This window comes from Aeromonas sp. QDB56 (assembly GCF_027705505.1).
Taxonomy (GTDB): Bacteria; Pseudomonadota; Gammaproteobacteria; order Enterobacterales; family Aeromonadaceae; genus Aeromonas; species Aeromonas caviae.
In genome coordinates this window covers 1-57,530 of record NZ_JAPDBZ010000010.1, presented here as the reverse complement: position 1 = coordinate 57,530, position 57,530 = coordinate 1, and the positions used below count along the sequence as shown (strand labels likewise).

The 57,530-nt window shown below is 61.4% G+C and carries 48 protein-coding genes and 2 pseudogenes; 23 read left to right on the top strand and 27 right to left on the bottom strand.

Features of this window, described 5'->3' with window-relative positions:
* Window positions 1–139: 139 nt before the first annotated feature.
* On the top strand, window positions 140–1,066 hold the full coding sequence (locus OKB81_RS03145) for a GGDEF domain-containing protein (protein ID WP_160839279.1): 927 nt from the start codon (window positions 140–142) through the stop codon (window positions 1,064–1,066).
* Between the two features lie 42 nt (window positions 1,067–1,108).
* Here the strand turns inward: OKB81_RS03145 and tilS are convergent, their stop codons facing one another.
* Window positions 1,109–2,443 (bottom strand): tRNA lysidine(34) synthetase TilS, encoded by a 1,335-nt coding sequence (gene tilS / locus OKB81_RS03140; RefSeq protein ID WP_160839281.1) that lies wholly within the window; start codon window positions 2,441–2,443, stop codon window positions 1,109–1,111.
* 129 nt (window positions 2,444–2,572) lie between these two features.
* On the opposite strand from tilS, the gene OKB81_RS03135 reads away from it, so the two are divergent.
* From OKB81_RS03135 to OKB81_RS03120, 4 genes and pseudogenes are all read left to right on the top strand, one after another.
* Window positions 2,573–4,603, top strand: coding sequence for a M13 family metallopeptidase (locus OKB81_RS03135; protein ID WP_160839283.1), 2,031 nt, complete (start codon window positions 2,573–2,575; stop codon window positions 4,601–4,603).
* A 112-nt stretch (window positions 4,604–4,715) separates the two neighbouring features.
* Window positions 4,716–5,144: pseudogene (locus tag OKB81_RS03130) on the top strand (PliI family lysozyme inhibitor of I-type lysozyme); the annotation flags it as partial.
* A 360-nt stretch (window positions 5,145–5,504) separates the two neighbouring features.
* Window positions 5,505–7,232, top strand: a complete 1,728-nt coding sequence (locus OKB81_RS03125) for an ABC-F family ATP-binding cassette domain-containing protein (protein ID WP_160839285.1) — start codon at window positions 5,505–5,507, stop codon at window positions 7,230–7,232.
* A gap of 72 nt (window positions 7,233–7,304) precedes the next feature.
* A complete protein-coding gene (locus tag OKB81_RS03120; RefSeq protein ID WP_160839287.1) occupies window positions 7,305–7,841 on the top strand; it encodes a GNAT family N-acetyltransferase in 537 nt (178 codons plus the stop codon).
* A gap of 258 nt (window positions 7,842–8,099) precedes the next feature.
* On the opposite strand, the gene yjeH is transcribed toward OKB81_RS03120, so the two are convergent.
* Both yjeH and OKB81_RS03110 read right to left on the bottom strand, forming a co-directional pair.
* Window positions 8,100–9,380 carry an L-methionine/branched-chain amino acid transporter gene (gene yjeH / locus OKB81_RS03115; protein WP_041211297.1) on the bottom strand — a complete coding sequence of 427 codons (1,281 nt, stop codon included), beginning with the start codon at window positions 9,378–9,380 and terminating at the stop codon, window positions 8,100–8,102.
* Window positions 9,381–9,722: 342 nt separating this feature from the next.
* On the bottom strand, window positions 9,723–11,015 hold the full coding sequence (locus OKB81_RS03110; RefSeq protein ID WP_049636279.1) for an HAAAP family serine/threonine permease: 1,293 nt from the start codon (window positions 11,013–11,015) through the stop codon (window positions 9,723–9,725).
* A gap of 496 nt (window positions 11,016–11,511) precedes the next feature.
* Here OKB81_RS03110 and OKB81_RS03105 point away from each other — a divergent pair, with 496 nt between their 5' ends.
* Both OKB81_RS03105 and OKB81_RS03100 read left to right on the top strand, forming a co-directional pair.
* Complete coding sequence (locus OKB81_RS03105) at window positions 11,512–12,417, top strand: LysR family transcriptional regulator (RefSeq protein WP_160837542.1); 906 nt, start codon at window positions 11,512–11,514, stop codon at window positions 12,415–12,417.
* Window positions 12,418–12,523: 106 nt separating this feature from the next.
* Complete coding sequence (locus OKB81_RS03100) at window positions 12,524–13,915, top strand: MATE family efflux transporter (protein ID WP_069785586.1); 1,392 nt, start codon at window positions 12,524–12,526, stop codon at window positions 13,913–13,915.
* A gap of 300 nt (window positions 13,916–14,215) precedes the next feature.
* On the opposite strand, the gene accA is transcribed toward OKB81_RS03100, so the two are convergent.
* From accA to rpsB, 17 genes are all read right to left on the bottom strand, one after another.
* Entirely contained in the window at window positions 14,216–15,166 is a 951-nt protein-coding gene (gene accA, locus OKB81_RS03095) for an acetyl-CoA carboxylase carboxyl transferase subunit alpha (RefSeq protein WP_010673419.1), read from the bottom strand.
* A gap of 16 nt (window positions 15,167–15,182) precedes the next feature.
* Window positions 15,183–18,662 carry a DNA polymerase III subunit alpha gene (gene dnaE / locus OKB81_RS03090; RefSeq protein ID WP_102949240.1) on the bottom strand — a complete coding sequence of 1,160 codons (3,480 nt, stop codon included), beginning with the start codon at window positions 18,660–18,662 and terminating at the stop codon, window positions 15,183–15,185.
* Between the two features lie 53 nt (window positions 18,663–18,715).
* A complete protein-coding gene (gene rnhB / locus OKB81_RS03085) occupies window positions 18,716–19,306 on the bottom strand; it encodes a ribonuclease HII (protein WP_039039433.1) in 591 nt (196 codons plus the stop codon).
* 78 nt (window positions 19,307–19,384) lie between these two features.
* Window positions 19,385–20,524 carry a lipid-A-disaccharide synthase gene (gene lpxB, locus OKB81_RS03080; protein WP_039039432.1) on the bottom strand — a complete coding sequence of 380 codons (1,140 nt, stop codon included), beginning with the start codon at window positions 20,522–20,524 and terminating at the stop codon, window positions 19,385–19,387.
* Window positions 20,517–21,308 (bottom strand): acyl-ACP--UDP-N-acetylglucosamine O-acyltransferase, encoded by a 792-nt coding sequence (gene lpxA / locus OKB81_RS03075; RefSeq protein ID WP_010673415.1) that lies wholly within the window; start codon window positions 21,306–21,308, stop codon window positions 20,517–20,519. Before lpxA ends, lpxB begins: the two co-directional genes overlap by 8 nt.
* A gap of 2 nt (window positions 21,309–21,310) precedes the next feature.
* The gene (gene fabZ / locus OKB81_RS03070) at window positions 21,311–21,772 is read right to left on the bottom strand and encodes a 3-hydroxyacyl-ACP dehydratase FabZ (RefSeq protein WP_010673414.1); all 462 of its coding nucleotides are present in this window, start codon (window positions 21,770–21,772) and stop codon (window positions 21,311–21,313) included.
* A gap of 24 nt (window positions 21,773–21,796) precedes the next feature.
* Complete coding sequence (lpxD, locus tag OKB81_RS03065) at window positions 21,797–22,816, bottom strand: UDP-3-O-(3-hydroxymyristoyl)glucosamine N-acyltransferase (protein ID WP_039039449.1); 1,020 nt, start codon at window positions 22,814–22,816, stop codon at window positions 21,797–21,799.
* 3 nt (window positions 22,817–22,819) lie between these two features.
* Window positions 22,820–23,332: an OmpH family outer membrane protein gene (locus OKB81_RS03060; protein ID WP_029313943.1), complete on the bottom strand. Its 513-nt coding sequence runs from the start codon at window positions 23,330–23,332 to the stop codon at window positions 22,820–22,822.
* A gap of 146 nt (window positions 23,333–23,478) precedes the next feature.
* Complete coding sequence (bamA, locus tag OKB81_RS03055) at window positions 23,479–25,902, bottom strand: outer membrane protein assembly factor BamA (protein ID WP_029313941.1); 2,424 nt, start codon at window positions 25,900–25,902, stop codon at window positions 23,479–23,481.
* Window positions 25,903–25,936: 34 nt separating this feature from the next.
* Window positions 25,937–27,289, bottom strand: coding sequence for a sigma E protease regulator RseP (gene rseP / locus OKB81_RS03050; protein ID WP_103858159.1), 1,353 nt, complete (start codon window positions 27,287–27,289; stop codon window positions 25,937–25,939).
* A gap of 76 nt (window positions 27,290–27,365) precedes the next feature.
* On the bottom strand, window positions 27,366–28,562 hold the full coding sequence (gene ispC, locus OKB81_RS03045; RefSeq protein ID WP_010673409.1) for a 1-deoxy-D-xylulose-5-phosphate reductoisomerase: 1,197 nt from the start codon (window positions 28,560–28,562) through the stop codon (window positions 27,366–27,368).
* A 67-nt stretch (window positions 28,563–28,629) separates the two neighbouring features.
* Window positions 28,630–29,487, bottom strand: a complete 858-nt coding sequence (locus OKB81_RS03040; RefSeq protein WP_039039428.1) for a phosphatidate cytidylyltransferase — start codon at window positions 29,485–29,487, stop codon at window positions 28,630–28,632.
* 27 nt (window positions 29,488–29,514) lie between these two features.
* Window positions 29,515–30,291: a polyprenyl diphosphate synthase gene (gene uppS, locus OKB81_RS03035; protein ID WP_039039427.1), complete on the bottom strand. Its 777-nt coding sequence runs from the start codon at window positions 30,289–30,291 to the stop codon at window positions 29,515–29,517.
* Window positions 30,292–30,363: 72 nt separating this feature from the next.
* Window positions 30,364–30,921, bottom strand: a complete 558-nt coding sequence (gene frr, locus OKB81_RS03030; RefSeq protein WP_010673406.1) for a ribosome recycling factor — start codon at window positions 30,919–30,921, stop codon at window positions 30,364–30,366.
* A gap of 95 nt (window positions 30,922–31,016) precedes the next feature.
* Window positions 31,017–31,751 (bottom strand): UMP kinase, encoded by a 735-nt coding sequence (gene pyrH, locus OKB81_RS03025; RefSeq protein ID WP_010673405.1) that lies wholly within the window; start codon window positions 31,749–31,751, stop codon window positions 31,017–31,019.
* 71 nt (window positions 31,752–31,822) lie between these two features.
* A complete protein-coding gene (tsf, locus tag OKB81_RS03020; RefSeq protein ID WP_010673404.1) occupies window positions 31,823–32,704 on the bottom strand; it encodes a translation elongation factor Ts in 882 nt (293 codons plus the stop codon).
* 104 nt (window positions 32,705–32,808) lie between these two features.
* On the bottom strand, window positions 32,809–33,537 hold the full coding sequence (gene rpsB, locus OKB81_RS03015) for a 30S ribosomal protein S2 (protein ID WP_010673403.1): 729 nt from the start codon (window positions 33,535–33,537) through the stop codon (window positions 32,809–32,811).
* A gap of 358 nt (window positions 33,538–33,895) precedes the next feature.
* Between rpsB and map the strand changes: the two genes are divergently transcribed.
* The 4 genes from map to OKB81_RS02995 all read left to right on the top strand — a co-directional run bounded on the left by map (window position 33,896) and on the right by OKB81_RS02995 (window position 39,056).
* Window positions 33,896–34,684: a type I methionyl aminopeptidase gene (map, locus tag OKB81_RS03010; protein WP_010673402.1), complete on the top strand. Its 789-nt coding sequence runs from the start codon at window positions 33,896–33,898 to the stop codon at window positions 34,682–34,684.
* Between the two features lie 64 nt (window positions 34,685–34,748).
* A complete protein-coding gene (gene glnD / locus OKB81_RS03005) occupies window positions 34,749–37,391 on the top strand; it encodes a bifunctional uridylyltransferase/uridylyl-removing protein GlnD (protein ID WP_103858158.1) in 2,643 nt (880 codons plus the stop codon).
* A 178-nt stretch (window positions 37,392–37,569) separates the two neighbouring features.
* Complete coding sequence (dapD, locus tag OKB81_RS03000) at window positions 37,570–38,397, top strand: 2,3,4,5-tetrahydropyridine-2,6-dicarboxylate N-succinyltransferase (RefSeq protein WP_010673400.1); 828 nt, start codon at window positions 37,570–37,572, stop codon at window positions 38,395–38,397.
* Window positions 38,398–38,672: 275 nt separating this feature from the next.
* A complete protein-coding gene (locus OKB81_RS02995) occupies window positions 38,673–39,056 on the top strand; it encodes a DUF3461 family protein (RefSeq protein WP_039039426.1) in 384 nt (127 codons plus the stop codon).
* Between the two features lie 163 nt (window positions 39,057–39,219).
* On the opposite strand, the gene ptsG is transcribed toward OKB81_RS02995, so the two are convergent.
* The 3 genes from ptsG to OKB81_RS02980 form a co-directional block, all read right to left on the bottom strand.
* The gene (gene ptsG, locus OKB81_RS02990; protein ID WP_010673398.1) at window positions 39,220–40,653 is read right to left on the bottom strand and encodes a PTS glucose transporter subunit IIBC; all 1,434 of its coding nucleotides are present in this window, start codon (window positions 40,651–40,653) and stop codon (window positions 39,220–39,222) included.
* A gap of 543 nt (window positions 40,654–41,196) precedes the next feature.
* Window positions 41,197–42,171: a MalM family protein gene (locus OKB81_RS02985; protein ID WP_160837536.1), complete on the bottom strand. Its 975-nt coding sequence runs from the start codon at window positions 42,169–42,171 to the stop codon at window positions 41,197–41,199.
* Between the two features lie 90 nt (window positions 42,172–42,261).
* Entirely contained in the window at window positions 42,262–43,638 is a 1,377-nt protein-coding gene (locus tag OKB81_RS02980; protein ID WP_333563077.1) for a maltoporin, read from the bottom strand.
* 314 nt (window positions 43,639–43,952) lie between these two features.
* Here OKB81_RS02980 and OKB81_RS02975 point away from each other — a divergent pair, with 314 nt between their 5' ends.
* Complete coding sequence (locus OKB81_RS02975; RefSeq protein WP_010673395.1) at window positions 43,953–44,093, top strand: hypothetical protein; 141 nt, start codon at window positions 43,953–43,955, stop codon at window positions 44,091–44,093.
* Window positions 44,094–44,164: 71 nt separating this feature from the next.
* On the opposite strand, the gene OKB81_RS02970 is transcribed toward OKB81_RS02975, so the two are convergent.
* From OKB81_RS02970 to OKB81_RS02960, 3 genes are all read right to left on the bottom strand, one after another.
* Window positions 44,165–44,605, bottom strand: a complete 441-nt coding sequence (locus tag OKB81_RS02970) for a flavodoxin (protein WP_041214685.1) — start codon at window positions 44,603–44,605, stop codon at window positions 44,165–44,167.
* A 184-nt stretch (window positions 44,606–44,789) separates the two neighbouring features.
* Complete coding sequence (gene truC, locus OKB81_RS02965) at window positions 44,790–45,566, bottom strand: tRNA pseudouridine(65) synthase TruC (RefSeq protein ID WP_404800943.1); 777 nt, start codon at window positions 45,564–45,566, stop codon at window positions 44,790–44,792.
* Complete coding sequence (locus OKB81_RS02960; protein ID WP_010673392.1) at window positions 45,566–45,901, bottom strand: YqcC family protein; 336 nt, start codon at window positions 45,899–45,901, stop codon at window positions 45,566–45,568. Before OKB81_RS02960 ends, truC begins: the two co-directional genes overlap by 1 nt.
* Before the next feature lie 197 nt (window positions 45,902–46,098).
* Between OKB81_RS02960 and OKB81_RS02955 the strand changes: the two genes are divergently transcribed.
* The 5 genes from OKB81_RS02955 to OKB81_RS02935 all read left to right on the top strand — a co-directional run bounded on the left by OKB81_RS02955 (window position 46,099) and on the right by OKB81_RS02935 (window position 49,047).
* Window positions 46,099–47,127 carry a DUF3549 family protein gene (locus OKB81_RS02955; RefSeq protein ID WP_049636270.1) on the top strand — a complete coding sequence of 343 codons (1,029 nt, stop codon included), beginning with the start codon at window positions 46,099–46,101 and terminating at the stop codon, window positions 47,125–47,127.
* A 68-nt stretch (window positions 47,128–47,195) separates the two neighbouring features.
* Window positions 47,196–47,492 carry a DUF3301 domain-containing protein gene (locus OKB81_RS02950; RefSeq protein ID WP_039039421.1) on the top strand — a complete coding sequence of 99 codons (297 nt, stop codon included), beginning with the start codon at window positions 47,196–47,198 and terminating at the stop codon, window positions 47,490–47,492.
* Window positions 47,493–47,551: 59 nt separating this feature from the next.
* Window positions 47,552–47,788, top strand: a complete 237-nt coding sequence (locus OKB81_RS02945) for a DUF2789 domain-containing protein (protein ID WP_039039420.1) — start codon at window positions 47,552–47,554, stop codon at window positions 47,786–47,788.
* A gap of 158 nt (window positions 47,789–47,946) precedes the next feature.
* Complete coding sequence (locus OKB81_RS02940) at window positions 47,947–48,252, top strand: DNA-binding protein (RefSeq protein ID WP_052816317.1); 306 nt, start codon at window positions 47,947–47,949, stop codon at window positions 48,250–48,252.
* 9 nt (window positions 48,253–48,261) lie between these two features.
* Window positions 48,262–49,047, top strand: a complete 786-nt coding sequence (locus OKB81_RS02935; RefSeq protein ID WP_109113046.1) for a Zn-ribbon-containing protein — start codon at window positions 48,262–48,264, stop codon at window positions 49,045–49,047.
* 73 nt (window positions 49,048–49,120) lie between these two features.
* Here OKB81_RS02935 and syd read toward each other — a convergent pair whose 3' ends face one another.
* Window positions 49,121–49,669, bottom strand: a complete 549-nt coding sequence (gene syd, locus OKB81_RS02930; RefSeq protein WP_109113045.1) for a SecY-interacting protein — start codon at window positions 49,667–49,669, stop codon at window positions 49,121–49,123.
* 105 nt (window positions 49,670–49,774) lie between these two features.
* Between syd and queF the strand changes: the two genes are divergently transcribed.
* From queF to OKB81_RS02900, 6 genes and pseudogenes are all read left to right on the top strand, one after another.
* Complete coding sequence (gene queF, locus OKB81_RS02925) at window positions 49,775–50,623, top strand: NADPH-dependent 7-cyano-7-deazaguanine reductase QueF (protein ID WP_109113044.1); 849 nt, start codon at window positions 49,775–49,777, stop codon at window positions 50,621–50,623.
* Between the two features lie 116 nt (window positions 50,624–50,739).
* Complete coding sequence (locus OKB81_RS02920; RefSeq protein WP_052816321.1) at window positions 50,740–53,010, top strand: hypothetical protein; 2,271 nt, start codon at window positions 50,740–50,742, stop codon at window positions 53,008–53,010.
* A gap of 85 nt (window positions 53,011–53,095) precedes the next feature.
* Entirely contained in the window at window positions 53,096–54,697 is a 1,602-nt protein-coding gene (locus OKB81_RS02915) for a GGDEF domain-containing protein (RefSeq protein ID WP_043152479.1), read from the top strand.
* 158 nt (window positions 54,698–54,855) lie between these two features.
* Complete coding sequence (gene ppnN, locus OKB81_RS02910; RefSeq protein WP_010673382.1) at window positions 54,856–56,211, top strand: nucleotide 5'-monophosphate nucleosidase PpnN; 1,356 nt, start codon at window positions 54,856–54,858, stop codon at window positions 56,209–56,211.
* 127 nt (window positions 56,212–56,338) lie between these two features.
* Window positions 56,339–57,136 carry a flap endonuclease Xni gene (gene xni, locus OKB81_RS02905; RefSeq protein WP_103858151.1) on the top strand — a complete coding sequence of 266 codons (798 nt, stop codon included), beginning with the start codon at window positions 56,339–56,341 and terminating at the stop codon, window positions 57,134–57,136.
* A gap of 142 nt (window positions 57,137–57,278) precedes the next feature.
* Window positions 57,279–57,452 (top strand): annotated as a pseudogene (locus OKB81_RS02900) (isocitrate/isopropylmalate family dehydrogenase); the annotation flags it as partial.
* Window positions 57,453–57,530: the final 78 nt, after the last annotated feature.

The following is a 57,530-nucleotide window of genomic DNA, read 5'->3' as shown; positions in this document are numbered from 1 at the left end:
GGATCATGCCGCCCCGTTCCCCGGTAATGGACATGGGCTTATGCAACTGGAGCGAAATTAGGATCAGCTATTTAGCCAGCCCCCTTGTTTTTCATCGGACATATTTTAGGCACAGGGCTTGCAAGAGCCTGTGCAATGAATGGAGAGGTGTAAGGGCTGTAACGTGGAAAACACATCGTCATTGAACGGCTTCGGACATGGCATAGAGCAGTGGGTACAGCAGATGGAGCGGCTTGCGCCCTTGACCGGGCAGGACCGCTATCAGCAGATAGAGCAGTTGCTGGGGCAACGGGATCTTGACGCCCTGCTGGCAATCTTTGCCGAGCGGGTGGCAAACATTGTCCGGATCCACTCGCTCCAGTTCGACTGTGGCCAGCCCCACCCCCTCATCTCGCACCCGCCCCAGGCCAGGCTGACCCTGCATGCCTATCGCTTCGAGCTGCGGGGACGACACGAGCAGTTGCTCGGCCAGTTGCACTACGAGCTGGAGCACCCTCTGAGCGACGGCCAGAGGCGGTTGCTTGAGCAATATCATCAGCTGTTCAGCCTCCCCCTGCCCCTCTATCTGCGGCTGGATCGGCTGGAGCAGCAGGTGCGGCTAGACCACCTGACCGGGCTTGGCAATCGCGCCTACTTCGACGAGGCCATTGGCCGGGCGGTGGAGCAACACAGCCGGGAACCCCACGGCCTGGTGCTGGTGCTGCTGGATCTCGACAGATTCAAGCAGGTCAATGACACCTGGGGCCACCCGGTGGGCGACCTGGTGCTAAGCCGCTTCGCCCAGTTGCTGCAGGGGTGCATTCGCGGGACGGATCAGGCGTTTCGCCTCGGCGGGGACGAGTTTGCCCTGCTGCTGCAACCAGCGGACCCCGAGGCCTGGCGCCCGGTCTGGCTGCGGTTGCAACATGTGCTCCACAGCCACAAGGAGCTCAGCGCCTTCTCTGTGGGGTGCAGCCTGGGAGCCGCCAGCTGGCAGTCTGGCATGGATGTGCAGCGCCTCTACGAGACGGCCGATACCCATCTCTACGCCCGCAAGAAAGCCGGGAGCTCCGGCCTGCCCGAATAGGGCATCCCCCTTCCCCTCCCGGCCCCCTGTCACTCTGCGATGTCAATCCGCATCCTGGGGGACGGGGGGCCGCCACTCCCACGCCACCCCCTCTTCTGGCGCCAGAAATCCGTCGCAGACAAAGAGCCCGGCCACCAGAGCCACCTGTTCACCGTAGTAGAGGATGGGAATGCGCCCCCGCTGCCAGGAGGGCACCCCGTACTCTTGCAGCAGCTTCTTGAGCCGCCGACTGCCCACCCGCCCCACCGGTTTCAGCATGACGCCGGGGGCGACCTGAAAACGCACCGAGAGCAGCTCGTCCCCCCTCGGTGTCCGCAACCCTTCGCCATCCGTTCTCCAGAGCCTGAACTGCCCGAGCCCGTCCGGCAGGGTGAGCGTCTCTTCCATCCGGATGGGCAGCACCTCCTCGCGGGGGGCGAGATCTGGCGCTATCAGGTACAGGCGCCCCTGATAGCGGCGGCACGCCAACCCTTGCAGGCTCAGCCTGGGGTTGGCGTCATCGCGCGCCAGCGCCACCTCCTGCCACAGCAGGCCCAGCAGCTCGCGGGAGGGCATCTCTCCCCCCTGGCGGCGGATCCAGTGGCGCAGCAGGTTGTTGCGCCGCACGGGGGAGAGGGAGAGGAGTCCGTCAATGCGCAGCCCTTCTCCCTCACCCACCGCCTGCCAGTCCGCCTCGGCCAGCTCGCTGATAAGCGCCTCCTGCTCGGCGCACAGGGCCATGGTGCGCGCCGTCGTCCGGGCCATGGCGGGCCAGCGGTCCTTGAGCAGGGGAATAATCTGCTGGCGCAGGAAGTTGCGGTCATAGCTCGGGTCCTCGTTGCTCTCATCCTCTACCCAGCCATAAGGAAGTGACTGTGCGGCTTGCGCCAGCTCGGCCCGGCTCATATCGAGCAAGGGGCGCAACAGATGGCCTGCGGCAAAAGGCTGGCTCGCCACCATACCCGCCAGCCCGCGCAGACCGGCACCCCGCTTGAGCGCCAGCAGCAGGGTCTCCAGCTGATCGTCCTGATGGTGAGCGGTGAGCAGCCACTCCCCCTCCCCCAGGTGGGCGGCGAGTCGCTCATAACGCGCCGCCCGCGCCTGGGCCTCCAGGCTCTCCCCGTTGCCCCGACAGAGCTGCACCCGCTCCACGATGAGGGGCACCGCCAGTTGCCGGCACACCCCTTCGCAGTGAGCCACCCAGTGGTCGGCATGTGGGCTCAGGCCGTGATGAACGTGCAGGGCGTTCAGGGCGAGGCCGTGGGCGCGTGCAAAACGGGCCGCCAGCACCAGCAAGACGGTGGAGTCGAGCCCGCCGCTGAAAGCCACCAGCAGACCGCGGGAACCTTCCGGCGCGGGCAGGGTCTGACAAAAACGAGAATAAATACGAGAAATCATAGGCTTCCCCAATACGACCAGGCCGATCTTAGCAGAGTCGGGCTTATCAAGCGCTAACCCGGCTGCTAGAGTGAATCGCTCCCTGCGTGGGCAAGGAAGCCATATAACCCGAATTGGAATAAAACCATAATGAACAACAAGAAACACATCCTGGCCACCCTCGTCGGGCTGGCCCTGCTGGCCGGTTGCAGTCAGGCACCGAGCCAACCGGACAAACACTCCGGCCTTGCGCTGGCCAACATGGACACCAGCGTCAAGCCTGGTGACGACTTCTTCCGCTACGTGAACGGCCACTGGCTCGCCACGGCCAAGATCCCCGATGACAGGCCCGCCGACGGCGCCTTCTACCTGCTGCGGGACAAATCCCTGGCGGACGTGCGAGTGCTGGTGGAGGGGCTGGATGGCAAAGCCGCTGCCGGCACCCCGGCCCAGCAGATCCACGACCTCTACCAGAGCTATCTGGATCAGGCCGCCCGCAACGCCAAGGGCACCACGCCCCTGCTGCCGATGCTGAGCGAGATAGAGCAGATCCGCACACCGCAGGATCTCGCCCGGGCCTTCGCCCAGAGCGCCCGCACCGGTGGCGGCTCCCCCTTCGGTTTCTGGATTGACGCCGACGCCAAGGCCCCTGACAGCTATGCCGTCTACCTCTACCAGGCCGGCCTCGGCCTGCCGGATCGGGACTACTACCTCAAGCGCGACCCCAACAGCCAGGCGCTGCTGCACAAGTACGAGCAACACATCGCCGCCATGCTGACCCGCTTCGGTGAGACGGATGCCCAGGCCAAGGCGAAACGCATCCTGGCCCTCGAGACCAGGCTCGCCCAGATCCAGTGGGACAACGTGGCCCTGCGAGACAGAGAGAAGAACTACAACAAGGGGCCGGTGAGCGAGCTGGGGCGCCTCGCCCCCGCCATCGACTGGGACGCCTACCTGGCCCAGGCTGGCCTTGCGGGGCAGCAGAGCCTGGTCATCGGCCAGCCCACCTACCTCTCGGCCCTGAACGAGGTGATGCAGCAGACCCCGGTCGCTGACTGGCAGGCCTACCTCAAGTGGCAGCTCATCACCGATTACGCCCCCTACCTCGACAGCCAGACCGATGCCCAGAATTTTGCCTTCTTCGGCACCGCTCTTAGCGGCACGCCCAAGCAGCGCGCCCCCTGGGAGCGGGCCCTTGGGGTACTGGACAACAATCTTGGGGAGGCGGTGGGCAAGCTCTATGTCGAGCGCTACTTCCCGCCTGCGGCCAAGGCCCGTATGGAGCAGCTGGTGGAGAACCTGCGCACCGCCTACGGCCAGAGCATCCAGGAGCTGGACTGGATGTCCCCGGCCACCAAGACCCAGGCCCTCGAGAAGCTCGCCAAGTTCAGACCCAAGATAGGCTACCCGGACAAGTGGAAGGACTACAGCGCCATCACCATTCGCCCCGACGATCTGGTGGGCAACCTGCAGCGGGCCCGCGCCTTCGAATACGCTGACAACCTGGCGCGCCTCGGCAAGCCGGTCGATCGGGACGAGTGGCACATGTCGCCCCAGACGGTGAACGCCTACTACAACCCGAGCAACAACGAGATCGTCTTCCCGGCCGCCATTTTGCAGCCCCCCTTCTTCGACATGACGGCGGACGATGCGGTCAACTACGGCGCCATCGGCGGGGTGATCGGCCACGAGATGGGCCACGGTTTTGATGATCAGGGGGCCAAATCCGACGGTGACGGCGTGATGCGTGACTGGTGGACGCCGGCGGATCTCAAGGAGTTTCGCTTCCGCACCAGCCGGCTGGTGGCCCAGTACAACCGCTTCGAGCCCATCAAGGGACAGTACGTCAACGGCCAGTTTACCCTGGGGGAGAACATCGGCGATCTCGGCGGCCTCACCATCGCCCACAAGGCCTACCTGCTCTCCCTGGATGGCAAGGAGGCCCCGGTGCTGGACGGTTTTACCGGCGAGCAGCGCTTCTTCCTCGGCTGGGCCCAGGTGTGGAAGGGCATGTATCGCCCCGAGCTGATGCAGATGCTGCTCGCCTCGGATCCCCACTCGCCGCCGGAATACCGGGTCAACGGCGTGGTACCGAACATCCCCGCCTTCTACGAGGCGTTCAAGATCCAGCCCGGCGACAAGCTCTATCTGGACCCGGCCAAACGGGTCAAGATATGGTGATGACAACCCGGGCAGGGGGCGGCCGACCAGCGGCACCCTGCCCGCTTCCGACGTGGCAGGGAAGCGTCCCCTGCCCGTCACAGACACACAAGCAGCAACAAGGGTCCTCTCCATGAAAGCCTTATTACTTACTCTCGGCCTGCTCAGCCTGCCCCTCGCCAGCCAGGCGGCGGACGGCTTCTTCAAACAGCTGACACTTCCCTCCGGCCAGGTGGTGACCGTCAGCGAAGGGCGCGGCGAGCCTGCCTCCACCGGCAGCTACGACGTGCGCCTCTACTCCGGTGCCAACCCCCAGTTTCCGCTGGATCAGTTCATCGACGGCAAGGTGCTGCCGCGCGATGGCAGCATCAAGGAAATCAAGCTGCTGGATCTCAACGGCGACAAGCAGCCTGAAGTCATCGTCGTGGTGGAGAGCGCCGGCAGCGGCAGCTACCTGAGCGCCGACGCCCTCACCATCAATCCCCAGGAGGGGGTGGAGAGCTTCAACCACGTGGAGGGACTGGCCCCCAGTGACGATGTGATTGAGGCCCTCAAGACCCCCGCGCCTGACAACCCCCACGCCCCGTATCACGGGGCGTTTTTTTACCCCGCACCTACCGATGCGGTGCCCACGGCCCCCCACAGGGCGGATGGACGCCTGTTTTTTTCTGTGCCTATAATCGCCGCACCCTGCCATAACGAAACACAAGGAGGTAAAAAATGGTTATCCAAGCGTGTCCGATGTTCTCGGCTCGCCTGTTCGGCACATTCAAGTGCTCTTGCCTGCATACCATCGCGCTGCGATAGCGGGTTCGAGCAAAGCCGACTCCCTTCCATACCGAGACCTTTCTCGACTCTGCCGTTGTCGCCAGCGCTCCTGATGACAGGGATTTCCTATCCCGCGATTTAAGAGAGCAAGAGCATGACAACCCTGATGAGTACCCATTCCCTGCAGATGAGTGCGGGGCACCTTCCCTTATTTGACCACCTCGAACTCGGCATTCGCGCAGGCGACCGACTCGGCCTGATTGGCGCCAAAGGCTGCGGCAAGAGCACATTGCTCGCGCTGCTGGCGGGCGAGCGCACGCCCCAGGCCGGCCGGGTCGTGCAGGCCGCCGCCTGCCGCTGCGAGTTCGTGGCCCAGCAACTGCCCGCCGGGCTTTCCACCCTCAGCACCCGCGCCGTGCTGCTGGATGCCCTGGGCAACGACCCCGCCGCCGAATGGCAGGTGGACAAGCTGCTGGCCGAACTGCAGCTGGAGGCCCAGGCCACGTTGCCGGTCAGTGCACTGAGCGGTGGCCAGCACAGCCGGCTGCAGATAGGGCGCGCTCTGCTGCGCCAACCCAACCTGCTGCTGCTCGATGAGCCCAGCAACCACCTGGACTTGCCCGCCTTGCTCTGGCTCGAGCAGTTTCTGCTGGGCTGGCGCGGCGCCTTCGTGCTGGTTTCCCACGACGCTCGCCTGCTGGACCGCGTCACGGCTCAGACCCTGATCCTGCGAGACGGCCAGTTGCAGCGCTTCGCCCTGCCCTGCAGCCAGGCCAGGGCGGCGCTGGCTGCCGAGGATGAGCAGGCCCGCCTGCGCCGGGCGGACGAGCAAAAGGAGATAGACCGCCTGAGCGCCAGCAGCAAGCGCCTCGCCATCTGGGGGCGGGAGCATGACAACGAGAAGCTGGTGCGCCAGGCCAAGTCCATGGAAAAACGCATCGCCCGCCTGCAGGAGGAGCAGAGCCAGGTGGCGGCGCTGGCCCCCTGGCGGCTCGAGCTGCGCGGAGTGAGCCTGCCTGCCGACACCCTGCTGCGATTGGAGGCCCTCGACGTATCGCCGGCACCGGCACTGCCACCGCTGCTGCGTGCCGAGGGACTCTGGCTGCGGGCCGGGGACAGGGTCGCCCTGCTCGGTGCCAACGGCACCGGCAAGTCCTCCCTGCTGCGCCAGTGCTGGCGCGAACTGACAGACCTGAGTCCGCAGGCGGGCTGGTACTGCCACCCCGGCGCGAGCATCGCCTATTACGATCAGTCCCTGCAGCAGCTGGCTGACGACGCCACCCTGAGCGACGCGCTGTACCCCCTGGCCCCTCTGCCTGAGGTGACGCGGCGACAGGCGCTGATCCGGGCAGGCTTCCCCTATGCCCGCCACGGCCAGCAGGTGCACACCCTGAGCGGGGGCGAGCGGGCACGGTTGCTGTTCCTCGCCCTGTCCCTCGGCAGCCACCACATGCTCTGGCTCGACGAACCCACCAATCACCTGGATCTGGCGGGCAAGGAGGAGCTGGCCGACGCCATTGCGGCCTTCCCCGGGGGCGTGCTGCTGGTCTCCCACGACCGGGAGCTGATCGAGCGCAGCTGCAACCGCTTCTGGCTGATAAAGGACGGGCGCATCCAGGAGGCCCACAGTGCCGCGCGGGCCTATGCCGAGCTGCTGGGCGATGCCCCCTTGCCGCAGGCGGGCAGCCCGGCTCGATCAGGTGACCCGCAGACCGCGGCCTCCACGGGGGATGACGAAGAGGCGCTGCTGGCGCGCTGGTATGAGCTCGATGCCCTGCTCGCCGCCGATCTGGCCCGCAAGCCCAGGCACCAGACCCCGCGCCTGCAGCAGCAGTGGCGTGACGAGCTGGCGCGCCTTGCCGAGCGGCTCGGGTTTGCCTGACGCCAGCCCGGATCATCCATCTCTTGTTACGCAACACACGCGGCCAGCCACGGCTGGCCGCAAGGAGTCATCATGACATCAGCACCACCCCACATCAGGCCGGATCCCGTCACCGACACCGACCTGCCTCACATCTATCGCGGCCTCTCCGATCCCCAGGTCGTCGCCTACTACGGCGTCAGCTACGACAGCCTGGCGGCATGCCGGGCACAGATGGATTGGTATGCCGAGCTGACCCGCACCGGCCGTGGCGCCTGGCACCTCATTCGCGACCGGCACACGGGCGAACCGCTGGGGGCCATCGGCTACAACGATGCCGACCCGACTCACCGGTGTGCCGAGCTGGGCTACTGGCTCTATCCCGAACACTGGGGCAAGGGGGTGATGAGCGCGGCGCTGCAACTCTGGCTGCCGCTCACTTACCGCACCACCGACCTGCACCGGCTGCTGGCAGTGGTGGAGGAGCCCAACCGCCCCTCCGCCCGCCTGCTGGAGCGGGCCGGTTTTCACTACGAGGGCACGGCGCGGGAGTGCGAGCGCAAGGGGGATGGATTCATCTCCCTGCGCCACTACGCCATCTTGCGCAGCGACCTGCCCGCCAGCCTGTGACCCGCAACAACAAGCCCCGCACTGCGGCAATGCTGTTCAGATAAGCACATTTTTGACTAATTATTCATAAATGCGACTTGAGTTGGGGGAGCAAGGCTGTTTCCAGTCGATGTTCCTTCAGCCTTTATCCAGCGTGGCTTGCAATAGAAAGAGGGAGGCATCATGCCTCCCTCATTTTTAGCCCTGATACTACGTGGACTGGAACTCAAATTCTCTTAAGTGAACAGCATTGCCGCACTGCGGGGCTTTTTTCGGGAGTTACTTGATGGCGCAGACACCCTCATCGGACGCCGAGCGGCGGCGTCTGCGCCGCCACAGGGAGAAGCCGCCATACCCCAGGCTCAGCACGACGGCATAGAGCACCTGAGTGGCGAGGGCCAGCAGCACCAGGGTGCAGAGCAGCACGCTGAGGCCCGCCAGCCCCTTGCCGGTCCCCGACAACAAGCGCCAGCCGGCCGCCATGCAGAGCAGATAGACCAGCACGAAGTTGCCATTGGCGTAGCGGATCAGCGCATCGAGGGGCAGACGCAGCCAGAGGATCAGGGTGATGGAGACGAAACAGATGGCGAGCACCCAGGCAAGGGCATGCAGGGGAGCGCCCCGGGCCGAGAGGCGAGAGAGGGAGACCGGCAGTTTGCCCTCCCGCGCCATGCTCCAGATAAGGCGCGCAAAACCTTGCAGGTAGATGTTGATGCTGGCGAAGCAGGAGAGATAGCCCAGCACCGCCACCAGCCACTTGGCGGTGGGGCCGAACAACAGGGAGAGCAGGGCCGGAATGGCGGTGGCATTGGTCGCCTCGTCCCCGTAGAGGTCATATTTGAGCACCACCAGCGAGTGAACCCAGTAGATGAGCCCCGCCAGCAGCACGCCCCCCAGCAGGGCAAGGGGGTAGTCCCGCTCTGGCCGCTTGAACTCCTCCCCCATGTGGGCGAAGGCCTCGAGCCCCACGAAACACCAGAACATCACCGCCAGCGCCGAGCCCATGGCGGGCCATTCGCTCGCCGTTGGCAGAGGCTGGGCGGCATCGCGCCAGCTGAGATCCCCCTTGACCCAGATAAGCAGGGTGAGCCCCAGAATGGCCAGGGCGATCAGCAGTTGCAGGTTGCCGGAGGAGCGCGCTCCCCGCAGCCCCAGCAGAAAGACCCCGAGCAGGGTGAGCAGCTGGATACCCCAGAGGGTCCACTCCCCCATGTCGAACAGGGCGTGCCAGAAACCGGCGGCGATGGTGAGGGCGGCAGGCAGGCCCACCGGCAGCACCGCCAGAAACAGGAAAGCGGAGAAGCGCTCGGCGCCGTTGCCAAAGGCGAGGCCAATCAGATGGGGGGCGCCCCCCGCGTGGGGATAACGCCGCCCGAGGCGGGCGAAGGTAAAGGCGATGGGCAGCACCAGGGCAATCAGCAGCAACCAGGCCCACAGCGACGCCCCTCCCGCCAGCGAGGCGGCGGTGGCCGGTACCACGAAGATCCCGGTACCGAGCAGGGAGGTGGCGAGCAGCCCCATCCCCTGCCAGAGCCCGAGATCCTTTTTCAACCCAGACATATCCTGTTGTCCCGTCTAGAAAAACATCCCGCCATGTTAGGCCGCCACCACCGCTTTGTTAAGCATTTGTGCCCATAAAAAAACCGCCCCGGGGGGCCAATGCTGTTCACTTAAGAGAATTTGAGTTCCAGTCCACGTAGTATCAGGACAAAAAAGCGAGGGAGGCATGATGCCTCCCTCTTTCTATTGCAAGCCCCGCTGGATAAAGGCTGGAGGAAGATCGACTGGACACAGCCTTGCCCCCTCAACTCAAATCCAATTTATGAATAATCAGTCAAAAAAGTGCTTATCTGAACAGCATTGCCCCGGGGGGCGGCTTTCTCACAGGGATGAACGCTGTCATCAGGCAATCAGCTTGTAGATGATACCGGACATGGCGATGAGGCCGATGAGGGTGACGAAGCCGTTGCTGAGGTTGCCGGCATATTTGCGCATGGCCGGCACCTTGGCGATGGCGTACATCGGCATCAGGAAGAGCAGCATGGCGATGATGGGGCCGCCCAGATCTTCAATCATGCCGAGGATGCTCGGGTTGATGGTGGCCACGGCCCAGGTGGTCAGGATCATGAAGACCGCGGTCACCTTGTTCAGCTGCTTGACGTCGACGTTCTTGCCCTTCTCGCGCAGGGACTTGGCCATCAGGCCGTTCATGCCCTCTTGCGCACCCAGGTAGTGACCCAGGAAGGACTTGCTGATGGCAACCATGGCGATGAGCGGTGCCACGGTGGCGATCACCGGGTTGTCGAAGTGGTTGGCCAGGTAGGAGAGGATGGAGATGTTCTGCTCCTTGGCCGCCGCCAGGTCAGCCGGGGAGAGGCTCAGCACGCAGCTGAACACGAAGAACATCACCGTCATCACCATCATGACGTGGGCGCCCAGCAGGATGTTGCTGCACTTCTTCTCGGCGTTGGCGCCGTAGCGGCCTTTGTTGTCCACCGCGAAGGAGGAGATGATCGGGGAGTGGTTGAAGGAGAACACCATCACCGGGATGGCCAGCCACAGGGTCTTGATGAAGTCGCCATTGAAGGCCTCACCCAGCGCCGGGGCTTCGGTGATGATGGCACCGTTCCAGTGCGGGATCAGGTAGAGCGCCAGGCCCATCAGAGTGACCACGAACGGGAAGACCAGCACGCTCATCGCCTTGACGATGACCTGGCCGCCCAGACGAACGATCGCCATCAGACCCAGGATCAGCACCAGGGAGAGGATGGCACGGGGAGGTGCCGTCATACCCAGTTGGTGCACCATCAGGCTCTCGACGGTGTTGGTGATGGCCACGGAGTACATCAGCAGGATGGGGTAGATGGCGAAGAAGTAGAGCAGGGTGATGAACTTGCCTGCGGTCTTGCCGAAGTGCTCTTCCACCACCTCGGTGATGTCGCCGTCACGGGTGGAGCCGGACAGCACGAAGCGGGTCAGGCCACGGTGGGCGAAGAAGGTCAGCGGCAGGGCCAGGATCAGCATGGCGACCAGCGGCCACAGGCCACCGACACCGGCATTGATCGGCAGGAAGAGGACACCGGCGCCGATGGCGGTACCGTACAGACCCAGCATCCAGACCACGTCGGCCTTGTTGATGCCACGGGAGGAGGCTTTGCTCAAGCTGCCTTCAACTGCAATGTTCATGTCAGACATAGGGGTATTCCTGTCATCAAGGAAAGTGGGATCTTAACTTGTCAGTGGGCCTGGGCCCGGTTCCTTTCCCTGGAACTCCAGCTATTCGTCCTGTTTGTTCCTCCGCCCCGGCCATCCGGCCGCCACTCCCTGTGGCAACCTGATTGCAACAAACACGGGCGGGGAGTCGTAATACAGAGGGGATCGTGCTCGCTCGTTAACAACGGGATAACGCTCACCTCATCCGATGAGATGACTCTAGTTAAAAGGCCCTATTAATCACAGCGTTTATTTGAATTAATCAACCAAAGTTTGATTGGAATCGCCTTTCCGTCGCTTCAGATCACACTTGAATCGCCATATTGCGATTTTTTTTTAACATATAAACTTTTTGGTGTGATCCACCTCACCCTTGAAACGCGCAACAATTTTGTCACAACCCCCTCATTGCCCCCCGATTGTCTCCCGTCGCCCCATGGCGTACCCTTTGTGTCCGCCCCTTTTCTGCGTACCGACCATGACCCTCTCCCGCACCGATCTCGCCGAGCTGGCCGTGTTTGCCGCCGTCGCCCGTCACCGCAGTTTCAGCAAGGCCGCCCTCGAGCTCGGGGTCTCCGCCTCGGCCCTGAGTCATGCCCTCAAAGGGCTGGAGAGTCGCCTGGCCGTCAGGCTGCTCAATCGCAGCACCCGGGCCGTGGTGCCGACCGAAGCGGGCGAACGGCTGCTGGCCCAGGTGCTGCCAACCCTGGGGCAGCTGGAGGCGGCGCTGGCGGAGCTGACGCGCCACGCGGGCGAACCCGTGGGCAGGCTCAGGCTCTGTGCCCCCCGAGCCGCCATCCAGGAGGTGCTGGCCCCGGTACTCATCGACTATCTGGTGAGCTACCCGCGCATGCAGGTGGAGGTGGAGGAACTGGAGCTGATGCCCCGCCTCATCGAGGATGGCTACGACGCCGCCCTCTTTTACGGCGACCTGCTGCCCCAGGAGATGATCTCGGTTCCCCTGGGCCCGCAGCAGCGCTATCTGGTGGTGGGCTCCCCCGACTATCTGGCGCGGCGTGGCACCCCTCGCCACCCCTCGGATCTGCGCCAGCACGACTGCATCGGCTACCGGCTCACGCCCCATCACCACTATCGCTGGGCCTTTGCCGCCGAGGGGGAGCTGCTGGAGATCGAAGTGACGGGCCCGCTCACCACCAGCACGCCTGCGCTCTACCTGGGGGCGGCCGAGGCGGGGCTCGGGCTCGCCTACTGCCACGAAGGGGAGGTGTTCGACGCCCTGGCATCGGGGCGGCTGGTGAGCGTGCTGGATGACTGGAGCCCCAGCTTTGCCGGGTTCAACCTCTTCTATCCGGGCCGGCACCAGCTGGGGCAAGGGCTGCGAGCCCTGATCGACATGCTGAAGGAGTATCACAGGATCCGTTGATTGATGAAATTTATTCAGCAATTCATCAAATGAAAGCCTGATTATCAATTAAACCATAAGAAACTAGACTGTCTGCTCGATTCCGGCCCTTTTCCCGAGTACAGATATGTCCGCCTACTTCCGCCTGCGTCAACGGGCCATGGCCCGCCGTTTCTGGGGCTATGCCCTCCCCTCCGTCATGGCCATGCTGGTCTCCGGCGCCTACTACCTGGTAGACGGCATCTTCGTCGGCCACTACGTGGGGGCCGCCGGCCTTGCCGGCATCAACCTGGTCTATCCGGTCATCATGGTGCTCATCGGCCTCGCCGCCATGATCGCCATGGGGGCCGCCACCGCCATCTCCTTCCAGCAGGGCGCCAGGAACCTCGCTCTGGCCCGCCAGGCTCTGGTCAGCGCCCTCTGGCTGCTGCTGATCCTGGGCACGGTAGCGCCGCTGCTGCTGCACCACTGGCACACCGATATCCTGCAGGCCCTGGGAATGGCCCCCGGCACCGACACCTGGCAGCAGGCCAGCGACTACCTCACCTGGATTGGCGGTGGCACCCTGCTGCTCGCCAGCAACCTGGCGGTGCCCTACCTGCTTCGCAACGACGGCCGCCCTCGCCTCGCCATGGTACTGGTGAGCGGCGGCGCCCTCCTCAACATCCTGCTCAACTACATAATGGTGGGCCGGCTCGGGCTCGGCCTCACCGGCACGGCCCAGGCCACCCTCCTCTCGGAGGCCATGGTCAGCCTGCTCGGCCTGGGGTACTTCTTCACCCGCCACGCCCGGTTGCGGCTGACCTGGCGCCAGCTGGTGCCCCGCTTCCCGGCCATGCCCGGCCTGCTCTTCACCGGGCTGCCGAGCCTCATCGCCCAGTTCAACCTGGGGCTGCTGTTGCTGCTGCACAACAGCCAGCTGATGGTGCACGGTACGGTCAAGGATCTGGCGGGCTTCACCGTGGCGGGATACACGGAGGCAGTCTTCATCGTCATCCTGCAGGGACTGGCGTTTGGCATCCAGCCCCTGGTGAGCCAGGCAGCCGGGGCCGGGCGCCATCGCGACCTCCAGTTCCTGATGGCGATGGGGCTCAAGATCACCCTGGTCTATGGCCTGGGGGTCTGGCTGATTGTCCAGCTGCTGCCGCAGCCGGTCGCCATGCTCTACACCGGGGATCAGGACGCAGAGCTGCTCGCCGCCGCCATCAGCAGCCTGACCCTCAACCTCGCTGCCCTGCCCCTGGAGGGGATCGTCATGTTCGGCATCGTGCTGTTGCAGGCCATGGCCCGCACCCGCCAGGCCCTCGTCATCTCCGTGGCCAAGACGGTGCTGCTGCTGCCCCTCATCTTCCTGCTGCCCCTCTGGTGGGGACGCGACGGGGTCTTGATGGCCCAGCCCGCCACCGTGCTGCTGCTGACGCCCCCCCTGTGCTGGCTGCTGTGGCGGGAGTGGCGGGCCCTGAGCCCTGCCGGAGGGCGTGCTTCCGCCCCCATGCACCGGGCGTTGACCGCCCCCTGAGACCCGCCCCCGGCGTCCCCCCACAAACGTCGCCCATAAAAAAAGTCCCCGCATGCGGGCAATGCTGTTCACTTAAGAGAATTTGAGTTCCAGTCCACGTAGTATCAGGACAAAAAAGCGAGGGAGGCATGATGCCTCCCTCTTTCTATTGCAAGCCCCGCTGGATAAAGGCTGGAGGAAGATCGACTGGACACAGCCTTGCCCCCTCAATTCAAATCCAATTTATGAATAATCAGTCAAAAAAGTGCTTATCTGAACAGCATTGCCCGCATGCGGGGACTTTTTATTGGAAGCGCCAGATCAGCAGTAGCCGTAACCCAGCAGACGTTGGTAGCGCTGCTCCAGCAGTTGCTCGCTGTCGAGGGGGCGCAGGGCATCCAGATCCTGTTTGATGCGCGCTTTCAGGTGCTTGGCCATCTTCTCCACATCGCGGTGGGCACCACCGAGGGGCTCCTCGACGATGTTGTCGATGAGCTTCAGCTCCTTCAGGCGCTGGGCGGTAATGCCCATGGCATCCGCCGCCACCGAGGCCTTCTCGGCGCTCTTCCACAGGATGGAGGCGCACCCTTCCGGGGAGATGACGGAGTAGGTGGAGTACTGCAGCATGTTGACCCGATCGCCCACGCCGATGGCGAGGGCGCCGCCGGAGCCGCCTTCACCGATCACGGTGCAGACCACCGGCACGGTCAGGCCGGCCATGACTTTCAGGTTGCGGGCGATGGCTTCGGACTGGCCACGCTCCTCGGCACCGACGCCAGGGTAGGCACCCGGGGTGTCGATGAAGGTGATGATCGGCATCTTGAAGCGCTCGGCCATCTCCATCAGGCGCAGGGCCTTGCGGTACCCTTCCGGACGCGGCATGCCGAAGTTGCGCTTGATCTTCTCCTTGGTCTCGCGACCCTTCTGGTGACCGATGATCATCACGGGCTCGCCGTCGAGACGGGCGATGCCGCCGACGATGGCCTTGTCATCGGCATAGGCGCGATCCCCGGCCAGCTCGTCGAAATCGGTGAAGATCTGCTCGATGTAGTCGAGGGTGTAGGGGCGCTGGGGATGACGTGCCATCTGGGATACCTGCCAGGCCCCCAGATCGCCGAAGATCTTCTTGGTCAGCTCTTCGTTTTTCTTCTCCAGCCGGCGAATGTCTTCGCTGAGATCCACGGCACTGTTGTGCTCGCTCACATGGCGCAGTTCATCGATCTGTGCCTGCAACTCGGCGATCGGCTGTTCAAAATCCAGAAAAAGACTCATAGGGACAATAGATCCTCTAATCAAAAACCAATTCAACCCGCTCTCGTCCAAGCAGGACTCGCAAGTCATCTATCAGTTGATCGGTGGGCGTCACCCGCCACTCGGTACCGAGCGTCAATCGCACCCGGGAACCGGGGCGACGATAGTTTACCTGAACCGGACAGACTCCGGCACGGGCGGGCTCCAAAATCTCGCACAAACGCGGGAAAAAGCGCTCGTCAATGCGTTGTTCATCGAGGGAGATGCGGATTGCCCTGGCAAAACGCTCCCTCGCATCGTTGATATCCAGCAACTCGCGGGCCGACATTTTAAGGCCACCGGAGAAGTCATCAAAGCTGACCTGTCCAGAAACCACTAAAATACGGTCTTTTTGCATCAATTCTTCGTATTTTTCCAGCGCTTCACTGAAAAGGGTCACATCCAGACGGCCGGATCTGTCGTCCAGGGTGAAGATCCCCATCTTGTTGCCGCGCTTGGTCACCATGCTGCGCGCCGCGATCACCAACCCCGCCGCCGTGGTCACCGTATCCCGGGAGGTGGGATGCAGATCGCACAGTCGGCCCGAGGTGTAGCGCCGCAGCTCGCTGCTGTACTGGTTGATGGGGTGACCGGTGAGGTAGAGCCCCAGGGTCTCGCGTTCCCCTTCCAGCCACACCTTGTCAGGCCAGTGCGGCACGTTGGCGAACGCCTTCTTGACGTCGTCGATCTCTTCGGTGAGCACACCGAACATGTCGACCTGCCCCACCGCCTGGGCCTTGGCGTGCTGCTCGGCGGCGCGCATCGCCTCCTCCAGGGTCGCCATCAGGGCGGCGCGGTGGGGGCCGAGCCTGTCCATGGCGCCGGAGAGGATGAGCTTCTCCATCACCCGCTTGTTGAGCTTCTTGATGTCGACCCGGTTGCAGAAATCGAACAGATCGCGGAACGGACCGTCCCGATCCCGCGCCTCCAGGATCGCCTCGATGGGCCCTTCCCCTACCCCCTTCACCGCGCCGATGCCGTAGACGATGTGGCCGTCCTCGTTGACGCTGAAGCGGTAGCGACCGGTGTTGACGTCCGGCGGGATCACGGTCAGCCCCATGCGCTGACACTCGTCCACCAGGGTCACTATCTTGTCGGTGTTGTCCATGTCCGCGGTCATCACCGCCGCCATGAACTCCGCCGGGAAGTGGGTCTTGAGCCAGAGGGTCTGGTAAGAGACCAGCGCATAGGCAGCGGAGTGGGACTTGTTGAAGCCGTAGCCCGCAAACTTCTCCACCAGATCGAAGATCTTCATCGCCAGTTCGCCGTCGACGCCGTTCTTGACCGCCCCCTCCTCGAAGCCCGCCCGCTGCTTGGCCATCTCTTCGGGTTTTTTCTTGCCCATGGCCCGGCGCAGCATGTCCGCGCCACCCAGGGTATACCCCGCCAGGGTCTGGGCGATCTGCATCACCTGCTCCTGGTAGAGGATGATGCCGTAGGTGGGCTCGAGTATGGGTTTGAGGCTTTCGTGCTGCCACTTCTCGTCCGGGTAGGAGATGGCCTCCTTGCCGTGTTTGCGCTCGATGAAGTTGTCCACCATGCCCGACTGGAGCGGGCCCGGGCGGAACAGGGCCACCAGCGCGATCATGTCTTCGAAGCAGTCGGGCTGCAGCCGCTTGATGAGGTCCTTCATGCCGCGGGATTCGAGCTGGAACACCGCCGTGGTCTCGAAGCGCTGCAAGAGGGCGAACGACTTCTTGTCGTCGATGGGGATGGCGGCGATGTCGACCGGCGGCTTGCCCTCTTTGGCAAGACGGGGGTTTATCATGCCAAGGGCCCAGTCGATGATGGTGAGCGTTCGCAGCCCCAGGAAGTCGAACTTCACCAGGCCCGCGTACTCCACGTCGTTCTTGTCGAACTGGGTGACCGGATGATGCCCCTCGTCGTCGCAATAGAGCGGCGCGAAGTCGGTGATCTTGGTAGGCGCGATCACCACGCCACCGGCGTGCTTGCCGGCGTTGCGCACCACCCCTTCCAGGCGGCGGGCCATGTCGATGAGGTCCTTGACCTCCTCGTCTTGCTCGTAGAGCTCCGGCAACTTGGGCTCGGCTTCGAACGCCTTGGCCAGGGTCATGCCCGGATCCGGCGGGATCAACTTGGAGATGCGATCCACAAAACCGTAGGCGTGGCCCAGCACACGGCCGACGTCCCGCACCACCGCCTTGGCCGCCATGCTGCCGAAGGTGATGATCTGGGATACCGCCTCCCGGCCGTACATCTCGGAGACGTGATCGATCACCTCGTCGCGCCTGTCCATGCAGAAGTCGACGTCGAAGTCGGGCATGGAGACCCGCTCGGGGTTCAGGAAACGTTCGAACAGCAGGTCAAATTCCAGCGGATCCAGGTCGGTGATCTTGAGGGCATAGGCCACCAGCGACCCCGCCCCCGAGCCCCGGCCCGGACCGACGGGGATGCCGTTGTCCTTGGACCACTGGATAAACTCCATCACGATGAGGAAGTAACCCGGGAAGCCCATCTGGTTGATCACTTTGAGCTCGATGTCGAGACGCTCGTCATACTCGGGACGACGCTCGGCCCGCACCGCCGGATCCGGGAACAGGAAGGCCAGCCGCTCCTCCAGCCCTTCCTTCGACTTCATGACCAGGAAGTCTTCGGTGGTCATGTCGCCGGTGGGGAAGTTGGGCAGGAAATACTCGCCAAGGCGCACCGTCACGTTGCAGCGCTTGGCGATCTCCACCGTGTTTTCCAGGGCTTCCGGGATGTCGGCAAACAGCTCCGCCATCTCCTCCTGACTGCGCAGGTACTGCTGGGGGCTGTAGCGGCGCGGTCGGCGCTTGTCCATCAGGGTGTAGCCGTCGTGGATGGCGACCCGGATCTCGTGGGCATCGAAGTCATCGGCGGTGAGGAACACCACCTCGTTGGTGGCCACCACCGGCAGTTCGAACTCGCTGGCAATGGCCACCGCCATGTGCAGGTAGACCTCCTCGTCCGGGCGGCCGGTACGCAGCAGCTCCAGGTAGTAGGCATCCGGGAAATGGGTCTGGTAGAAGGCGAGGCAATGCTCCACCATCTGGCGGTTGCCCTTGAGCAGGAACTTGCCCACATCCCCCTCGCGCCCGCCGGAGAGGACGATCACCCCCTTGGCATGTTCGCCAAGCCAGGCCTTGTCGATGACGGGGCGCCCCTGCACATGACCGCGCTGATAGCCGCGGGAGATGAGCAGGGTGATGTTCTGGTAGCCGTCGTTGTCCATGGCGAGCAGGGTGAGGCGGAACTGCTCGTCCCCAAGCTCGTCGCTCTGCACCCAGAAATCCGCCCCGACCAGGGGCTTGATCCCCTTGCCGTGGGCAGAGCCGTAGAAGCGCACCAGGCCGCACATGTTCATCTGGTCCGTCAGGGCCAGGGCCGGCATGTTGTTGGCGGCGGCTGCGGAGACGATGGGACCGATCTTCTGCAGGCCGTCGACCATGGAGAAGTCGGAGTGCACCCTCAGGTGGATGAAGCGGGGATCAGCCATGGTCACGCCCTCTCATTGCGCAAGCAGAAATCGTTCAGACAGATCGGCATCGGTTATTCGATCCCCAGGGCGCGGCGCACCGGCTTGAAGCTCTGACGGTATTCGGGCAGCGGGCCCCGTTCGGCCAGAATGGCGAGGTGCTCCGCCGTCGGGTAGCCCTTGTGGCGGGCGAAACCGTACTCGGGATGGCGGCTGTCCAGCTCGGTCATCTCGGCGTCCCGGGTCACCTTGGCGAGGATGGAGGCGGCGCTGATGGCGGCCACCAGGCTGTCACCCTTGACCACGGCGCGGGCCTCCATCGGCAATCTGGGGCAGCGGTTGCCGTCGATGAAGACCAGCTCGGGCGTCACCTTGAGCCCCGCCACGGCGCGCTGCATCGCCAGCATGGTGGCGTGCAGGATGTTGAGCTCGTCGATTTCCGCCGGGCTGGCGCGGCCGATGGCATAGGCCAGCGCCTTCTCTTTGATCTCGCCAAACAGGGCGAGCCGCTTCTTCTCGGAGAGCTTCTTGGAATCGGCGAGGCCAAGGATGGGATTGGCAGGATCCAGGATCACCGCGGCGGTGACCACGTCACCCACCAGGGGGCCGCGACCCACTTCGTCCACCCCGGCAATCAGCTTGTCTTCGGGAATATCGATCGTCATCTCATAGCCTTGAATCAAAACCGGCCCCGCAGGGCCAGTATCAGCACAACATCACGCCTGACACACAGGCAGAGCCCACTAGCGTTCCAGCAGCGCGGCAACCGCTTCCGCTGCCTGCACATCCGCATTGCAGCGGATCTTCTCGTGCAACCGGGTGAAGGTGGCGATGAGCTCGCTGTTGTCATGGTCCAGCAGCTTGCTCACCTCTTCCACCAGGTTGGCCGGGGTGCACTCGTGCTGGATGAGCTCGGGCACCAGCATCTTGTCCGCCAGCAGGTTCGGCAGGGAGACATAATCCGTCTTCACCAGCCACTGGGCCAGCAAGTAGCTGAAGGGTTTGAGCTTGTAACCCACCACCATGGGCTTTTTCACCAGCATGGCCTCGAGGGCCGCGGTGCCGGAGGCGAGCATCACCACGTCGGCGGCAATCATGGCCTCGCGGCCCTGGCCGTCCAGCAGCACCATGTCGAGCTCCGGGGCCACCTCGGCCTTGATGGCGAGGAACTGCTCGCGCCGTTTCTGGTTGACCAGAGGCACGATGAAACCGAGATCCGGGTTGTGAACCGTCAGGTGCTTGCACGCCTCGAGGAAGACCGGCGCCATGAAGCCCACTTCCGCCGTGCGGCTCCCCGGCAGCACCGCCAGCCAGCGACGGGCGGGATCGATGCCGAGGGCCTCGCGCACCGCCCCTTGATCCGGGACCAGGGGAATGTCGTCCGCCATGGTGTGGCCGACGAAGCGACAGGGGGCATCGAAACGGTCGTAGAAGGCTTTCTCGAATGGCAGGAAGGCGAGCACCATGTCGGTGGCGGCCTTGATCTTGTGAATGCGGCCCTGACGCCAGGCCCAGACGGAGGGGCTGACATAGTGGACCGTCTTGATACCGGCGCGGCGCAGTTTCAGCTCCACCCCGATATTGAAATCCGGTGCATCCACACCGACGAAGATGTCGGGGGGATTGGCGATGAAGTGGCGCAGCAGTTCGCGGCGTACCTGGAGGATGCGGGGCAGACGGCCCAGCACCTCGGTGATGCCCATGACGGAGAGCTCCTCCATCTCGAACAGCGCCTTCACGCCGAGAGCCTGCATCCGCGGCCCGGCGATCCCTTCGAACTGCGCATCCGGGTAGCGGGCTTGCAGTTCGCGCACCAGCCCTGCGGCCAGGATGTCGCCGGAGGTCTCTCCGGCGACGATGCCGATGCGAATGGGATCAGGCACGGATGATCCCGCGCTCGTTGTCCTTGAGGAAATCCACATAGAGCTGGATGGCAGGTTCGCTCTGGGCCATCTCGCTCAGCACGGGCAACACCTCTTCAATGGTCTTGCCGGAGCGGAAGATCTCCTTGTAGGCGCGCTTGACGGCAGAGATCGCCTCGGCGCTGAAGCCACGACGACGCAGGCCTTCGGAGTTGACCCCGAAAGGCTTGGCGTAGTTGCCGGCGGCCATCACGTAGGGCGGCACGTCCTTGTTCAGGGCAGCGCAGCCGCCGACGAAGGCGTGGGAGCCGACGCGGCCGAACTGGTGAATGGCAGACAGACCGCCGAAGATCACGAAGTCACCGATGTGCACATGGCCCGCCAGGGTGGCGTTGTTGGCGAAGATGCAGTTGTCACCGATGATGCAGTCGTGGGCCACGTGAACGTTGACCATGAACAGGTTGCCGCTACCCACCTTGGTCAGGCTCTGGTCCTGGGTGGTGCCGCGGTGCACGGTGCAGTTCTCGCGAAACACGTTGTTGTCGCCGATCTCGAGGAAGGTGCGCTCGCCGGCGTACTTCTTGTCCTGGCAATCCTCACCGATGGAGGTGTGCTGGAAGATCTTGTTGCCGCGACCGATCTTGGTCGGGCCCTTGATCACCACGTGGGAGCTCACCCAGGTGTTGTCACCGATTTCCACCTCGGCGCCGATGACGGTGAAGGGGCCGATTTCAACCCCTTTGCCGATGACGGCAGACTCATGGACGATGGCGGTGTCGTGGATGATGGCAGTCTGATCGATCACGGTTATACCTCGCGCTTGGCGCACATCAGTTCGGCAGTACAGACCACTTCACCGTCGACGGTGGCGACACCGGTGAACTTGGCGATGCCGCGACGCTCCTTCAGGAACTCCACATCCAGCACCAGCTGATCGCCGGGACCCACCGGGCGCTTGAAGCGGGCATTGTCGATGGAGGCAAAGTAATAGAGCTCGTTGGGGGACGGCTTGCCCACCATGGTGAAGGCCAGGATACCGGTGGCCTGGGCCATGGCTTCCAGGATCAGCACGCCGGGGAAGACCGGCTTGGCCGGGAAGTGGCCCTGGAAGATCGGCTCGTTGAACGAGACGTTCTTGATGGCGCGCAGGGTCTTGCGCTCATCGCTGATCTCGTAGTTTTCCACCTTGTCCACCATCAGGAACGGATAACGGTGGGGCAGCAGATCCATGATTTCCTGGATGCCCAGGCTCTTCTTTTCAGTAGTCAAAACAGTACCCTATACCAATCGTGATTATTCTTGATCCAGCTTTTTCTCAAGCTTGCTCAACCGCTTGTGCATCTCTTCGATACGCATCACCCGGGCGGCGGTCTTGCGCCACTCTTTATTGGTTTGCAGGGGGATGCCGGAAGAGTAGATACCGGGCTCGGTGATGGGACGCATCACCATGGCCATGCCGGTGACGGTGGCCTGGTCGCAGATCTCCATGTGCCCGTTAAAGACGGAGGCACCACCAATGATACAGTATTTGCCGACCTTGAGACTACCGGCCATCACGGTGGAGCCCGCCACGGCAGTGCCGTAGCCGATCTCGACGTTGTGGGCGATCTGGCACTGGTTGTCGATGATGACGTTGTCAGCGATGCGGGTATCTTCCAGCGCACCGCGGTCGATGGTGGTGCAGGCACCGATCTCGACCCGGTTGCCGATGGTCACGCCACCAAGCTGGGGGATCTTGATCCACTCGCCGCGCTCGTTGGCATAACCGAAACCGTCTGCCCCGATCACGGTGCCGGCCTGTACCAGACAGTCCGTGCCCAGGGTCACGTTGTGATAGAGGGTGACGTTGGCCCACAACCGGGAGCGCGCTCCCAGTCGGGTATCCTTGCCAACGAAACAGCCCGGGCCGATGCGCACATCGTCACCCAGCACGACGCCGGATTCGATCACCGCATTGGCACCGATGGCCACTCTCTCGCCCAGTTGCACGTCAGCCGCGATGACGGCGCTCGGATGGATATCCATGGCCGGCTGCGGGGTGGTGTCCAGCAGTTGGGCAACCCGTGCAAAGCCCACGTAGGGGTCCTTGAGCACCAGGGCGTTGGTGGGGCAAAACGGCAGGTCTGCCTCGGTGATGAGCACGGCAGTGGCCTTGCTCTGCTCCAGAAAATGCCGGTACTTCTTGTTGGACAGGAAGGCTATCTCCCCCTCCCCGGCTTTTTCCAGTGTCGCGACCTTGCGAATTTCCCGGGTCCCATCCCCATGGACCTCGGCCCCCAGTTGCTGGGCCAGCTGTGCGAGAGTGAATGCCATCAATTAGTTGCTCTTGCTAACCTGAGAAATAACCTGGCCGGAGATGTCCAGCTTGCTGGCTGCATAAGGGGCGGCGTTGCGCTCCAGCACCAGATCGTAGCCATTGCTCTTGGCGATGGCGTCAATGGCAGCCTGCACCTTGGTCAGGATCTTGTTGCGCTCTTCGGACTGACGGCGACCGTTGTCCTGTTCAAACGCCTGACGCTTCTGGTTGAATTCCATCTGCAGCTTGGCCAGCTTCTCCTGGCTCTGCTTCTTCTGTTCGGCGCTCATGAAGGCTTCGTCCTTCTTGAACTTCTCGACCAGTGCCTGACCGTCAGACTCCAGCTTCTGCAGTTCACGCATGCGCGGCTCGAACTCGCCCTTCAGCTTCTTGGCAACGGCTTCACGCTGGGGCAGCTTTTGGAAGACTTCGCCCATGTCGACCACGGCAATCTTGGTCTCAGCGAAGGCAGAACCCATGCCGGCAGCCATCAGTGCAAAGCTCAAACCAGCTACTTTCAACGCTTTATTCACACTTACTCCTTGGTCCCTCGGTCGAGGGCTACCTGATTTACCTGATTGTGCAAGCGATCCACGAGATCGTCTTGTTACCTGGTGAGGCACGCAAACGCGCGACCCATCATGCTTCCCCCGCCATGGCGGGGGGGCGTCCGCTCCCCTTAGAAGGTACGGCCGATGTTGAAGGAGAAGACTTCGGTGTCGTCCCCTTCGTATTTCTTGATTGGTCTTGCCAGCACGAACACCAGCGGGCCCATGGGAGAGAGCCACTGCAGCGACAGGCCGGTCGACATCCGGATGTTGCTCGGGTCGGAGTAGTCCATCAGATAGTTGCAACCACTGAAGCAACGGTTCTGATACTGGCTGTAGTCGAAGTGGGTATCCCACACGGAACCGGCGTCGATGAAGAAGCTGGTCCGCAACTGGGGCTGATAGGTCTCGGAGGCAAAGGGCGTCGGCACGATCATTTCCAGCGAGGCCACCGCCAGGGCGTTGCCCCCGACCGAGCTGTCAGTGCCCTGGATGACGTCGTTACCACTCAAGTTGTAGTAGTAGAGCGCCTTCGGACCGACTGTGTTGCTCTTGAAACCACGCAGGGTGTCGAAGCCACCGGCGTAGTAGTTCTCGAAGAACGGCAGAACGTGCTCGTAATCGCCATTGGTGCCGTAGCCATCGCCGTAGGAGGCACGGGCCTTGGCCAGCATGACCCATTTGTGATCGGCATCAAACGGGAAGTAGTGGGCATCTTCTGCGTTGAGCTTGAAGTACTGCAGATCCATGCCGGGCACCGTCACCTTGGCGTTCACCCGCTGGCGGTCACCGGAGGTCGGGAACTGACCCTTGTTGAGGGTGGAGCGGGTCCAGCCGGCGGTGACGTCCACGGTGTTGAACACCATGCGGTTGTCGCCATCCAGATTGCCGTTGTAGACCTTCCAGAACTCGTCCACCTGTACATAGGGGTTGGGCTGGGACAGTTTGTTGTTTTCGTAGCCCAGGCTGAAGTCGAGACGGTTGTTCTCGTTGACCGGGAAGCCGCTGGAGAGACGGAAACCGACGGTGGTGTTCTCGTAGTCCACGATGTTGGCGTCGGCCGCACTGAACTTGTTGTAGTAGAGACGGCCGCCCAGGCTCACCCCGTCCACGGTGAAGTAGGGGTCGTTATAGCTCAGGTCGACGCTCTTGGAGTAGTCGTTGGTGCTGGCGTTGATGCCGATCTTCTTGCCGGTCCCCATGAAGTTGTCCTGCTGCAGACCCGCCTGCAGGCTCAGACCCGACTCGGTGCCGTAGCCGATACCGGCGTTGATGGACCCCGCCGGCTGCTCCTTGACCTTGAAGTCCAGATCGACCTGGTCATCGCTGCCCGGCACCCGCTTGGTGTCAACCTCCGCGGTCTCGAAGAAGCCGAGGCGGTTGAGACGGGTCTTGGACTGCTCGACGTTGTCGGAGGAGAGCCAGGTGCCCTCCATCTGGCGCATCTCGCGACGCAGCACTTCGTCCTTGGTGGTGACGTTGCCGCTGAAGTTGATGTTGCGCACATAGACCCGGGGACCCGGCTCCACGTTGACGATGAGCTCCACTTCCTTGGTCTGGTCGTTGATCTGGGGGAAGGTGACCACTTTCGGATAGGCGTAGCCGTAACGGCCGAGGAACTTGGAGAGCACCTCTTCGGTATGGGTCACCTGACTGGCGGAGTAGACGCTGCCCGCCTCGATGGGGATGAGGCCCTTCATCTCGCCGCCGCGGTCGATGAGGTCGCCCTTGAGCTGGATGCCGGAAACCTTGTACTGCTCCCCTTCCTTGACGTTGAGGGTGACATAGACCCCCTTCTTGTCCGGGGTCATGGAGACCTGGGTGGACTCCTGGGTGAAGCGGATGTAGCCGCGGTCCATGTAGTAGGAGCGCAGCACTTCGATGTCACCGGCCAGCTTCTGCTTCTGGTAGCGCTGATCGCCGGTGAAGTTCCACCAGGGCACGTCGTCCTTGAGGGAGAGCTGGGCCAGCAGCTTCTCTTCCGGGAAGACGTTGTTGCCGACGATGTTGATCTGCTGGATCTTGGCCGCTTCCCCTTCCACGAAGGTGAACTTGAGGTCGACCCGGTTGCGCGGCAGCGGGGTGACGATGGCCTTGACCTTGGCGGAGTACTTGCCCACGCCGTAGTAGAAATCTTCCAGCCCTTTCTCGAGGGAGCTCAGCACGGTGCGATCCAGCGGATCACCCACGCGGATCCCGGAGGATTCCAGGCTCTGGGTCAGTTGCTCTTCCTTGATATCCTTGTTGCCGGAGAACTCGATGCTGGAGATGGTCGGGCGCTCCTTGACTACCACTTGCAGCACCTGACCGTCGCGATAGACCTTGACGTCCTCGAAGTTGCCGGAGGCATAGAGCTTCTTGATGGCGTTCGCCAGGGACACGGAGTCGACGGAATCACCGACCCGCACCGGCAGATTCAACAGGGCGGCACCCAGGGTCACCCGCTGCAGGCCCTCGACCTGAATGTCTTGCACCACAAAAGAGGCCGGGGCAGCCTGAGCCAGGAAGCTGGCCCCCAGCAGGCAACTCAACACCAATGCTTTTTTAACAGCCATTTTGTTCTTATGTGTCCTTGTTGATGCTCTGGCCTCAGAGGCGAGCGAAATCATTAAACAGCGCAATGCCCATCAGTAACATCAGAATGGCGGCGCCTATCCTGAACCCAACTTCCTGAATTTTTTCCGATACCGGCTTGCCGGTGATCGCCTCGATGAGGAAATAGACCAGATGGCCACCATCGAGCACCGGCAGGGGGAACAGGTTGATGATCCCCAGGTTGACGCTGATGAGCGCCAGGAATCCGAGGAAATAGACCAACCCGTAATCGGCGCTGCTGCCGGCCCCCTTGGCGATGGAGATGGGGCCGCTCAGGTTGTCCAAAGAGACAATGCCACCGATCAGCTTGCCTATCATGTCGAAGGTCAGGGTGATCAGGCTCCAGGTCTTCTGGACCCCATGCCACAGGGCTTGCAAAGGCCCATACTGTAACAGAGTTCGATACTCATCCGGTAATGGAACCAGTTGCGGCGACAAGCCCACAAAACCGACCAGCTGGCCCTTCACTTTCTTCCCATCCGGGGTCAGGGTCAGGGTCATCTCGCTTCCCCCGCGCTCCACCGTCACCTGCAGCGGCTGCGCCGGTGACTGCTGGACACGCTCGACAAACTGGGCCCATTCGGTGATGGCCTCTCCATCGACCCCCTTGATGCGATCCCCTATCTGAAGGCCGGCCTTCTCGCTGGCGCTCGACGGTACCACGGCCTCCACCACGGGCAGCACCTTGCCACCGAGGGGCACTATCCCGAGGCTCCCGATGGGTGACTCTTTGTCCGGATCGAATTTCCAACCTGCCAGCTGCAGGGTCTTGTCCACTGCATAGCTGGTGTTGGCCGCCTTGAGCTTGAGCTGGACCGAGTCATCGCCAAGGTGGCTGATGAGGGCGTAGGTGACGCTCTCCCAGTCACCGGTCTCCTCGCCGCCGACGCCGACGATCTCCATGCCTGGCAGGATGCCGGCCTCTGCCACGATGGAGGCGGGACGCACCTCGCCCACCACGGGTTTGACGCTCGGCACCCCTATCATGAACATCAGCCAGAAGGCGAACAGGGCGAACACGAAGTTCGCCATGGGGCCGGCCGCGACGATGGCCATCCGGGCCCAGACGCTCTTGTGGTTGAAGGCCTGCACCTCCTCCCCAGGTTTGAGTGCGTCGACCCGGCCATCCAGCATCTTGACGTAACCGCCAAGGGGGATCAGGGCCAGCACGTATTCGGTGCCATCCTTGCCAAGGCGACGCCAGATGGCCTTGCCAAAGCCGATGGAGAAGCGCTCCACCTTGACGCCGCAACGACGAGCCACCCAGAAGTGGCCAAATTCATGCACCGCCACCAGCAGCCCGAGGGCCACGATGAAGGCGCCGATATTCCACAGAACCCCGCCCATCAGCCGCGTACCCCGCGGTCATGTCCAGTCCTGCGCTCGAGAGCATGGAGAGGGGCTGGCTGCCACCACAGTCCGTTCATACGGCAAGCTCCTTTATCAGTTGCTGGGCACGGGCTCGGGCCGTACCGTCCAGGGCGATGAGATCCGCCAGAGAGCCGGCAGCACTGCTGCCCAGCTCGGCCATGACGGATTCGTTGACTCTGGCAATATCCATAAATCCGATCCGCTCTGCAAGAAAAGCCGCGACGGCCTCCTCGTTGGCGGCATTGAGGGAGGTGGTCGCCCCCTGCCCCTGCTGGCACGCGCTCATGGCCAGCGCCAGACAGGGATAGCGCTCATAGTCGGGCCGGATAAAGCTGAACTCTCCGACACTGAAGAAATCCAAAGGTTCCACACCGGACTCGATCCGTTCCGGATAGGCCAGAGCGTGGGCAATGGGGGTGCACATGTCCGGGTTGCCGAGCTGGGCCAGCACGGAGCCATCCTTGTACTGCACCATGGAGTGAATGACGGACTGGGGGTGAATCACCACCTGGATCTGCTCGGGGGCCGCATTGAACAGCCAGCGCGCCTCGATGTACTCCAGCCCCTTGTTCATCATGGTGGCGGAGTCCACCGAGATCTTGGCCCCCATGGACCAGTTGGGATGGGCAATGGCTTGCGCCGGGGTGACATGGTGCAGTTCACCCACATCGGCATAGCGGAAAGGTCCGCCGGAGCCGGTCAGCAGGATCTTGCTGATCCCCGCCCCGGCCAGATCGCAGAAACCGGGCTGGCGCTGCACGTCGACCGGCAGGCACTGGAAGATGGCGTTGTGTTCGCTGTCGATGGGCAGCAGCTCGGCGCCATGCTCGCGCACCGCCTCCATGAAGAAGGCTCCTGACATCACCAACGCCTCCTTGTTGGCCAGCAGAATGCGCTTGCCGGCGCGCACGGCAGCCATGGTGGGTGCCAGACCCGCCGCACCGACAATGGCCGCCATCACGCTGTGGGCATCGGGGTGAGCAGCCACGTCGCACAGGGCTGCCTGACCGGACAACACCCGGGTGGTGCTGCCGTGGGCCTTGAGCCGACCCGCCAGCTCGCTGGCGGCGCCTTCGTCCACCATGACGGCAAACCGGGGGGAGAATTCGAGACAGTCGCGCAGCATGGCGTCCACGCTGCGGGCAGCGGTCAGCGCCAGCACCTGCCAGCGCCCGGGGTTGTGGCGCAGTACCTTGAGGGTGCTCTGACCGATGGAGCCTGACGCTCCCAGGATCACCAGGTTTTGCATCAAGACTCCTGATTGGGTAACAGACTGATGGAGCGGGACGCTCCCGGGATCATCAGTGCGCGAAACATCAAAACTCCGGGCCGAGCAACAGGTAGCTGAGCAGGAAGACGGGCAGCGCCGCCGTCAGGCTGTCGATGCGATCGAGAATGCCCCCATGGCCCGGCAACAGGGTGCCGGAATCCTTGATGCCGGCTTCCCGCTTGAACATGCTCTCGGCCAGATCGCCGAGCACGGAGGCCAGCACCGCCAGCAGAGAACAGAGCAGCACGGTGCCCATCTTGGCAGGCACGAAGCCCATGAACCAGGTCACGCCGATGGCCAGCAGGCTGGCGGTAAACAGCCCACCCAGCATGCCTTCGATGGTTTTACCCGGGCTCACGGCCGGTGCCAGCTTGTGTTTGCCGAACGCCTTGCCGAAAAAATACGCGCCAGAATCTGCCGCCCAGACCAGTCCCATCACGAACAGCAGGATCCAGGCTCCCATCATGGGGTCGTGGTAGAAGTTGTAACCGCGAATGGCCACCAGGGACCAGAAGAAGGGAACCAGGGTCACCAGACCGAACAGGGATTTGAGCCAGATGGATTCACGCCACAGCCTGGCGCTTTGCGGGTAGCGCAGCACCAGCAGCAGCCCCAGCAGCCACCAGCTGACAGCGGTCCAGAGCACGCCCATCACCAGCGGATGCAGTTGGGGGATCCAGAGTTGCTCCACGGGCACCCAAAACAGGCTGGCCCCCAGCAGCAGACAGAACACCAGCGGCAACCACTGTTGCGGCTGGGCAGTGACGAAGGCACTCCACTCACGGCTGGCCAGCAGAAAGACCAGGGCGGCGAGCAGGGCAAAGAATTTCAACGGCAGAAAAAACAGCGCCCCCAACACCAGGGGTACTAACAGTAATGCGGTAATAATTCGTTGTTTTAGCAAAAGAAACCTCTCTCTTGGGAGCGGGGTTTAGCCGGTCTGTTGCGCGGCGATCAATTCCCGGATCTGTTCACCCGTACACCCGAAGCGACGCTCGCGAGCAACGAAGGAGGCAACTGCCCCACTGAACTCGGCCTCGTCAAAATCGGGCCACAGGACCGGGGTAAAATAGAGTTCGGCATAGGCGAGCTGCCACAGGACAAAGTTGCTGATGCGATGATCCCCGCCAGTGCGGATCAACAGATCCACGGGGGGCAGATCAGCCATGCAGACATGACGACCCAATGCCGCCTCATCGACCGCCTCGGCATCGAGTTCACCCGCAGCCACGGCCCGTGCAAGGGTCCGGGCCGCCTGGGCGATGTCCCACTGACCGCCATAGTTGGCGGCGATATTGAGGGTCAATCCCTGATTGTTGGCGGTCAGGGCCTCGGCCTTGGCGATTTTGGCCTGCAGCCGCTCGCTGAAGCGGGCAGTGTCGCCAATCACCCGAAGGCGAATGCCGTTGCTGTGCAACTTGCTCACCTCGCGACCCAGCACCGTCATGAACAATTCCATCAGGGCGTTGACTTCCCCTTCCGGACGGCGCCAGTTCTCGCTGGAAAACGCAAACAGGGTCAGCGCCTCCATCTTGGCACGGGCGGCAAAGGCCACGGCCTCACGCACGGATTTCACGCCCGCCTTGTGCCCGGAAACCCGCATCTTGCCGCGGTTCTGGGCCCAGCGACCATTGCCATCCATGATGATGGCGACGTGACGGGGCAAGGACGAGCTGGCGCTATCGCCTAGCGCTGCCAAAAGCGACATTCATTTCTCCCACAAAGACAAAAGCGCCGTGCAGGGGCACTACACGGCGCTCGTAATATACCTGTCGGAGGCTTAGATTTCCATTAGCTCCTTTTCCTTCACAACCAGGGCGTCATCCACCAGCTTGATGAAGGTATCGGTCAGCTTCTGGATCTCTTCCTGGGCGCGACGGTCGTCGTCTTCGGAGATCTCTTTCTCTTTCAGCAGGGCTTTCAGGTCGGCGTTGGCATCGCGACGGATGTTGCGAATGGCAACCCGGGCACCTTCGGCTTCGGCACGGACGATCTTGGTCAGATCACGGCGACGCTCTTCGGTCAGCGGCGGCAGCGGCACGCGCAGAGTCTGGCCGTTGCTGGACGGGTTCAGGCCCAGATCGGAGGTCAGGATGGCTTTTTCCACCGCCTGGATCATGGAGCGATCGAAGATGGAGATGGAGAGAGTACGGGCATCTTCTGCCACCACGTTGGCCAACTGCTTCAGAGGAGTGGCAGCACCGTAATACTCCACCTGGATGCCGTCGAGCAGGCTCGGGTGAGCACGGCCGGTACGGATCTTGGACATCTGGGTCTTCAGCGACTCTACGCTTTTGCCCATGCGGTCCTTGGCGTCGTTTTTAATCTCGTTGATCACAGTGGTTTTCCTTTTGGCGAACGAGCCGACGGGCGGCTCGTATCTATCTTGTTGACTGGCGTAATGGACAAGCGAGCCTGGGGCTCACACTTGCCTTACTTGCTGGCCTGGTGGATCAGAGTACCTTCCGGCTCACCCATGATCACGCGGCGCAGCGCGCCCGGTTTGTTCATGTTGAACACCCGGATCGGCAGATCGTGGTCGCGGGCCAGGGTAAAAGCAGCAAGATCCATCACTTTGAGTTCTTTTTCAAGAACTTCATCATAACTCAGTTCCTGATAGAGCACGGCATCCGGGTTCTTGACCGGGTCATCGGTGAACACGCCATCGACCTTGGTGGCTTTCAGCACGACGTCGGCTTCGATCTCGATACCGCGCAGGCAGGCTGCCGAGTCGGTGGTAAAGAAGGGGTTACCGGTACCGGCAGAGAAGATCACCACCTTGCCGGCGCGCAGCTGGCTGATGGCTTCGGCCCAGCTGTAGGAGTCGCAGACCCCTTGCAGGGAGATGGCCGACATCAGGCGGGCATTCACATAAGCACGATGCAGGGCATCACGCATGGCCAGGCCGTTCATGACGGTCGCCAGCATGCCCATGTGGTCACCCACCACGCGATTCATGCCTGCCTTGGCAAGGCCGGCACCACGGAACAGGTTGCCGCCACCGATGACCAGACCGACCTGAACACCCAGCTCAACCAGCTCTTTGATCTCTTGGGCCATCCGTTCCAGCACCGCCGGATCAATGCCGAAACCCTCGGATCCTTGCAGGGCTTCACCACTCAACTTCAGAAGAACACGTCTGTATGCAGGCTTGGGATTGGTACTCATGTCACTGATTCCTGGTCATATAAAGACCGCGACATAAGTCGCGGTCTGGGGAAACGGAAAAACCGGTTCGATTAGGCCTTCTGAGCGGCCGCGATCTGGGCTGCTACTTCAGCAGCGAAGTCGGTCTCTTGCTTCTCGATGCCTTCGCCCACTTCGAAACGGGTGAAGGAAACAACGTCAGCGCCTTCTTTCTTCAGCAGCTCGGCAACGGTCATGGAAGGATCTTTCACGAACGGTTGACCAGTCAGGGAAACCTCACCGGTGAACTTCTTCATGCGGCCTTCAACCATCTTCTCGGCGATCTCTTTCGGCTTGCCGGAGTTGATGGCGATGTCGATCTGGATTTCGCGCTCTTTGGCAACGACTTCGGCAGACACGTCTTCCGGTTTGACGAATTGCGGGCTGTTGGCAGCAACGTGCATGGCCAGATCTTTGGCCAGCTCGTCGGTACCGCCAACCAGCTTGGTGATAACACCGATGCGGGAGCCGTGAACGTAGGTGCCCAGGTTGTCACCTTCAACCAGCATCACGCGACGCAGGTTCATGTTCTCACCGATCTTAGCGATCAGGTTGGTGATGGTCAGCTCGACGGACTCGCCGTTGCCGAAGTCGGCGGCTTTCAGCGCGTCAACGTCAGCGATTTTCTGGGTAGCAGCGATCTCGACGATCTTCTGACCCATGGCCAGGAAACCGGCATCCTTGGAAACGAAGTCAGTCTCGCAGTTCAGCTCGATCATGACGGCAACGTTGCCTTCGGTACGGGCGAAGATCACACCTTCAGCGGCGATACGGCCAGCTTTCTTGGCGGCCTTGGCCTGACCGGATTTACGCATGTTCTCGATAGCCAGCTCGATATCACCGTTGGCTTCTTCCAGCGCTTTTTTGCAATCCATCATGCCAGCGGCGGTGCGCTCGCGCAGTTCTTTTACCAGGGCGGCAGAAATGTTTGCCATGTCCAGTATCCTCGGTCTTGAATTGACAAGAAACAGGGGCCACAAGGGCCCCTGCTAACCAATTACATCAGCTTGGTTAATAAGGGCTTTTCAGTCCTTATCAATTACTCAGCTTCAACGAAGCCATCTTGTTCGGCTTGAACAACGATGTCCTGCTCACGGGCTTCCAGAACGGTGTCAGCAGCAGCGTTCAGGTACAGCTGTACGGCACGGATAGCGTCGTCGTTACCCGGGATGACATAGTCAACGCCGTCCGGGTTGGAGTTGGTATCAACGATGGAAACTACCGGGATACCCAGGTTGTTGGCTTCTTTGATAGCGATGTGCTCGTGGTCGGCATCGACAACGAACAGAACGTCAGGCAGGCCGCCCATGTTCTTGATACCACCCAGGCTCTTCTCCAGCTTTTCCATTTCGCGAGTACGCATCAGCGCCTCTTTCTTGGTCAGCTTGTCGAAGGTACCGTCTTCGCTCTGGGTTTCCAGATCTTTCAGGCGCTTGATGGACTGACGAACGGTTTTCCAGTTGGTCAGCATGCCGCCCAGCCAGCGGTGGTTTACATAGAACTGGTCGCAACGCTCAGCGGCTTCTTTGACGGCTTCAGACGCGGCACGCTTGGTACCTACGAACAGCACCTTGCCTTTCTTGGCAGCTACGGAGCTGATGAAGTTCATGGCATCGTCAAACATCGGAACGGTTTTTTCCAGGTTGATGATGTGAACTTTGCTGCGGGCGCCGAAGATGTAGGACTTCATTTTCGGGTTCCAGTAACGAGTCTGGTGACCGAAGTGAACGCCGGCTTGCAGCATGTCGCGCATAGAAACTTTAGCCATTTTATACCTCTGTATTGGGGTTAGGCCTCCACACATCCCATATAACCGACCCGTTAAGGCACCCCGGCATATGTGTCGATGTGTGTGTGTTGTTGAGTAAGGGTGATGGCATGAGGACACGAGTTCCCCATTCCGGCGCGCTTTATACCATAACTTTGGTCATGACACCACCAGCCCGGGTGCTAAAAATGGATCCCGGACCATGGTGCGACCGCCTGATGACGTTGCGATGACGATCACACTGGAAGTAAACGGGGGTTGGGGATAAAATTTCGCCCTGATTGCAAACGCATCTATTTTTCATTACCTGGTTGTTGGGCATCGGCAGGATGCGCAATCAGGCCCCAAGAGAGATCCCATGTCCATTAAAATCAAGACACCGGAAGAGATTGAAAAAATGCGTGTCGCCGGCCAGCTGGCCGCCGACGTGCTGGTCATGATCGCCCCCCACGTCAAGGCGGGCGTCACCACAGACGAACTGAATACCCTCTGCCACGACTACATCGTCGACGTGCAGCAGGCCATCCCCGCGCCGCTCAATTACCACGGCTTCCCCAAGTCCATCTGCACCTCGGTGAACGATGTCATCTGCCATGGCATCCCGAACCACAAGAAGCTGCGGGAAGGGGACATCATCAATCTGGATATCACCGTCATCAAGGATGGTTATCACGGCGATACCTCCGCCATGTTCATCGTGGGCCAGACCACCCCCCTGCGCCGCCAGCTCTGCAAGGTGGCCCAGGATAGCCTCTATGCCGCCATCAAACGGGTGCGCCCGGGCATGTGCATCACCGAGATCGGCGCCGTCATCCAGCCCATCGTCGAGCAGGCCGGCTTCTCCGTGGTACGCGACTACTGCGGCCATGGCATCGGTGCCGAGTTCCACGAAGAGCCGCAGATCCTGCACTACCGCAACGGCGGCAAGCTGGAGCTGAAAGCGGGCATGTGCTTCACCATCGAGCCCATGGTCAACAGCAAGAAGTACCACTGCAAGGTCAATCCGAAGGATGGCTGGACCGTGACCACCAAAGACGGCGGCGACTCCGCCCAGTGGGAGCACACCCTGCTGGTGACCGAGGATGGCTGCGAGGTCCTGACCCTGCGCCCCGACGACACTATCGAGCGTTTTATCCGCCACGTTTGACATTCAACCCCGGCCGCGCGCCGGGGTTGCTCTTTACCCGGCCCGACCGAGAGTGTGACATGCCATGGATGCCAGCCTGCTTTCTCCCCATCTGCTCCCAGACGATCAGCTCACCCGTGACAACTGCAAGGAGTACCTGAGCCGCTTTCTCGCCTGGCTGCACGAGCGCTTCGACGCCGGTGACAACATCATCGAACTGGTGGCCACCCGCTCCGAATACATGGACGCGCTGCTGACCAGGCTCTGGCACAAGTTCGGCTTCGACAGGACCGAGCTCACCCTGATCGCGGTGGGGGGCTATGGCCGCGGCGAGCTGCACCCCCACTCCGACATCGATCTGCTTATCCTCTATGAAGGGGACGAGCTGGACGAGGTGCTGGGGCTGCGCATCGGCGAGTTCATCACCCTCTTGTGGGATCTCAAGCTGGAAGTGGGGCAGTCGGTGCGCAACGTGGCCGAGTGCATCGAGCAGGGTCGCAACGACATCACGGTTGCCACCAACCTCATCGAGGCCCGTTACATCACGGGTCGCCTGGCGGGATTCGAGCAGTTGCAGGCGGCCACCCAGCCCCAGCACTTCTGGCCGAGCGAAGCCTTCTTTCGTGCCAAACGCGAAGAGCAGGCCCTGCGCCACCAGCAGTTTCTCGGTACCGCCTACAAGCTGGAGCCGGATCTCAAGAACAATCCCGGGGGCCTTCGCGACATCCAGACCCTGGCCTGGGTCGCCCGCCGCCACTTCGGCGCCACCACCCTGTTCGAGATGACCAGCCACGGTTTTCTCAACCGGGCCGAGTACCGGGAATTGCTCGACTGTCAGAATTTCCTGTGGAAGGTGCGCTTCGCCCTGCACATGGCCATCAACAAGGGGGACAACCGTCTCTTGTTCGACCGCCAGCGCACCGTGGCCCAGATGCTGGGGTTCGAGGGCGAGGGCAACGGCCCGGTCGAGCAGATGATGAAGCGCTTCTACCAGACTGTGCGACGGGTGGCCGAACTCAACGAGATGCTGCTGCAACTCTTTGACGAGGCCATTCTCGGCAACACCGCCATGGACGTGCGCCGCATCAGCGACGAATTCCAGCTGCGCGGCCGCCTCATCGATGCGGTGGACTCCGAGCTGTTCGGCCGGGATCCTGCCGCCATCCTGCGACTCTTCTACCAGATAGCCCAGCACCCGGAGATTGCCGGCATCCACTCCGCCACCTTGCGCCAGTTGCGCGAGGCCAGACGCACCCTCAACTGCTGGCTGCAAGATCTACCCGAGTGCCGCCGTCTCTTCATGGCGCTCCTGCGCCACCCCAACGGCATCGGCCAGCCGCTCACCCTGATGCACAAGTACGGGATCCTCGCGGCCTACCTGCCCCAGTGGAACCTCATCGTCGGCCAGATGCAGTTCGACATGTTCCACGCCTACACGGTGGACGAGCACACCCATCGGCTGCTGCAGAACATCCATCGCTTCCCGAATCCAGCCAACCGCCAGACTCACCCGCTCTGCCACGAGGTGTTCACCCAGTTGCGCAAGCCCGAGCTGCTCAGCATCGCCGCCCTCTTCCACGACATCGCCAAGGGCAGGCGTGGCGATCATTCCGAACTCGGGGCCGTGGATGCGCTGGAATTTTGCCAGTTGCACGGGCTGGATCGCTACGAGAGCCGACTGGTCGCCTGGCTGGTGCGCCACCATCTGCTGATGTCGGTCACCGCCCAGCGCCGCGACATCTACGACCCGGACGTGGTCACCGACTTCGCCCAGAAGGTGCGGGATGAATTGCACCTCGACCTGCTCTATTGCCTGACCGTGGCCGACATCTGTGCCACCAACGACAGTCTGTGGAACGACTGGAAGGGCACCCTGCTGCGCGAACTCTACTTCGCCACCCAAAAGGCCCTGCGCCAGGGGTTGGAAAACCCGCCGGACATGCGCCTCAAGATCCGTGAAAACCAGCGCCAGGCCAGGCAGATCCTGACCCAGCGCGAGGTGCCACAGGAGGCGGTCACCGCCCTCTGGAACGACTTCAAGGCCGATTACTTCCTGCGCCACAGCCCGGAGCAGATCGCCTGGCACTGCCGCAAGATCATCGCCCACGGTGACAACCCGGCCCCCCTGGTGCTCATCGGCAAGCATCCCATACGGGGCGGTAGCGAGGTGTTCATCTATTGCCGCGATACCCCCAACCTCTTTGCCACCGTGGCTTCGGCACTGGATCAGAAGAACCTCAGCATCCACGACGCCCAGATCATGAATTCGCGCAACGACTATGTGCTCGACACCTTCATCGTGCTGGAACCGAACGGCGAGCCCATCAGCCCCAACCGTACCGCCACCATCAAGAAGGCGCTGGAGAAAGCCCTTCAGGAGCCGGGCAAGCTGGTCCTGCGCAGCAAGCCCCTGTCTAGACGCCACCGCCAGTTCAGCGTGCCGACCAGGGTGGTCTTCCTGCCCCACAAGGGGGAAAACCGCCACACCCTGCTGGAGCTGACGGCCCTAGACACTCCGGGCCTATTGGCCCGTATCGGTGCCGTGTTCCAGCAGTGCGGCCTCTCCCTCCATGCCGCCAAGATCACCACCATCGGTGAGCGGGTGGAGGACTTCTTCAGCCTCACCACCCTGGCCGGAGAGCCGCTGAACCCGGAGGAGCAACAGGCCCTCGAGGAGAGGCTGGTCAATCAGCTCAACCCCCAGGAACCGGTTGGCGAGAGTGCCTGACACGCTCGGATGAAGCCTCGAAAGAAGCTTTTTGACGTATTGATTCCTCAATCAGAACAAATGGTTGGACCACTCAAGTACAATAAATCGCCCTGATTCTGAAGAAATCGGCGAGAGCCCTTAAAAACGATTGGAAAAGTGTGATACAACAAACAGAATTTTATAAAGGAAACCTGTCATGACCCAGTTGCAACAGACCATCGAAGCGGCCTTCGAGCGCCGTGACTCCATCACTCCCGGCTCCGTCGATGCCGCCACCAAGGCCGCCATTCTAGAAGCCATCGACCTGCTGGACTCCGGCAAAGCCCGGGTTGCCGAGAAGATTGCCGGCGAGTGGGTCGTCCACCAGTGGCTGAAGAAGGCCGTGCTGCTCTCCTTCCGCATCAACGACAACGGCATCATCAAGGGCGACGATGCCCAGTACTACGACAAGGTTCCCCTGAAGTTCTCCAACTACACCGAAGAGCAGTTCAAGGCTGCCGGTGTACGCGTCGTGCCGCCCGCGACCGCGCGCAAAGGCTCCTTCATCGCCCCGAACACCGTGCTGATGCCCTCCTACGTCAACATCGGCGCCTTCGTCGATGAAGGCACCATGGTCGACACCTGGGCCACCGTGGGCTCCTGCGCCCAGATCGGCAAGAACGTGCACCTCTCCGGCGGCGTCGGCATCGGCGGCGTACTGGAGCCCCTGCAGGCCAACCCGACCATCATCGAAGACAACTGCTTCATCGGTGCCCGTTCCGAAGTGGTGGAAGGGGTAATCGTCGAGGAGGGCTCCGTCATCTCCATGGGGGTCTTCATCGGCCAGTCCACCCGCATCTATGACCGCGAAACCGGCGAAATCCACTACGGCCGCGTCCCGGCCGGCTCCGTGGTCGTTTCCGGCTCCCTGCCCTCCAAGTGCGGCAAGTACAGCCTCTACGCCGCCGTCATCGTCAAGAAGGTGGATGCCAAGACCCGCGCCAAGGTCGGCATCAACGCCCTGCTGCGCTCCATCGACGAGTAATCCACGCCGATGTCATCAAGGGCACCTCTGGTGCCCTTTTTCATGCCCGCTCCCATGGGTGGACGCCAACTCCCCTGCCCCACCAGCACTGCACACCCCCATGAGACGATACCGCTTATGGCAGTGCTGACTAGGTGTTTACCCCTCCCCCTTGGCTCGTTGATTACAGAAGACCACTTTGAAACCAATTTGAATTTGGCGCGCCTGTCACAGGCAAGGCGTCCGGACTCGGGTAAGATAGAGGGGTCAGGATCGTTTCAAACCAAGGAAGCCCGATGTACGAGAATCTCAAGAGCCTGGGGATCCAGGAACCCACCTCGGTGGACAGCTACACCCTGCGCCAGGAAGCCAACCACGACATCCTCAAGATCTATTTCAAGAAGCAGAAGGGTGAATTCTTCGCCAAGAGCGTCAAATTCAAATACCCTCGCCAGCGCAAGACCATGCTGGTCGACTCGGGGACCCATGAGTACAAAGATGTCACCGAGATCAACGCCAACCTCAAATACGTGGTGGATGAGCTGGACAATCTGACCCAGGGCGGCCAGCCTTCCGCCGATCCGGACATCAAGCAGAAAATACTGCGCGACTTGCGTCATCTGGAAAAGGTGGTGCAGAACAAGATCAGCGAGATAGAACGGGATCTCGAAAAGCTTTAAGCCGGTCTGATGCAGCAAAGGCGCCCAGGGGCGCCTTTTTCATTGGGTCACACCATGCTGGCGCCGTCAGGAAAGCCCCCGCACATGTCCCGCCACCAAACGCAACCCAGCAAAAAGGGAGGCTTGCGCCTCCCTTTTCGGAACTCGGATATCGGAGCGACAATCAGTTGCTCTTCATCCAGATGTCCATTTCAGTTTTCAGGTTGTCGGACTTGGTGCCGAAGATGGCTTGTACACCGGAACCCGCCACCACCACACCGGCGGCGCCCAGCTTCTTCAGACCAGCCTGGTCAACCTTGGCCACATCCTTCACACCGACACGCAGACGGGTGATGCAGGCGTCCAGAGAGGCGATGTTCTCTTTGCCACCGAAGGCGGAGACCAGAGCAGCAGACATCTCGTCCTTGCTTTGACCGGCAGAGGACTCTTGGGCGGCTTCGTCTTCACGACCCGGAGTTTTCAGGTTCATGGCACGGATGACCACGGTGAAGACCACGTAGTAGATGACCGCGTAGACCAGACCCAGACCCACCAGCAGCAGCATGTTGTCGGCACGCGGAGATTGCACCACGAAGTCGATGAAGCCGTTGGAGAAGGTGTGACCGTGAACGACACCCAGCATGTTGGTCAGGACATAGGCCAGACCTGCCAGCAGAGCGTGGATGGCGTACAGTACCGGGGCCACGAACAGGAAGGAGAATTCGATAGGCTCGGTGATACCGGTCAGGAAGGAGGTCAGGGCAGCAGAAGCCATGATACCTACGATCTTGGCGCGGTTTTCCGGCTTGGCGGAGTGCGCAATGGCAAACGCGGCAGCAGGCAGACCGAACATCTTGAACAGGTAGCCACCCGCCAGCTGACCGAAGCCGTTGCCGGCAGCACGGGAAGCGTCATCAGCAGTCAGGAAGCAGGTCATGATGCCGTGTACGGTTTCACCGGCGGCGTTGACGCAGGTACCAGCCTGATAGAAGAACGGCACGTTCCAGATGTGGTGCAGACCGAACGGGATCAGGGAGCGCTCAACCACGCCGTAGATGCCGAAGGCCAGGACCGGGTTCTGGTTGGCAGCCCAGTCGGAGAAGGCACCGATGGCACCACCAATCGGCGGCCAGATGAAGGAGAGCACGACACCCAGACCGATGGAAACAAAACCGGTGATGATGGGCACGGCGCGCTTGCCAGCGAAGAAGCCGAGGTACTCTGGCAGCTGGATCTTGTAGAAGCGGTTGAACGCCCAGGCAGCCACGCCACCGGCGAGGATACCACCCAGCACACCGGTATCGATCTTCTCGACACCCATCACAGGCGCCATCACAGTCAGGGTGGCGGTCATGATGCCGTAGCCGACGATGGCGGACAGGCCGGAAACACCGTCGTTATTGGTGAAGCCAAGGGCAACGCCCACGGCGAACAGCAGAGCCATCTGGCCGAATACGGAACCACCGGCCTGCTCCATCAGTTGGGAGACGATTTCCGGCAACCAGCTGAAGTGGGCAGCCCCCACCCCCAGCAGAATACCTGCAACGGGCAAGACCGATACGGGCAGCATCAGCGCCTTACCGACCTTTTGCAGATTAGAGAAAGCATTTTTTAACATGTGTGCGCTCCTGAATGGATTTTTTTTCCGACAACGACTCAGGGCAGTTTATTGATGACGATGTTCTTCATCCGTCACTGCGCCAAGTGAGTTTCCCGGGTTGCTTATTTTGACCAGCAGAATATAACCCAGCGGGGGTGGAAATGCCTCTGTCGGAAACAAGGGAATAATAAATTTGGAGGAGAGATCACAAGATAATAAATAAGGGAAAGTGCGAACAAGTATCCCACGAACAAAAAATGAAAATTTTAGTCATTTAATATCAATGGGTTACCAGTAAATGCTCTCGTGCCATATGACTTATTCGCACCTTCCTAAGCAGAGAGGGGACTATCTTGAATATTATTTCGTATTGTTATAGCTTCGCCGCAAAAAGAAATAAACCACCTCAAAATAAATCACAAAGAAACCAAATAATACTGAACAATACCCACCGTAACAAAATGTAACTTATTGCGGATTTATATTATCCAGTCTACCGATTAAAAAGGCCTCCAACAAGGGAGGCCTCCAATAAATATCGATTTTAATAAACCGAGATATTTAGTTCTTCTGTGAACGTTTCACTGCATCAATAAAGACCGATTTCGCCTTGGTTGAACCGGCGCGCTCGGCTTCATTCACGAGTTGCATCGCCTTGTCGATGTCACCGGCCTTCACCGCTTTCTCGATCTGGGCGTTGTAGAAGCTCTCGGTCTCGCTCAGCATGGCGGGAGCCGGCTTGCTCGGCGCTGCGGCAACGGCTGCCGTGGTGGCCGCAGTCGCAGCCACGGCAGTGGTTGCAGGCTTGGCCTGGCTCATCGCCACCTTGTCGGCGTATTCAGGCTTGAACACGGCTTCCAGGCCTTGTCCCTTGGCCATGTCCGTGACCTTTATCTGTACCAGACCCCAGGGCGAATGCGGGATCACGGGGTCCTTGATATCCGGCTCGACCGTGCCGTTGGCACGGGCAAAGGCCTTCGCGGGGTGCAAGATGGTGGTGCTGCCCGCCGTCCCGTTGGCCGGCGCATAGACCACCATATAGGTTTCAGTGGCGGGATTGCCCGGCATGCTGCGGTCCACAAACACGCGCCCCTCAATCCTGTCGTTGTCGAGCAGGTGGGCTGGTTGATAGGCAAAGACCGACTCACCCAGCACGCGAGTCACCTTGAACTGGGCATCCAGCATGATCACCTTGGGAACCAGGACCGTCTTGCTGACCTGGGAGGCCAGGGTGATGGCCAGATTGCCGGTATTGGCCGGCAGACGATAGGCGGCAAAATAGCTCATGCCCTCGTCAAACTGATAACTGGGCTGCTTGCCGTCGATGGCCAGCAGCGTCTCGCCTTCCGGCAGGGAGACATAATTGAATTCGTTGAACCCTGTGCAACAACTGGTTGCCTGGGAGAGCGCCTGCTTGGCCTGATCGGCATTACTCAGAATGGAGGCGTGCTCCTGCACGGGCACCACCATGCTACCGGAACAACCGGCCAGCAGCGCGGTAACCATGGCCGCGATAGACATCTTTACCAGTTTCATTCTTCTTATCTCCATAACCCAGTTGCCACATCATGCGAAACAAAACTGCCCCCATGAGGGGGCAGTGACTAACTTAACTGAAGATATTGCTTACCACCAGGCTTCTGCTTGTACGCCAACCTGATAGGTGTCTTTGGAGGTGTTGCCTTCAAAGGCGTTGTTGTCTTCGGTGTTTTCCAGGTAGGTGGCGAACACGCGGATTTCCGGACGGGCCCAGAAGCTGGAACCGGCGGACCAGGCCTGAGCCAGGGTCAGCTTGTAAGCACCGTCTTTGTCGGTGTTACCGGAAGTGGACTTGTTCTTGTCCTGGAAGTAGCCGCCTTCGAAGATGGTCTTGTTGAAGTCATCCCACTTGTACATCGGGCGAATAACGGCAGACATGGTTTCATACTTGTCGTTGCCATCCCGCATGTCGTTGCCTACACCGTAGACCAGCTGGTGGCCCATCTCCCAGGAGTTACCCATCGGGATGACGCCCCAGTTGATGATACGGAAGCCGTCGGCACCGTCTTTCGCTTCAGCACCGTACCAGGAGCCGTCGCCGTAGAAGGCCATGGTCTTGGAGTAGCCTTCGGTACCGTACTGCAGCACGGTCTTGTTGAAGCCACCGAAGATGCCCTGGGTCAGCTCGGCAGTCAGCATGACGCCGTCTTTCATGTTGTTGTTTTTCAGCTCTTTCTGGGCGTCGGTCTCATTGACCAGCGCGTACATGGCGCCGACTTCCAGAGAGCCGTCTTGCCACAGCGGGATGCCGGCATAGCGCAGGTCCAGGGTGTTGACGTTCAGATCTTCGTTCTTGGTGTACTTGTTAACAGTTTCTTCAACATACTGACCTGTTGGATTGCCATTGGCATCCAGAACAGGCTTTTTAATAGTCTCTTTTCCTGTTACTGAATAAGTTCCAAATACATCGCCCGAGCTGCGATCGTTGCGAACCCAGGCGAAGGAGATCTTGCCAGGGCCAGCCTGGATACCTTCGATACCTGCGCCAGGACCGGAGATGTTCCAGTAGTAGAAGTCAGAGATGTGGATGTCGTGACGTTGATAGAAACGCTTACCGGCCCAGAGGGTGGCTTCCGGAGCGAAGCCCAGCAGACCCTTGGCTTGTACGTTGAACTGACGCAGTGCGAATTCAGAGTCGCCGTTGCACTGTTTGGCATCGAAGTTACAGACGGTGCCGGTCCCTTCCCAGTCATTGGAACCATTGGAAGTCATGGCAAACATGGAGTCTACATAGAAGGTCTTGCCATCTTTGTTGAAGACTTCCTGACCCAGTTGCACTTCACCGTAGGTGTCGTTTTCGTTACCCAGACGACCGACCTTGTTGACGTTGTATTTGACCATGTCCCCGTCACCGGAAACACCGACACCTGAACGGAAGTAGCCGTGGAAATCAACGGCGAAGGCGGCTTGGGAAGCCAGGGCTGCGGTTACTGCTGCAGCGATCGGGAGCCACTTTGCTTTCATTTTCATTTTCCTTATTCCCGCTGAGAGGAGTGTGATCCTGATATTCAAGTTCTTATCACCGGAAAAACGTTTTGGTGATAACCGAGGTCGATTATAGGTACCCAAATTCCCTGCAAACATGAGCTGATTCACAAAACGATGACAAATCGCACGCCGCCAACAACCACAGCAACAAAAGCTCATTAAATTTAAGTTTGTTGGACAAAGTCTCCGGTATCGAGCAAAAACAAGAAAACAAACACCAAAGAAAGCGCTTTCAAATATTAATTCGCGACGAAATTTAAGTGACAAATCCGTGTCGCAGTAGCAAAAACATGACTGAAATCGCTTTCAATGCGGAACTTTTAATTTTTCAATTTGTCGTGGGTGATGATGAATATGGCCAACCGGTTATCATCATTGGCGAGAAAAATAACCGGACGAAAGAGAGGATATATTTGGGGGCTGAGGCGTGACGCCCCAAAAATAAAACACCCCCGTCAGAACACTCACGGAGGTGAATTTATTCTCGGGGAGAAGGGTCTGGCTACAGTCTATTTTCCCAGGTTTTCAACCAGGCCAGCGCTGCCACTTCAGGCTCATCTTCTACCGTCGCATCGATTTCCAGGTGCACAACCAGTGGCTCGGCAGCCAGCTCCTGCAACAGGGCATCCAGCGTTCGCCCCGCTCCGCAGAAGTGTTCATAGCTGCTGTCTCCCATGGCGATGAGGGCATAGCGCCATCCCTTCATATAAGGAGCACGATCGGCCAGAGCACTGGCAAAGGGCTGCAAATTGGGCGGTATATCCCCCTGCCCCGTGGTGGCGGTCACGATGAGCAGAAAGCGTGAGGCATCGATGTCGGTCAGCGCCGCGTCATCGAAGATCTGGCAGACATGGCCATTGGCTTGCAGGTGATCAGAGAGGGTCTCGGCCACCAGCATGGCAGAGCCGTAGACGGTGCCGACCAGGATGTCGATCTCGGCCATCAGCGACTCCTCAGGGACAGACAATGGGCCCGGCAAGACCGGGATGGGTAGGAAGAGCCCCCCTGAACAGGCGGGGGGCACGCGATTGCGCAGGCGATATCTCGTTGAGCCATAAGTCATTCCTCTGACGTACCTGGGCTACAGCATGCCACAGCCCGGTCAGAGGCAACAGATGGAAAGAGGCTCAGGCGCCGTAGTCTTGCTCGCTGGCAGGCCAGCCCAGACGGGCGAACAGACCCAGCACCTCGGGGCCCAGGGGCGCCTGGATCCGCATCGGCACCTTGAGCACCGGATGCTCGAAGCTCAGACGGTGCGCGATCAACAGCAGGCGGTCGCACCCGTAGTGCTCGCGAAAGAAGCGGTTGTGCCGGCCATCCCCGTGGGTGGTATCACCAACGATGGGGTGGAACAGGTGATCCAGATGGCGGCGCAGCTGGTGCTTGCGCCCCGTCTTGGGAAAGAGGCGGACCAGGCTGTAGCGACTGGTGGGATGCTTCTTGGAGACGGCGAAGGGCAACTCGACCTGATGCAGACGACGAAACGCGGTCACCGCTTCCTGGGCGGGGCGATCCGGGTCGCTGAAGGCATCGGCAATCTTGTCCAGCTGCTCCTTGAGCGGATAGTCGATGAGCCCCTCTTCGGGGGCCCATCCCCGCACCAGTGCCAGGTACTCCTTGTGGACCTGACGGGCAGCAAAGGCCTCGGTCAGGATACGGGCCACGGCAGGATCAAGAGCAAACAGCAGCACACCCGAAGTGGGCCTGTCCAGTCGGTGCACGGGGTAGACATGACGACCCCCGATCAGATCCCGGGTCATCTGCATGGCGAAACGGGTCTCGGCCTTGTCGAGCCAACTGCGGTGCACCAGGAGACCGGACGGTTTGTTCACCGCCACCAGCCAGTCATCCTGATAAAGCAGTGTCGGCTGCAAGGCATCCGCTGTCCGGGTCTGCTCGTCCATCATTGTTCGACCACTTTGCCGGAGAGCAGCAGATCGAAACGGGCGATCAGACGAAGCAGGGCCTCGACCTCCGCCAGCTCCTCTTTATAGACCTCACTCGCCATGGGATAGAGGGAGACGCTGGTCGGCAGCGGAGCCTGCAGCAGCACCAGCTGCTCCATGCGCGGGATCAGCACGAACTGCAGCCACTGATCGAAACTCAGGGTATCGACACAAAACGGCAGCTCGCTTGCCAGCGCCTCGCTCCCCGGATGGTCGGCTTGCCAGCGTTCCAGACGTTGCAACTCGGCAGTCAGCTCTCCCAGCAGACCGGCAACCAGCAGATATTGATTCATCTCGCTCACTTCCTCATCGCGGGCCCGGTCTGCGACGGGGCCCCACTCAATACGGCCATCAAAAAGGGGCGCTACTATACACCGACCCCGCAATGGCTGCCATGTTACCGTCACCTTCATCCCCTGCATCACCGCCTCTGGCTATCTGGTGCAGCCCCCTTATAATCGCCCGCATTATCTTCAAGCGGGATCTCTTCATGTCTTCCATCAACACCCTGACCGAGTTTCTGACCCAGGCCGATACCCAGTTCCAGCTGTTCGATCTGGGCCGCCAGGTGCGCCCGCTCCCCAGCGACCTCTTCGTGCGCATCGAGCAGCAGCAGGAGCCCTACCCCTGGCCGTTGCAGCAGCACGCCTGGCTCGGCGTGCACTTCTTCCAGCCGACCGAATCCAGGCACTACCTCTGGTTCCTCAAGTTCGCCCTTGATGAACGCGGCCTGCTCATCTCCAGCGGCCCCAAGCATTTCATGGATCAGGTGGTAGAGACTCTGGGCTACAAGCTCACCGGTGAACTGGACGAAGAGAAGGCCCAGCGTCTGGCGGACAACCCCTACACCTTCCGTCCGGCCGAGGCCAAGATGGCCAGTGTGCACGCCAAGCTGGCCCGCCAGCTGGAACAAGCCCCTTCCGCTTACTACGAGGCCCTCTGCCACTATCTGGCGGCGCCGGGGGAAGAGGGGTGGCAGGCCCTGGGACTGCAAGGGTTTGCAGATCTCGCGGAGCAGCTGCAGGTTGAACGCAACCTGGCACTGGTCTGCAAGGCCTTGCCCGTACTGCCGCAGGCCCCCCTCTACGCCCTGTGCCAGAGCCTGGAGAACGCCCCCCTGCCTCCTGCCCTGCAAGGCGCATTGCTGGAGCGCATCGGCAAGGAGCAGGAGTGCGCCGAGCCTGACCCCGAAACCCTGGCCTATCTGTGCCGGGCACTGGCCTCCTGCCCGGGCAACGGACTGCGCACCAACAAGCTGCTGACCCTGCTGCAAACCCGGCCAAGCCCCTCCCTGCTCCTCGCCATCGCTGGCCGCCTCTGGCCCGATCTGAAACACCCCGAACTGCTCGGCCTGTTTCTGGAGCAGCTCGCCCTGCAACCCACCCAGTTCTTCAACCAGGTATTTGCCGAGCTCGTCACGCTACCGGCATTGCGCAATGATATGCTGGCAAAACTGCGTGACCCCGAACGCAGCGAGGCCCTGGGTCTGGCCATCGGTCGCCTGTTCGCTGCCACCTAGGCCCGACACAACGGCCCTGTTGCCTGAGGTGAACAGGGCCCCACACACATCACAGAAGGAACCCGCTGATGGGAGAAATGCTTGGGATCTTGCTGCTCGGCCTCGTTGGCTGGGCCTTCTGGCAACAGCGCCGCCAGGCGGAGTTGGCTTGGCAATACATGCGCCGCTACTGCCAGCACCACGACCTGCAACTGCTGTCGCTGGCGCGGACACACCGTGCCCTGGGGCACAAGCCCCTGCGCCTGCTCACCTACTACCAGTTCGAGTTCTCCAGCGACGGAGAGAGCCATTATCAGGGGCAGCTCTGCATGCAGGGGCTGCATGTCGCCGGTGTCGAACTGCCACCCCATCGTCTCCCCTCCTAGATTTGAGAGCACGGGGGCTGGCTATACTCTTCCACAGCCCCCTTCCAAGGAGTACCGACATGGAATTGCTCACCCATGACATGGCCGCCCTGTTTGCCCAGCTGGGGCTGGCCAGTGACGACATCAGCCAGCAGCGTTTTATCCGCGACCATCCCATCGATCGCCATACCCAGTTGCCCGACGCGCCGTTCTGGACGCCTTCCCAGGCAGGCTTTCTGCGCGATGCCCTCAGCCACGACGCCGACTGGGCGGAAGCCATCGACCAGCTGGATGTGATGCTGCGCCAGGGGACCTGATCCCCGCACTCCCGGCGGCCAGCGTTGGGTAGACGCGGAGCCGCCAATCCCCTCCCTCTCGCCACCCACGCCCTTCGCTCCGCTTTCCTGATGGACAGGCTTTGATTAAGCTCTGTGCCACTATCCACCCGCAGCAAGACGGCCGTGCAGGAGCCAAGATGTCAGCCCAAGAGATCATCCAGATAGCCAACGAACTCAGTGCCAGGGGGATCACCCCCTCTACCGCCATGGTCAAGGCCCGCCTCAGCCATCCCGTGCCCATGGCCGAGCTGCTCAAGGTGTTGAGCCAGTGGAAGCAGCAACCCCAGCCCGCGTCGACAGCGCCCGCCCCCGCCAGTGCCCCCGAGGCGTCCCCCCTGGCCACGGAAAGCGTCACTCTTCAGCAGCTGAGCGAGCAGCTCGCCCGGCTGGAGCAGAAGGTCGATCGCCTCACCGATCTGCTGCTCAACCAGAAGCCGGATTGACCCATCGCCATGTATATCCTCGAACTCACCTTTGAGTGCTACCGCGATACCTCCCTCGGGGAGGCCGAACGGGCCATCGTCCACTACCTCGACATGCTGCGCTATCAGGGTCAGATCCTGGGGCGGGAGTTTCCCACCAGCATGCACGAAGGCTATTTCGTCAGCCGGGTGGTCTGCCCGGAGCAGGACAGCCTGCACCCTGACAACCAGAGCGAGCTGGTCGCCCTTGCCGAGCAAGGTCTGCACCAGGCGGGCCTGCTCGCCCCCAAACTCCACCTGCAAGGGGCGGATCTGCTCTCGGACAGCACGGACCCGTGCGCAGAGCAGGGGGAGCGTTCCAGCTGGATGCTGCTCTACACCAGCTTCCTGCACAGTTGCTCTCCCCTGCGCTGCGGCGACCACTTCGCTCCCATACCGCTCTATCGGCTGCCCGCCGTCGCCAACGGTGACCACAAGCAGATCATCAAGTGGCAGGAAGATTGGGAAGCCTGCGATCAGTTGCAGATGAACGGCTCCATCGCCGAACACGCCGCCCTGCACGAAATCGGCGAGGTGGGCAGCCGCCTTCATCGCCGGGGCAGCGATCTCGCCAGACGGCTGGAGCTCCTGAGCGGCATCCCCACCTATTACTATCTCTACCGGGTAGGTGGCCTGAGCGCTACCGAAGAGCGGGCTCGCCCCTGCCCTGGCTGTGGTGGCCCATGGGCGCTGGCCGCCCCCCTGCACGAGATCTTCGACTTCAGGTGCGAGCCTTGCAGGCTGGTCTCCAACCTCTCCTGGGACTTCAAGGAGTAGGTGCCCACCGCGCACAATGGCGCATTAAAAAGAGAGGGCCTTGCCAGGTGGCAAGGCCCTCTCTTTTGGGGCATCACTGGGGCAAGGTTTCCAGTCGCGCCAGAAAGGCCGGCAACGAGGAGGCCAGCGTCAGGCGCCGCCCGGAGTCCAGCCACTCCAGCCACACCTGGCCGCTCTCGTTATCGAGGGAGACCAGCGTCATCTCGTTGCGGGTCGTGGCAATGAAGAGTGAAGGGGATCGCTTCAACTTGCGCAGCATCAGCAGGTGGCCGATGAGGTTCTCCTTGAGCAGATCCAGATCGGCATCGTTCCACGGCAGGATGAGTTCGATGCGCAACCCCTTGAAAGAGCAGGACAGAGGGCGGCTGAACCAGTGGCCAAACAGGGCGATGGCGCTGGGATGCAGGGTCAGCTCCAGGGCGTTCGCCATGGCCGTGAAGTCGGCTGCCTGCTCCCGCTGGAACGGACGCCAGGCGACCCGCCCCTCCCTGGGTTCATCCAGCTCGCAAGGAGAGCGCCAGTCGGCCTCCCAGTCACACAGGGGCAGCCCCCGCCTTCCTTCGCCATCGCGCTGCCAGCGTAAAAAGAACTGCTCCAGGGCAGACAGGACTTGATCCGACATCGATATTCCCCACAATAGCGGCCTCTGATGGCCGCAAGTACCTGATCGAAAAATCGGGCCATTGCACCATCAAACCCCTTATCAGACAAGCGTGAGCAAACCAGCATGAGCAAACAAGAGAGATACGCCGGCGCCAGTGTGCTGCAAGGCCTGAGCCTGGGGCAGCAGTCCGCCTACATCAGCCAGTACACCCCGAGTCTGCTGCAGCCCGTGCCACGCAGCCTGAACCGCGACGATCTTGGCCTGAGAGGTGAACTGCCGTTCCAGGGGTGCGACGTCTGGACCCTGTATGAACTCTCCTGGCTCAATGCCAAAGGCAAGCCCGTGGTTGCCATCGGGGAGGCCTTTGTGCCTGCTACCAGCCCGAATCTCATCGAGTCCAAGTCGTTCAAGCTTTACCTGAACTCCTTCAACCAGACCCGCTGCGACTCCCTGGAGGCGGTGCAGGCGCTGCTGGTTCAGGACCTGAGTGGCTGCGCTGGTGCCCCGGTGAGCGTCACCCTCTTCACCCTCGACCAGGCCCCCCACCAGATAGCCCAGCTGCCCGGTGAGTGCATCGACAGCCTGGATATCGAGGTGGACGGCTACGAGTTTGACGAGACCCTGCTGCAAGGGGCCGCCGGTCACGAGATCGTGGAGGAGACCCTGCACAGCCACCTGCTCAAGTCCAACTGCCTGGTGACCAGCCAGCCGGACTGGGGATCCGTGGTGATCCACTATCGCGGCCCGCGTCTCGACCGGGAGAAGCTGTTGCGCTACCTCATTTCGTTCCGCCAGCACAACGAGTTCCACGAGCAGTGCATCGAGCGCATCTTTACCGATCTCAAGCACTTCTGCGCCCCGGAAAAACTGACCGTCCATGCCCGTTACACCCGCCGCGGCGGCCTGGACATCAACCCTTTCCGCAGCGACTGGGAGCCGGTTCCGGCGAACCTGCGCCTCATTCGCCAGTAATCACCGGCGCCGCCATCCTGCGGGCTGCGGCCGGCTGCGCATCACCTCAGTAAACTCTGGACGGGCGGGGGTGGGCTTGGATAACATGCCTGCACCTCCGTGCCGTTCTTAATCCAATGAATCAACTGTTTTTTCTGGCAATGATGATGTCCTCCCTGTCGGCTCCTGATCTGGATCTGGCCAAGGAGCAGTTGTCCATCGACCTGCAGCAGGCCCAGACCCTGGTGCTGACCGATCCCGCCAGATGTGCCCAGATTGCCACCTCCTTCCTCGAACGCACGGCCAACAATCCCAAGCAGATCATCAGCAACCGTCAGGAGTACGGCTATCGCGAGCCGATGCTGAACTACGGTACCGCCACCCAGACCACGGGCGCCTATCTGCTCAAGGGGGAGTGTCTGCAGCAGCTAGGGCAGTTCGCCCAGGCACAGGAGTCCTTCGAGCAGGGCATCGCCATGGCCGAGAAAGAGCAGCAGTTCGAGCTGCAGGCCCATGGGCTCTATCTGCTGGTTAGAAGCCGCAACCTGCAACAGCATACCCATGGCGCCGCGGCCCCCCTGCTCGACAAACTCGACAAACTGCTGGCCAATCCCGACCTCAAGGAGAGCCAGTTGCAGGTCTACAGCCGCCTGCTGCGCGTCAACGCCAGCATAGAGGAGCGGCAATTCGATCTCGCCAAGCAGCAGCTGGCCGAGACCCGCAAATGGGCGGATCACGCCAAACACCCTCTGGCCAGGGCCTGGACCAGCGCAGTGGGCGGGGATCTCTATCAGGCTCTGGGTCAGCCCCAGCTTGCACTGGGGGAGTACATCGAAGCACAACAGCAAGCCAAGCCCCTGCAGGATCCCCTCTTCCTCGGCCTGCTTTCGAACCAGATGGTCAGCCTCTATCAGGAAGAGCAGGAGCCACAAAAAGCGCTGCAATACGCCAGCGAGGCGGCCAACTATTTTCATGCCCTCGGCAATTCCTCCATGCTGAGCGACGCCCTGATCGTGCTCGCCCGTCTCAACCGGGATCAGGGCGAGATGAACATGGCGCTGGTCTATTTCTTCAATGCCCTCGACCTGCTGGACGAGAGCAGCAACCGTACCCGCATCGCCCATCTCAAGTTCGAGATAGGCAAGACCTACCTGCAGACCGGCAACCTCAACCTGGCGCGAAACTACCTGAACGCCGCACGCCAGTCCCATGAGCTGGGGGATGACAAGGAGTCGCTCATCGACACCCTGCTGTTGCTGGGAGAGCTGCACCTCAAGCAGCAGGAGGCGGGCATCGCCATCCTGCAGTTGGAGAACGCCCTCACCCTGGCCAACCGGATTGGGGACATCCGGCGCCAGTTCGAGATCTTCCGCCTGCTCTCCGTCGCCTATGAGCAGAAGGGTTACCTCCAGCAGGCCCTGGAGAGCTACAAGAATTACCACCAGCGCAGCGAACTGGTTCGCCAGCAACAGCTGGCGCTGGAGCAGGAGGCGGTGCGCGACAACTACGCCCAGGTGGAGCGTGTGCAACAGGTCAAGGAGCTGGAACAGCAACTCGACGTCAGCCAGCACCAGCAGGAGCGATACCTCTGGACCAGCGTCAGCACCGGGCTGCTGCTGGCACTCTTCATCTATCTGTTCTTCACCCTCTGGCTGAAACTGCGGGTCGCGCGCCTTCATGCCAAACAGCTGGGAGAGGCCCTGCTGGTAGAGCCGCGCAGCGGCCTGGCCAACTGGCAGCGACTGATGAGCCGCTGGCCGCGGGAGATGGCAAAGCGCCAGCAAAAATCCGAGCGCTGGTACCTGAGCGAACGCCCCACCAGCGAATTTGACGACAAGCTGCACTACCTGCTGTTCCGGGTTCCCTTCCTGATCAACAGCCTGGAGCAGCACGGCTATCAGGTCAGCCGCGAGATAGAGCAGGCCTTCGGCCGTTACGTCAACGAACTGACCCCGCAGGATGGCCGCATCTACGACCTGCGCGAAGGCCACCTGCTCTATGTGGTGCCCCAGCGCCACGTGGCCCAGTTGCATCAGCTGGCCCAGACCCTGCTCGACACCCTGGCAGCCTTCCCCTGCGAGCACCAGCTGGACAGGCGCATCAGCCTCGGCATCGTCAGCCATCCCTTCCTGCCCAAGGCAGCCATGGCCCTCGATCACCACGGCCTGTTCGATCTCTGCTACCTGGCCCTCTCGGGTGCCATTCAGCTCAGCGAAAAATGCCAGCAGAGCGTCTGGCTTGAGCTGGCCGCCATCGATTGCCAGCAGGCCGCATTTTTTAACGGAGATGTGTGGCAATGCTGCTTGATGGCAATTGACAAGGGACTGGTAAAAGTAAATTCTTCTCATGAAAAGCAATGGGTTAACTGGCTTGCGCTTTCACGGATGAAGGTTGCGGACAATCCTTGACAAAAAGGTACTCAACGGGCTCTTTGATTGGCTTTCTGTTGCTGGACGAAACAAAAACGATAATGACAACAGGGCGACCTGAAGAATGAATGATATGGCTGCCGTAACAGGACAACTGGCAAGACTCAGGGAATCCCTCCAGCAGAAACAGCAGGAGCTTGACGGCATGGCGAGCTTCTCCGATGCCGAACGCACCCGCAGTATCCAGTTCATCGGCAAGTTGATGCAAGCCTGTCGCGGCCACGATCGCGAGCTCGACAACCGGCTCGCCAAGCTCAAGCAGAAACTTGAAGGCAACCCTCCGCTCACCTCCATCGATGCCGATCTGATCGCCATCGAGAAGCTGTTGCAGCAGCACAGCCACACCATGGAAGAGTCCATCAGCCTGACCCGGGCAGCCATCGATCTCGGCAGCAAACAGCTCAAAACCATCAAGGGGTTTCCGGAAGATACCCGCCGCGCCCTCAAGGAGTTTCTCGCCAGCCCGGAGAGTTACGGCATCGGCGATCACCAGAAGAAGGTGATCCGGCTGCTGGAGTTCTACCAGCAGGCGATCAAGATCCAGCTGCTGCCGCGCAAGCCGCTGATCCCCCCTTCGGCGGAGATCCCCACCGAGCTCTCCAGCCCGGCCCCTACCGACTCCTTTGACATCAAGGCACATGCCCAGATTTCAGACGAGTTGCAGCGTCTCATCACCGAGCTCGACTTTGCCGGCGCCGTGGGCGAGAGCCTCGCAGACATCCGCCGCCAGTTGCTCGGGGGCATCACCCCTGCCCTGCTGGCCGAAGTCTGCCTGCAGATCATCGAACTCATCATCGAGGGTACCCGGGAAGAGCGCAAAGCCTCCCAGGCGTTTCTCAGCACCCTGAACGAGAGTCTCTCCTCGGTCCATTACAGCTTTACCGAATCCCTGGATGAAGGGCGGGCGCTGCAAAATGCCGCCCATCTCAGCGGACAGGCGCTGGAGCGGGAACTCGCCGCCATCGATCGCGCCATGGCAGCCCATGACTCGCCACAGATACTCAGGGGCGCCATTTCTGGGCATCTGGACACCATCCGCCGGCTGCAGCAGGAGCGGGAGGAGATGGCCAACCGCGAGCGCCACCTGCTCACCCACCTCTCCAACATGGAAGCCAAGCTCAGGTTGATGAAGGACGAGACCGCCGAGTACAAGAAGCGGCTCAGCATCCAGAAACACAAGCTCTTCCTCGACAGCCTGACCCAGGTACACAACCGGGCGGCCCTGGACGAGCGGCTCGAGCTCGAATACAAACGCTGGCTACGCTATGGCACCCCCCTGTGCCTGGCCATCATCGACATCGACCACTTCAAGCACATCAATGACAATTACGGCCACATGGCCGGCGACAAGGCATTGAAGGTGGTTGCCAAGGCCCTGCAGAACGCCTTGCGCGACACCGACTTCATCGCCCGCTTTGGCGGTGAGGAGTTCGTGGTCCTGCTGCCGAACATCAATCCGGACAAGTACCAGAAGCCGCTGGAGAACCTGCGTCAGACCATCAAGAGCATCCCGTTCCGCTTTCGCGATGCCAGGGTCGAGATCACCATCTCCATCGGTGCCACCCTGTTTCGGACCGGCGACCATACCACGGATGCGTTCGAGCGCGCCGACAAGGCGCTTTACAGTTCCAAGCACTCCGGCCGGGATCAGGTCAATCTCGCCTGAATCCGCTTTGAGGGGCGGCTAAAAAAGCGGCAAACGCACAGTCCCCCTATTCCCCTGCCCACCCCCTTGCCTCTACTATCGAACCCGAGGGATGCCAAAGCATCCCGTTTTCTCCCCAGGGAAAGCACAACGATAACAAGCGAGTGAAAGGGGAAATTATGATTACACACATCAATCCCGTGGGCAGCATGGACCTGCTGTCCCAGCTCGAGGTGGATCGCCTCAAGCAGACGGCCTCCAGCGATATCTATCAACTGTTTCGCAACTGCTCGCTGGCGGTCCTCAACTCCGGCAGCCATACCGACAGTTCCAAAGAGATACTGGAACGTTTCAAATCCTTCGATATTCACGTGATCCGGCGCGAGCGCGGGGTCAAGCTCGAGCTGTTCAACGCCCCCGAGCACGCCTTCGTCGACGGCGAGATCATCCGCGGCATCCAGGAGCACCTGTTCTCCGTGCTGCGGGACATTCTCTATGTGTCGACCCAGCTCGAGTCCAATCGTCTGGTCAACCTGACCAGCTCCACCCATATCTCCAATGTGGTGTTCGCCATCCTGCGCAACGCCAAGGCGATCCTGCCCGGCGCCGATCCCAACCTGGTGGTCTGCTGGGGCGGCCACTCCATCAACGAGGTGGAATACCAGTACACCCGGGCGGTGGGTAGCGAGCTGGGTCTGCGCGAGCTCAACATCTGTACCGGCTGCGGTCCGGGTGCCATGGAGGGCCCCATGAAGGGGGCCGCCGTCGGCCACGCCAAGCAGCGGGTGCGCAACGGCCGTTACATCGGTCTCACCGAGCCTTCCATCATCGCCGCCGAACCGCCGAACCCCATCGTCAACGAGCTGGTGATCCTGCCGGACATCGAGAAGCGGCTGGAAGCCTTCGTGCGTCTGGGTCACGGCATCATCATCTTCCCGGGCGGGGTCGGCACTGCCGAGGAGCTGCTCTACCTGCTCGGTATCATGATGCACCCGGCCAACGATCGCCAACCCATCCCCATCGTGCTGACCGGCCCGAAAGAGAGCGCCGACTACTTCCGCGCCATCGACGACTTCGTCAAGGCGACCCTGGGGGAAGCCGCCACCAGTCTCTACCGGATCATCATCGGCGATGCGCCCGAGGTGGCCCGCGTGATGAAGGAGGCGATGCCGAAGATCCGCGAATACCGCAAGTCGGTGGGAGATGCCTACTCCTTCAACTGGTCCCTGCGGATCGAGCCCGAGTTCCAGCTGCCGTTCGAGCCGGATCACGCCAGCATGGCCAGCCTGGATCTGCATCGCAACCAGCCACCCCAGCTGCTGGCAGCCAACCTGCGCCGCGCCTTCTCAGGCATCGTCGCAGGCAACGTCAAGGAAGGGGGCATCAGGGCCATCGAGAAGAAGGGTCCCTTCAAGCTGCACGGCGACAAGGAGCTGATGCACCTGATGGACAGATTGCTGGAAAGCTTCGTCAAGCAGCAGCGCATGAAGCTGCCGGGCAGCCAGTACGTTCCCTGCTACGAGATAGTCAAATAGTCGGGACATCACAATGCACCGCACCGGAGGGGCCCATGGGCCCCTCTTTCATTGACTGGTCTTCTACGGGGTTAGCAGGAGACGCCACCATTGTTACAATGGCAATCCCCGACGCCCGGAGTGCCCCATGCCACACCTGCTCATCATCGATGCCCTCAACCTCATCCGCCGACTGCACGCGGTGCAGAGCCAGCAGGGACTGACCCCGGCTCAGGCCCTGCTCGCCACCCGTGCCAACCTCATCAACACCTGCAAGAAGCTCCTGGCGGCCAGCAAGCCGACCCACGCCATCGCGGTCTTTGACGGTGAGGTCCACAGCTGGCGCAAGACGCTCTATCCCCCCTACAAGGAGGGCCGCACCCCCATGCCGGATGAGCTGAGAGAAGGGCTTGCCGACCTGCAGGACGCCTTCTGGGAGTGCGGTGTGGATGCCCTGCTCTCCCAGACCGACGAGGCGGACGATCTCATCGCCACCCTGGCAAGCGGCATTGCCCAGCACGGCGCCAGCGCCACCATCATCTCCACCGACAAGGGGTTCTGCCAGCTCATCTGCCCGCAGATCCGGGTGCGGGATTACTTCAACAAACGCTGGCTGGATGCCGCCTTCGTCCAGCAGCAGTACGGCGTTACACCGACCCAGCTTGTGGACTTCTGGGCCCTGACCGGTATCAGCGGCTCCAACATCAAGGGGGTGCCCGGCATTGGCCCCAAGACCGCCACCCAGTTGCTGCAGCAATACGGGGACCTGGCTGCCATGCTGGAGGCCTGTGAGCGGGAGGAGGCCACCAGACCCCTGCTCAAGCTGCGCCAGCACCGGGAAGAGGCCCTGCTGGCCCAACGCCTGGTCCGGCTGCAGCACGATATCCCGCTCGGGTTCAACCTGCGGGAGATCCGCTACCCTCCCATCCCTGATGCCGGGGCGTGATCCCCAGCACACCATTTCCCAAGACAGGCCGTACCTGTTGACATAAATGGGTAAAATGTAAAGAAACATGGAGGATGTGGTGCAAAAATGGTATAAAGCCGACGAATCCTCCCCCTCTGTTCCCTAGAAGTGGATACGCCTCATGTCAAAAAGAAAGATTACCGTCATCCCGGGCGACGGCATCGGCCCCAGCATCATCGAGTCCGCCATCCAGATCCTGACCCACGCGGGTTGTGACTTCGACTACGAATACGCAGACGCCGGTCTGGTAGCCCTGGAAAAACATGGCGAGCTGCTGCCCCAGGCCACCCTCGACCCTGACTCTTATACACAAGTAGCGCCCTGAACGGAACCATTCCCGTTTTCCAGGATCTGATCTTCCATGTGACCTCCT

Bases quoted from the DNA above. Each gene is read 5' to 3' on its own strand.
- accA (WP_010673419.1), bottom strand. From the start codon at position 15,166: ATGAGTCTTTTTCTGGATTTTGAACAGCCGATCGCCGAGTTGCAGGCA.
- dnaE (WP_102949240.1), bottom strand. From the start codon at position 18,662: ATGGCTGATCCCCGCTTCATCCACCTGAGGGTGCACTCCGACTTCTCC.
- ispC (WP_010673409.1), bottom strand. From the start codon at position 28,562: ATGCAAAACCTGGTGATCCTGGGAGCGTCAGGCTCCATCGGTCAGAGC.
- ptsG (WP_010673398.1), bottom strand. From the start codon at position 40,653: ATGTTAAAAAATGCTTTCTCTAATCTGCAAAAGGTCGGTAAGGCGCTG.
- OKB81_RS03100 (WP_069785586.1), top strand. From the start codon at position 12,524: ATGTCCGCCTACTTCCGCCTGCGTCAACGGGCCATGGCCCGCCGTTTC.
- OKB81_RS03110 (WP_049636279.1), bottom strand. From the start codon at position 11,015: ATGTCTGACATGAACATTGCAGTTGAAGGCAGCTTGAGCAAAGCCTCC.
- tsf (WP_010673404.1), bottom strand. From the start codon at position 32,704: ATGGCAAACATTTCTGCCGCCCTGGTAAAAGAACTGCGCGAGCGCACC.
- queF (WP_109113044.1), top strand. From the start codon at position 49,775: ATGAGCAAACAAGAGAGATACGCCGGCGCCAGTGTGCTGCAAGGCCTG.
- yjeH (WP_041211297.1), bottom strand. From the start codon at position 9,380: ATGTCTGGGTTGAAAAAGGATCTCGGGCTCTGGCAGGGGATGGGGCTG.
- ppnN (WP_010673382.1), top strand. From the start codon at position 54,856: ATGATTACACACATCAATCCCGTGGGCAGCATGGACCTGCTGTCCCAG.
- map (WP_010673402.1), top strand. From the start codon at position 33,896: ATGTCCATTAAAATCAAGACACCGGAAGAGATTGAAAAAATGCGTGTC.
- glnD (WP_103858158.1), top strand. From the start codon at position 34,749: ATGGATGCCAGCCTGCTTTCTCCCCATCTGCTCCCAGACGATCAGCTC.
- tilS (WP_160839281.1), bottom strand. From the start codon at position 2,443: ATGATTTCTCGTATTTATTCTCGTTTTTGTCAGACCCTGCCCGCGCCG.
- OKB81_RS02985 (WP_160837536.1), bottom strand. From the start codon at position 42,171: ATGAAACTGGTAAAGATGTCTATCGCGGCCATGGTTACCGCGCTGCTG.
- OKB81_RS02920 (WP_052816321.1), top strand. From the start codon at position 50,740: ATGAATCAACTGTTTTTTCTGGCAATGATGATGTCCTCCCTGTCGGCT.
- OKB81_RS03125 (WP_160839285.1), top strand. From the start codon at position 5,505: ATGACAACCCTGATGAGTACCCATTCCCTGCAGATGAGTGCGGGGCAC.
- OKB81_RS02915 (WP_043152479.1), top strand. From the start codon at position 53,096: ATGAATGATATGGCTGCCGTAACAGGACAACTGGCAAGACTCAGGGAA.
- lpxD (WP_039039449.1), bottom strand. From the start codon at position 22,816: ATGGCATTCACTCTCGCACAGCTGGCCCAGCAACTGGGGGCCGAGGTC.
- uppS (WP_039039427.1), bottom strand. From the start codon at position 30,291: ATGTCGCTTTTGGCAGCGCTAGGCGATAGCGCCAGCTCGTCCTTGCCC.
- OKB81_RS02980 (WP_333563077.1), bottom strand. From the start codon at position 43,638: ATGAAAGCAAAGTGGCTCCCGATCGCTGCAGCAGTAACCGCAGCCCTG.
- rpsB (WP_010673403.1), bottom strand. From the start codon at position 33,537: ATGGCTAAAGTTTCTATGCGCGACATGCTGCAAGCCGGCGTTCACTTC.
- OKB81_RS02995 (WP_039039426.1), top strand. From the start codon at position 38,673: ATGTACGAGAATCTCAAGAGCCTGGGGATCCAGGAACCCACCTCGGTG.
- pyrH (WP_010673405.1), bottom strand. From the start codon at position 31,751: ATGAGTACCAATCCCAAGCCTGCATACAGACGTGTTCTTCTGAAGTTG.
- OKB81_RS03120 (WP_160839287.1), top strand. From the start codon at position 7,305: ATGACATCAGCACCACCCCACATCAGGCCGGATCCCGTCACCGACACC.
- syd (WP_109113045.1), bottom strand. From the start codon at position 49,669: ATGTCGGATCAAGTCCTGTCTGCCCTGGAGCAGTTCTTTTTACGCTGG.
- OKB81_RS02935 (WP_109113046.1), top strand. From the start codon at position 48,262: ATGTATATCCTCGAACTCACCTTTGAGTGCTACCGCGATACCTCCCTC.
- rnhB (WP_039039433.1), bottom strand. From the start codon at position 19,306: ATGACGATCGATATTCCCGAAGACAAGCTGATTGCCGGGGTGGACGAA.
- OKB81_RS02970 (WP_041214685.1), bottom strand. From the start codon at position 44,605: ATGGCCGAGATCGACATCCTGGTCGGCACCGTCTACGGCTCTGCCATG.
- OKB81_RS02960 (WP_010673392.1), bottom strand. From the start codon at position 45,901: ATGAATCAATATCTGCTGGTTGCCGGTCTGCTGGGAGAGCTGACTGCC.
- OKB81_RS02945 (WP_039039420.1), top strand. From the start codon at position 47,552: ATGGAATTGCTCACCCATGACATGGCCGCCCTGTTTGCCCAGCTGGGG.
- truC (WP_404800943.1), bottom strand. From the start codon at position 45,566: ATGGACGAGCAGACCCGGACAGCGGATGCCTTGCAGCCGACACTGCTT.
- rseP (WP_103858159.1), bottom strand. From the start codon at position 27,289: ATGGGCGGGGTTCTGTGGAATATCGGCGCCTTCATCGTGGCCCTCGGG.
- dapD (WP_010673400.1), top strand. From the start codon at position 37,570: ATGACCCAGTTGCAACAGACCATCGAAGCGGCCTTCGAGCGCCGTGAC.
- xni (WP_103858151.1), top strand. From the start codon at position 56,339: ATGCCACACCTGCTCATCATCGATGCCCTCAACCTCATCCGCCGACTG.
- OKB81_RS03105 (WP_160837542.1), top strand. From the start codon at position 11,512: ATGACCCTCTCCCGCACCGATCTCGCCGAGCTGGCCGTGTTTGCCGCC.
- OKB81_RS03145 (WP_160839279.1), top strand. From the start codon at position 140: ATGGAGAGGTGTAAGGGCTGTAACGTGGAAAACACATCGTCATTGAAC.
- bamA (WP_029313941.1), bottom strand. From the start codon at position 25,902: ATGGCTGTTAAAAAAGCATTGGTGTTGAGTTGCCTGCTGGGGGCCAGC.
- OKB81_RS02975 (WP_010673395.1), top strand. From the start codon at position 43,953: ATGACTGAAATCGCTTTCAATGCGGAACTTTTAATTTTTCAATTTGTC.
- OKB81_RS02940 (WP_052816317.1), top strand. From the start codon at position 47,947: ATGTCAGCCCAAGAGATCATCCAGATAGCCAACGAACTCAGTGCCAGG.
- OKB81_RS02950 (WP_039039421.1), top strand. From the start codon at position 47,196: ATGGGAGAAATGCTTGGGATCTTGCTGCTCGGCCTCGTTGGCTGGGCC.
- OKB81_RS03135 (WP_160839283.1), top strand. From the start codon at position 2,573: ATGAACAACAAGAAACACATCCTGGCCACCCTCGTCGGGCTGGCCCTG.
- OKB81_RS02955 (WP_049636270.1), top strand. From the start codon at position 46,099: ATGTCTTCCATCAACACCCTGACCGAGTTTCTGACCCAGGCCGATACC.